57 protein-coding genes (2 of these 57 cut by a window edge) are annotated in these 55751 nt (G+C 71.4%); 38 read left to right on the top strand and 19 right to left on the bottom strand.

Annotated features, from left to right (window positions below; all coding sequences use genetic code 11):
* Positions 1–1544: the 5' portion of a DNA helicase RecQ gene (gene recQ, locus AB0B86_RS27815; RefSeq protein ID WP_357420116.1), read on the bottom strand. The gene continues 298 nt to the left of window position 1, outside the view; only the first 1544 of its 1842 coding nucleotides appear in the window; the start codon lies at positions 1542–1544; the stop codon falls past the left edge of the window.
* Between the two features lie 186 nt (positions 1545–1730).
* Between recQ and rapZ the strand changes: the two genes are divergently transcribed.
* The 8 genes from rapZ to AB0B86_RS27775 all read left to right on the top strand — a co-directional run bounded on the left by rapZ (position 1731) and on the right by AB0B86_RS27775 (position 8898).
* Entirely contained in the window at positions 1731–2633 is a 903-nt protein-coding gene (gene rapZ / locus AB0B86_RS27810; protein WP_357409007.1) for an RNase adapter RapZ, read from the top strand.
* A complete protein-coding gene (locus AB0B86_RS27805) occupies positions 2630–3706 on the top strand; it encodes a 2-phospho-L-lactate transferase CofD family protein (RefSeq protein ID WP_357408990.1) in 1077 nt (358 codons plus the stop codon). Before rapZ ends, AB0B86_RS27805 begins: the two co-directional genes overlap by 4 nt.
* 54 nt (positions 3707–3760) lie before the next feature.
* Positions 3761–4741, top strand: a complete 981-nt coding sequence (gene whiA / locus AB0B86_RS27800; protein WP_030491583.1) for a DNA-binding protein WhiA — start codon at positions 3761–3763, stop codon at positions 4739–4741.
* A 267-nt stretch (positions 4742–5008) separates the two neighbouring features.
* Positions 5009–6013, top strand: coding sequence for a type I glyceraldehyde-3-phosphate dehydrogenase (gene gap, locus AB0B86_RS27795; RefSeq protein WP_030337349.1), 1005 nt, complete (start codon positions 5009–5011; stop codon positions 6011–6013).
* A complete protein-coding gene (locus AB0B86_RS27790) occupies positions 6010–7266 on the top strand; it encodes a phosphoglycerate kinase (protein WP_357420115.1) in 1257 nt (418 codons plus the stop codon). The genes gap and AB0B86_RS27790 overlap by 4 nt, the downstream gene beginning before the upstream one ends.
* Positions 7267–7268: 2 nt before the next feature.
* On the top strand, positions 7269–8060 hold the full coding sequence (gene tpiA / locus AB0B86_RS27785) for a triose-phosphate isomerase (RefSeq protein ID WP_357408985.1): 792 nt from the start codon (positions 7269–7271) through the stop codon (positions 8058–8060).
* Between the two features lie 95 nt (positions 8061–8155).
* Positions 8156–8416, top strand: a complete 261-nt coding sequence (gene secG / locus AB0B86_RS27780) for a preprotein translocase subunit SecG (protein ID WP_357408983.1) — start codon at positions 8156–8158, stop codon at positions 8414–8416.
* A gap of 140 nt (positions 8417–8556) precedes the next feature.
* Positions 8557–8898 (top strand): RNA polymerase-binding protein RbpA, encoded by a 342-nt coding sequence (locus AB0B86_RS27775; RefSeq protein WP_357408981.1) that lies wholly within the window; start codon positions 8557–8559, stop codon positions 8896–8898.
* 38 nt (positions 8899–8936) lie between these two features.
* Here AB0B86_RS27775 and pgl read toward each other — a convergent pair whose 3' ends face one another.
* The 6 genes from pgl to tkt form a co-directional block, all read right to left on the bottom strand.
* Positions 8937–9707: a 6-phosphogluconolactonase gene (gene pgl / locus AB0B86_RS27770; protein WP_357420114.1), complete on the bottom strand. Its 771-nt coding sequence runs from the start codon at positions 9705–9707 to the stop codon at positions 8937–8939.
* A 134-nt stretch (positions 9708–9841) separates the two neighbouring features.
* Positions 9842–10858: a glucose-6-phosphate dehydrogenase assembly protein OpcA gene (locus tag AB0B86_RS27765; RefSeq protein WP_357408977.1), complete on the bottom strand. Its 1017-nt coding sequence runs from the start codon at positions 10856–10858 to the stop codon at positions 9842–9844.
* Positions 10859–10913: 55 nt separating this feature from the next.
* Positions 10914–12428 carry a glucose-6-phosphate dehydrogenase gene (zwf, locus tag AB0B86_RS27760; protein WP_357409005.1) on the bottom strand — a complete coding sequence of 505 codons (1515 nt, stop codon included), beginning with the start codon at positions 12426–12428 and terminating at the stop codon, positions 10914–10916.
* Positions 12429–12466: 38 nt separating this feature from the next.
* Positions 12467–14116 carry a glucose-6-phosphate isomerase gene (locus tag AB0B86_RS27755; protein ID WP_357420113.1) on the bottom strand — a complete coding sequence of 550 codons (1650 nt, stop codon included), beginning with the start codon at positions 14114–14116 and terminating at the stop codon, positions 12467–12469.
* The gene (gene tal, locus AB0B86_RS27750) at positions 14113–15291 is read right to left on the bottom strand and encodes a transaldolase (RefSeq protein ID WP_357408973.1); all 1179 of its coding nucleotides are present in this window, start codon (positions 15289–15291) and stop codon (positions 14113–14115) included. The genes AB0B86_RS27755 and tal overlap by 4 nt, the downstream gene beginning before the upstream one ends.
* 15 nt (positions 15292–15306) lie before the next feature.
* Positions 15307–17445, bottom strand: a complete 2139-nt coding sequence (gene tkt / locus AB0B86_RS27745; RefSeq protein ID WP_357408971.1) for a transketolase — start codon at positions 17443–17445, stop codon at positions 15307–15309.
* 268 nt (positions 17446–17713) lie between these two features.
* Between tkt and AB0B86_RS27740 the strand changes: the two genes are divergently transcribed.
* The 3 genes from AB0B86_RS27740 to AB0B86_RS27730 all read left to right on the top strand — a co-directional run bounded on the left by AB0B86_RS27740 (position 17714) and on the right by AB0B86_RS27730 (position 20223).
* Positions 17714–18667: a heme o synthase gene (locus tag AB0B86_RS27740; protein WP_357408969.1), complete on the top strand. Its 954-nt coding sequence runs from the start codon at positions 17714–17716 to the stop codon at positions 18665–18667.
* Positions 18668–18953: 286 nt separating this feature from the next.
* The gene (locus AB0B86_RS27735; RefSeq protein WP_357408967.1) at positions 18954–19289 is read left to right on the top strand and encodes a hypothetical protein; all 336 of its coding nucleotides are present in this window, start codon (positions 18954–18956) and stop codon (positions 19287–19289) included.
* Between the two features lie 13 nt (positions 19290–19302).
* On the top strand, positions 19303–20223 hold the full coding sequence (locus tag AB0B86_RS27730) for a hypothetical protein (RefSeq protein ID WP_357420112.1): 921 nt from the start codon (positions 19303–19305) through the stop codon (positions 20221–20223).
* Positions 20224–20333: 110 nt separating this feature from the next.
* On the opposite strand, the gene AB0B86_RS27725 is transcribed toward AB0B86_RS27730, so the two are convergent.
* On the bottom strand, positions 20334–21281 hold the full coding sequence (locus AB0B86_RS27725) for a COX15/CtaA family protein (protein ID WP_357420111.1): 948 nt from the start codon (positions 21279–21281) through the stop codon (positions 20334–20336).
* Positions 21282–21433: 152 nt separating this feature from the next.
* Between AB0B86_RS27725 and AB0B86_RS27720 the strand changes: the two genes are divergently transcribed.
* From AB0B86_RS27720 to AB0B86_RS27675, 10 genes are all read left to right on the top strand, one after another.
* A complete protein-coding gene (locus AB0B86_RS27720; RefSeq protein WP_357420110.1) occupies positions 21434–22198 on the top strand; it encodes a transcriptional regulator in 765 nt (254 codons plus the stop codon).
* Positions 22195–23625, top strand: a complete 1431-nt coding sequence (gene sufB / locus AB0B86_RS27715; RefSeq protein ID WP_234588434.1) for a Fe-S cluster assembly protein SufB — start codon at positions 22195–22197, stop codon at positions 23623–23625. Before AB0B86_RS27720 ends, sufB begins: the two co-directional genes overlap by 4 nt.
* A gap of 97 nt (positions 23626–23722) precedes the next feature.
* A complete protein-coding gene (sufD, locus tag AB0B86_RS27710; protein WP_357408959.1) occupies positions 23723–24874 on the top strand; it encodes a Fe-S cluster assembly protein SufD in 1152 nt (383 codons plus the stop codon).
* On the top strand, positions 24874–25200 hold the full coding sequence (locus tag AB0B86_RS27705) for a non-heme iron oxygenase ferredoxin subunit (RefSeq protein WP_357408957.1): 327 nt from the start codon (positions 24874–24876) through the stop codon (positions 25198–25200). The genes sufD and AB0B86_RS27705 overlap by 1 nt, the downstream gene beginning before the upstream one ends.
* Positions 25200–25973 carry a Fe-S cluster assembly ATPase SufC gene (sufC, locus tag AB0B86_RS27700; RefSeq protein ID WP_278140651.1) on the top strand — a complete coding sequence of 258 codons (774 nt, stop codon included), beginning with the start codon at positions 25200–25202 and terminating at the stop codon, positions 25971–25973. The genes AB0B86_RS27705 and sufC overlap by 1 nt, the downstream gene beginning before the upstream one ends.
* 20 nt (positions 25974–25993) lie before the next feature.
* Positions 25994–27328, top strand: coding sequence for a cysteine desulfurase (locus AB0B86_RS27695; protein WP_357408954.1), 1335 nt, complete (start codon positions 25994–25996; stop codon positions 27326–27328).
* Between the two features lie 2 nt (positions 27329–27330).
* On the top strand, positions 27331–27804 hold the full coding sequence (gene sufU, locus AB0B86_RS27690) for a Fe-S cluster assembly sulfur transfer protein SufU (RefSeq protein WP_357409003.1): 474 nt from the start codon (positions 27331–27333) through the stop codon (positions 27802–27804).
* Positions 27805–27871: 67 nt separating this feature from the next.
* Positions 27872–28315, top strand: a complete 444-nt coding sequence (locus tag AB0B86_RS27685) for a metal-sulfur cluster assembly factor (protein ID WP_357408952.1) — start codon at positions 27872–27874, stop codon at positions 28313–28315.
* A 258-nt stretch (positions 28316–28573) separates the two neighbouring features.
* The gene (locus AB0B86_RS27680; RefSeq protein ID WP_357408950.1) at positions 28574–29206 is read left to right on the top strand and encodes a LysE family transporter; all 633 of its coding nucleotides are present in this window, start codon (positions 28574–28576) and stop codon (positions 29204–29206) included.
* Between the two features lie 37 nt (positions 29207–29243).
* Positions 29244–29900, top strand: coding sequence for an acVLRF1 family peptidyl-tRNA hydrolase (locus AB0B86_RS27675; RefSeq protein ID WP_357408948.1), 657 nt, complete (start codon positions 29244–29246; stop codon positions 29898–29900).
* A 90-nt stretch (positions 29901–29990) separates the two neighbouring features.
* Here AB0B86_RS27675 and AB0B86_RS27670 read toward each other — a convergent pair whose 3' ends face one another.
* Positions 29991–30914, bottom strand: coding sequence for a neutral zinc metallopeptidase (locus tag AB0B86_RS27670; RefSeq protein ID WP_357408946.1), 924 nt, complete (start codon positions 30912–30914; stop codon positions 29991–29993).
* Between the two features lie 261 nt (positions 30915–31175).
* On the opposite strand from AB0B86_RS27670, the gene AB0B86_RS27665 reads away from it, so the two are divergent.
* On the top strand, positions 31176–32780 hold the full coding sequence (locus tag AB0B86_RS27665) for an ABC-F family ATP-binding cassette domain-containing protein (protein WP_357408944.1): 1605 nt from the start codon (positions 31176–31178) through the stop codon (positions 32778–32780).
* A 25-nt stretch (positions 32781–32805) separates the two neighbouring features.
* Here the strand turns inward: AB0B86_RS27665 and AB0B86_RS27660 are convergent, their stop codons facing one another.
* A complete protein-coding gene (locus tag AB0B86_RS27660) occupies positions 32806–33408 on the bottom strand; it encodes a cadmium resistance transporter (RefSeq protein ID WP_357420109.1) in 603 nt (200 codons plus the stop codon).
* Between the two features lie 214 nt (positions 33409–33622).
* Between AB0B86_RS27660 and AB0B86_RS27655 the strand changes: the two genes are divergently transcribed.
* The 3 genes from AB0B86_RS27655 (at position 33623) to AB0B86_RS27645 (ending at position 36755) form a co-directional block, all read left to right on the top strand.
* Entirely contained in the window at positions 33623–33850 is a 228-nt protein-coding gene (locus AB0B86_RS27655; RefSeq protein ID WP_007462679.1) for a helix-turn-helix domain-containing protein, read from the top strand.
* Positions 33851–33896: 46 nt separating this feature from the next.
* Complete coding sequence (locus tag AB0B86_RS27650; RefSeq protein ID WP_357408941.1) at positions 33897–34664, top strand: enoyl-CoA hydratase/isomerase family protein; 768 nt, start codon at positions 33897–33899, stop codon at positions 34662–34664.
* A gap of 114 nt (positions 34665–34778) precedes the next feature.
* The gene (locus tag AB0B86_RS27645) at positions 34779–36755 is read left to right on the top strand and encodes an ABC transporter ATP-binding protein (RefSeq protein ID WP_357409001.1); all 1977 of its coding nucleotides are present in this window, start codon (positions 34779–34781) and stop codon (positions 36753–36755) included.
* A gap of 121 nt (positions 36756–36876) precedes the next feature.
* Here the strand turns inward: AB0B86_RS27645 and mug are convergent, their stop codons facing one another.
* The 6 genes from mug to AB0B86_RS27615 form a co-directional block, all read right to left on the bottom strand.
* A complete protein-coding gene (gene mug, locus AB0B86_RS27640) occupies positions 36877–37446 on the bottom strand; it encodes a G/U mismatch-specific DNA glycosylase (protein ID WP_357420108.1) in 570 nt (189 codons plus the stop codon).
* Between the two features lie 227 nt (positions 37447–37673).
* On the bottom strand, positions 37674–38435 hold the full coding sequence (locus AB0B86_RS27635) for an SDR family oxidoreductase (RefSeq protein ID WP_357408936.1): 762 nt from the start codon (positions 38433–38435) through the stop codon (positions 37674–37676).
* Positions 38426–38953 carry a hypothetical protein gene (locus tag AB0B86_RS27630; protein WP_357408934.1) on the bottom strand — a complete coding sequence of 176 codons (528 nt, stop codon included), beginning with the start codon at positions 38951–38953 and terminating at the stop codon, positions 38426–38428. The genes AB0B86_RS27635 and AB0B86_RS27630 overlap by 10 nt, the downstream gene beginning before the upstream one ends.
* Positions 38950–39768: a DUF692 domain-containing protein gene (locus AB0B86_RS27625; RefSeq protein WP_357420107.1), complete on the bottom strand. Its 819-nt coding sequence runs from the start codon at positions 39766–39768 to the stop codon at positions 38950–38952. Before AB0B86_RS27625 ends, AB0B86_RS27630 begins: the two co-directional genes overlap by 4 nt.
* A complete protein-coding gene (locus AB0B86_RS27620; protein WP_357420106.1) occupies positions 39765–40697 on the bottom strand; it encodes a TIGR04222 domain-containing membrane protein in 933 nt (310 codons plus the stop codon). Before AB0B86_RS27620 ends, AB0B86_RS27625 begins: the two co-directional genes overlap by 4 nt.
* Positions 40698–40778: 81 nt before the next feature.
* Positions 40779–41351 carry a helix-turn-helix domain-containing protein gene (locus AB0B86_RS27615; protein ID WP_357408928.1) on the bottom strand — a complete coding sequence of 191 codons (573 nt, stop codon included), beginning with the start codon at positions 41349–41351 and terminating at the stop codon, positions 40779–40781.
* A 77-nt stretch (positions 41352–41428) separates the two neighbouring features.
* Between AB0B86_RS27615 and AB0B86_RS27610 the strand changes: the two genes are divergently transcribed.
* The 3 genes from AB0B86_RS27610 (at position 41429) to AB0B86_RS27600 (ending at position 44121) form a co-directional block, all read left to right on the top strand.
* A complete protein-coding gene (locus tag AB0B86_RS27610) occupies positions 41429–42289 on the top strand; it encodes a carbon-nitrogen hydrolase family protein (RefSeq protein WP_357408926.1) in 861 nt (286 codons plus the stop codon).
* Between the two features lie 65 nt (positions 42290–42354).
* Positions 42355–42999 (top strand): HAD family hydrolase, encoded by a 645-nt coding sequence (locus tag AB0B86_RS27605; protein WP_357408924.1) that lies wholly within the window; start codon positions 42355–42357, stop codon positions 42997–42999.
* 189 nt (positions 43000–43188) lie between these two features.
* The gene (locus AB0B86_RS27600; RefSeq protein ID WP_357420105.1) at positions 43189–44121 is read left to right on the top strand and encodes an RIO1 family regulatory kinase/ATPase; all 933 of its coding nucleotides are present in this window, start codon (positions 43189–43191) and stop codon (positions 44119–44121) included.
* Positions 44122–44163: 42 nt separating this feature from the next.
* Here AB0B86_RS27600 and AB0B86_RS27595 read toward each other — a convergent pair whose 3' ends face one another.
* Entirely contained in the window at positions 44164–44412 is a 249-nt protein-coding gene (locus AB0B86_RS27595; protein WP_357408919.1) for a DUF2630 family protein, read from the bottom strand.
* Positions 44413–44865: 453 nt separating this feature from the next.
* Here AB0B86_RS27595 and AB0B86_RS27590 point away from each other — a divergent pair, with 453 nt between their 5' ends.
* From AB0B86_RS27590 to AB0B86_RS27550, 9 genes are all read left to right on the top strand, one after another.
* Positions 44866–46185 (top strand): cytochrome P450, encoded by a 1320-nt coding sequence (locus AB0B86_RS27590; RefSeq protein WP_357408917.1) that lies wholly within the window; start codon positions 44866–44868, stop codon positions 46183–46185.
* On the top strand, positions 46182–47093 hold the full coding sequence (locus AB0B86_RS27585; RefSeq protein WP_357408915.1) for a terpene synthase family protein: 912 nt from the start codon (positions 46182–46184) through the stop codon (positions 47091–47093). Before AB0B86_RS27590 ends, AB0B86_RS27585 begins: the two co-directional genes overlap by 4 nt.
* Entirely contained in the window at positions 47090–48706 is a 1617-nt protein-coding gene (locus tag AB0B86_RS27580) for a prenyltransferase/squalene oxidase repeat-containing protein (protein WP_357420104.1), read from the top strand. Before AB0B86_RS27585 ends, AB0B86_RS27580 begins: the two co-directional genes overlap by 4 nt.
* A 111-nt stretch (positions 48707–48817) precedes the next feature.
* Complete coding sequence (locus tag AB0B86_RS27575) at positions 48818–51436, top strand: nitrate- and nitrite sensing domain-containing protein (protein ID WP_357408911.1); 2619 nt, start codon at positions 48818–48820, stop codon at positions 51434–51436.
* A gap of 89 nt (positions 51437–51525) precedes the next feature.
* Positions 51526–51945 carry a roadblock/LC7 domain-containing protein gene (locus AB0B86_RS27570; RefSeq protein ID WP_355032793.1) on the top strand — a complete coding sequence of 140 codons (420 nt, stop codon included), beginning with the start codon at positions 51526–51528 and terminating at the stop codon, positions 51943–51945.
* A gap of 5 nt (positions 51946–51950) precedes the next feature.
* Positions 51951–52337, top strand: coding sequence for a DUF742 domain-containing protein (locus tag AB0B86_RS27565; RefSeq protein WP_030491536.1), 387 nt, complete (start codon positions 51951–51953; stop codon positions 52335–52337).
* The gene (locus AB0B86_RS27560) at positions 52318–52929 is read left to right on the top strand and encodes an ATP/GTP-binding protein (RefSeq protein ID WP_357408908.1); all 612 of its coding nucleotides are present in this window, start codon (positions 52318–52320) and stop codon (positions 52927–52929) included. Before AB0B86_RS27565 ends, AB0B86_RS27560 begins: the two co-directional genes overlap by 20 nt.
* 85 nt (positions 52930–53014) lie before the next feature.
* Positions 53015–53350, top strand: a complete 336-nt coding sequence (locus tag AB0B86_RS27555) for a YciI family protein (RefSeq protein ID WP_357408906.1) — start codon at positions 53015–53017, stop codon at positions 53348–53350.
* A 29-nt stretch (positions 53351–53379) separates the two neighbouring features.
* The gene (locus AB0B86_RS27550) at positions 53380–54612 is read left to right on the top strand and encodes a sigma-70 family RNA polymerase sigma factor (protein WP_357408904.1); all 1233 of its coding nucleotides are present in this window, start codon (positions 53380–53382) and stop codon (positions 54610–54612) included.
* A 27-nt stretch (positions 54613–54639) separates the two neighbouring features.
* Here AB0B86_RS27550 and AB0B86_RS27545 read toward each other — a convergent pair whose 3' ends face one another.
* Positions 54640–54828, bottom strand: coding sequence for a DUF397 domain-containing protein (locus tag AB0B86_RS27545; protein WP_357408902.1), 189 nt, complete (start codon positions 54826–54828; stop codon positions 54640–54642).
* A complete protein-coding gene (locus AB0B86_RS27540; protein ID WP_357408900.1) occupies positions 54819–55586 on the bottom strand; it encodes a helix-turn-helix transcriptional regulator in 768 nt (255 codons plus the stop codon). Before AB0B86_RS27540 ends, AB0B86_RS27545 begins: the two co-directional genes overlap by 10 nt.
* Before the next feature lie 86 nt (positions 55587–55672).
* Between AB0B86_RS27540 and AB0B86_RS27535 the strand changes: the two genes are divergently transcribed.
* A protein-coding gene (locus AB0B86_RS27535) for a hypothetical protein (protein ID WP_357408898.1) crosses the window boundary here: on the top strand, positions 55673–55751 show its beginning. Its footprint extends 395 nt past the window's final position; the window shows 79 of its 474 coding nt (coding positions 1–79); it begins with the start codon at positions 55673–55675; its stop codon lies off the right edge, out of view.

Here is a 55751-nt window from a genome sequence, read left to right as displayed (position 1 = left end):
CGCATCGTGACGGTGCGGCGGCGGCCCAGGACGTCGGCGCTCGCCTCGGTCAGGGCGAGCGTGCCGTAGTCACCCTCCACGGCGAGCAGCCCTTCGGCGAGCAGTTGTCGCACCACGCCCCGCCACTCCGCCTCGCTCAGCTCGGCTCCGATGCCGAAGACGGTGAGTGCGTCGTGACCGTACTGACTGATCTTGTCGGTCTGCTTGCCGAGCAGGATGTCGATGCAGTGCCCCGCGCCGAACCGCTGGTTGCGTTCGCGGTCGAGCCGGTAGACGGCGGAGAGCAGCTTCTGGGCGGCGACGGTGCCGTCCCAGGACTCCGGTGGGTTGAGGCAGGTGTCGCAGTTGCCGCAGGCGGCGGTCGCCGGCTCGCCGAAGTATTCGAGCAACTGGACCCGTCGGCAGCGCACCGTCTCGCAGAGGGCGAGCATCGCGTCCAGGTGCGCGGCGAGGTTGCGGCGGTGGGCGAGGTCGCCGTCGGAGGTCTCGATCATCTTGCGTTGCTGGACGACGTCCTGCAGCCCGTACGCCAGCCAGGCAGTGGAGGGCAGGCCGTCGCGCCCGGCGCGGCCGGTCTCCTGGTAGTAGCCCTCGACGGACTTGGGCAGGTCGAGGTGGGCGACGAACCGGACGTCGGGCTTGTCGATGCCCATCCCGAAGGCGATGGTGGCCACCATGACCAGGCCGTCCTCGCGCAGGAAGCGTTGCTGGTTGGCGGCCCGGGTGCCCGCGTCCAACCCGGCGTGGTAGGGCAGGGCGGCGATGCCGTTGGCGACGAGGAAGTCGGCGGTCTTGTCGACCGAGGCCCGGGACAGGCAGTAGACGATCCCGGCGTCGCCCGGGTGCTCGTCGCGCAGCAGCGCCAGCAGTTGCTTGCGCGGCTTCCGCTTGGGCACGATCCGGTACTGGATGTTGGGCCGGTCGAAGCTGGCCACGAAGTGCCGTGCGTCGTCGAGCTTGAGCCGGGTGGCGATCTCGGTGCGGGTGGCGCTGGTCGCGGTGGCGGTCAGCGCGATCCGGGGGACCTGTGGCCACCGTTCGTGCAGCATCGACAGCGCCAGGTAGTCGGGGCGGAAGTCGTGCCCCCACTGGGACACGCAGTGCGCCTCGTCGATCGCGAACAGGGCGATGCGACCCCGGTCCAGCAGGGCCAGGGTGGATCGGACGCCGAGTGCCTCCGGGGCGAGGTAGAGCAGGTCCAGCTCGCCGGCGACGAAGGCGGCCTCGACCCGGCGTCGAGCGTCAAGGGTCTGGGTCGAGTTGAGAAAGCCGGCGCGGACACCGACCGCGGTGAGGGCGTCAACCTGGTCCTGCATGAGCGCGATAAGCGGGGACACGACGACAGCGACACCATCGCGGACCAGGGCCGGGATCTGATAGCACAACGACTTGCCGCCACCGGTGGGCATCAGGACCAGCGCGTCGCCGCCGGTGACCACGTGGTCGATCACGTCCTGCTGGAAACCGCGGAAGGCGTCGTAGCCGAACACCCGGCGCAGCACTGGCAGAGCGTCCTCGGTGCGCAGGTCGGTGGGAGAAGCCATCCGGGGAGTCTACGAGCCAACCCCGACAGCGCCCGCGAGGCCGAGGGCGAAATACTCCGGGCGGCGGGTGCCAGCCCTCGGCCGGACGGCGGGATAGAGTCGCAGATTGACCAATCGCGGCCGTGGGGGCCGCGGCGCCACAGCTTGGGGGTACTGGTGAGCGAGGCGCGCGCAGCCGGTGACCGGATCGACGATCCGCTCACCGTCGACGGGCAGGTGGCGGCCGAGTCGGAGACCACGCTGGTGGTGGTGACCGGCGTCTCCGGGGGTGGCCGCAGCACTGTCGCCCGGGCGTTGGAGAACGTCGGCTACTACGTGGTCGACAACCTGCCGCAGGCACTGATGCTGGACATGGCCGAGTTGGCGTTCAAGGCGGGCGGCGCGGCTCGGCGTACCGCGATGGTGTTGGACGTGCGGTCGCGGGCCTTCTCCACCGACCTGGCCGGGGCGATCCGGGAGCTGAAGGAGCGCGGCTTCTCGCCCCGGGTGGTCTTCGTCGACGCCGACGACGAGGTGTTGATCCGGCGGTTCGAGAGCGTTCGCCGCTCGCACCCGTTGCAGGGCGACGGGCGGCTGGCCGACGGCATCGCCGTGGAGCGTGGCCTGCTGGAGGAGGCGCGCGACCAGGCGGACGTGATCATCGACACCAGCCACCTCAACGTCAACCAGCTCCGTCGGCGCATCGAGGAGCTGTTCGGCGGCGAGGACGCCCGCCGGCTGCGGGTCACCGTGCTGTCGTTCGGCTTCAAGTACGGCCTGCCGCCGGACGCCGATTTCGTGCTCGACGCCCGCTTCCTGCCGAACCCGTACTGGGTGCCGGAGCTGCGCGAGCACACCGGTCGGGAGGAGGCGGTAAGCGCGTACGTGCTGGGCCAGGAGGGCGCTGACGCCTTCGTCGCCTCGTACGCCGACCTGGTAAACGCCACCACCACAGGCTTCGAGCGGGAGGGCAAGCGGTACCTGACGGTCGCGGTGGGCTGCACCGGCGGCAAGCACCGCAGCGTGGCCATCGCCGAGGAGTTGGCCAGCCGGCTGCGCCACGCCGGGCTGGCGGCCAACGCCCAGCACCGCGATCTGGGGCGCGAATGACGGCCCGCCGGGTGGTGGCGTTCGGCGGTGGGCACGGGCTCTCCGCCTCGTTGCGGGCGCTGCGCCACTGCGCACCCGAACTCGACCTCGACATCACAGCTGTGGTCACCGTCGGCGACGACGGCGGCTCCAGCGGCCGGCTCCGCGCCGAGCGGGGTGGTCTGCCGCCTGGTGATCTGCGCCAGGCGCTGGTGGCGCTGGCCGGCGACCACCCGGCCACCCGACGCAGCGCCGGGCTGTTCCAGCACCGCTTCGCCGCCGTGCCGGCCGGCGTACCCCCGCTCGACGCGGCCGACCCGGACCCGGCGGCGACCCACGGCCGCGGTCCCGACCACGATGACCCGGGTGCGAACGGCCCCGGCGGGCCGGCGAGCACCCGCGCCGACGGGCTGGCCGGGCACGCGGTGGGCAACCTGGTGCTCTGCGGCCTCATGGAGCTGCTCGGCGACCCGGTGGCCGCCCTGGAGCACGCCGGCGCGATGCTCGGCGCGGTCGGCCGGGTGTTGCCGATGTCCCGCCAGCCGGTCGGCATCGAGGCCCGGGTCCGCGGCGCCGACCCGGCCGCCCCCGACGAGGTGCGGACCGTGCGTGGTCAACACCAGGTGGCCGTCACCACCGGGCGGGTCGAGTCGCTACGCCTCACGCCCGCCGCCCCGGCGGCCTGCGCCGAGGCGATCGAGGCGATCATGGCGGCGGACTGGTTGATCTTCGGGCCGGGCAGTTGGTACACGAGCGTGCTCCCGCACCTGCTGGTGCCGCAGTTGGCCGACGCGATCGTGTCCACCTCGGCCCGGCGGCTTGTCACGTTGAACCTCGCCGCGGAGAAGGAGACCCTCGGGCTCTCGGCCGCCGACCACCTCGCGGCCCTGCACTGGTACCTGGCCGAGCTCAAGGTGGATCTCGTGCTGGCCGACCCCAGGGCGGTGGGTGACCCCGAACCTGTCGAACGTGCGGCAGAATCGCTTGGTGCCCGACTGGTCCTCGCCCCCGTCGCCGTCACCGACGGCACTCCCCGCCATGATCCAGCTGCCCTGGGCGCCGCGCTGGTGCCTGTCCTGGGCGCCGATCGTTAGACACGTACGTAATCTCCGGCGACACGCCGGAACCGGTCCGTGAGGGGACGCACAATGGCGATGACGGCCGCGGTCAAGGACGAGCTGAGTCGGGTCGACGTGCCCAAGCCCTGCTGTCGGCGGGCGGAGATGGCCGCACTGCTGCGCTTCGCCGGCGGGCTGCACATCGTCTCCGGCCGCGTGGTGGTGGAGGCGGAACTGGACACCGGGGCGGTGGCCCGGCGGTTACGCCGGGAGATCGCCGAGGTCTACGGATATCCCAGCGAGATCCACGTGCTGGCCTCCGGTGGCCTGCGCAAGGGCAGTCACTTCATCGTGCGGGTGGTCAAGGACGGCGAGGCCCTCGCCCGACAGACCGGCCTGCTCGACGTGCGGGGCCGCCCGGTGCGGGGGCTGCCGCCGCACGTGGTGGCCGCGAACGTCTGCTGCGCGGTCTCCGCCTGGCGGGGCGCGTTCATGGCCCACGGTTCGCTGACCGAGCCGGGCCGCTCCAGCGCGCTGGAGATCACCTGCCCCGGGCCGGAGTCGGCGTTGGCGCTTGTCGGCGCGGCCCGCCGTATCGGCATCACCGCCAAGAACCGCGAGGTGCGCGGCGTGGACCGGGTGGTGGTCAAGGACGGCGACGCGATCGCCGCGCTGCTCACCCGCATCGGCGCGCACTCGAGCGTGCTGGCCTGGGAGGAGCGCCGGGTACGCCGGGAGGTGCGGGCCACCGCCAACCGGCTCGCCAACTTCGACGACGCCAACCTGCGCCGCTCGGCGCGGGCCGCCGTCGCCGCCGCCGCCCGGGTCACCCGTGCGCTGGAGATCCTCGCCGAAGAGGCGCCCAACCACCTGACCGACGCCGGGCGGTTGCGCCTGGAGCACCGGCAGGCGTCCCTGGAGGAGTTGGGTGCGCTCGCGGACCCGCCGCTGACCAAGGACGCCATCGCCGGGCGGATCCGCCGGCTGCTCGCCCTGGCCGACAAGCGCGCCCGGGACCTCGGCATCCCGGATACCGAAGCGGCAGTCACGCCCGACATGCTCGTGGTCTGATAGGACGGTGGGGCCGCACGGTGCGCCCGGGAGCACGACCCGGCGCAGCGTGGTCTCGCACGCTCGGATAAGGTCGCTGAGTACGGCAAGGGGGCCGACACCCGGCACTTCTCGTCGTGCCCACCGCCTCGGGCGGTCAGGTCCTCAGACCGCGCGGCGGGGTGGCCGAGATGAACCGTCGACGGCCGGCTCCAACGGTCGGCGCACACCATTCCCGCCGGCCCGTTGTCTGAAGCCGGCGGACCAGAACGCGAGGAGATGGGACCTGTGACCATCCGGGTTGGCATCAACGGCTTTGGCCGAATCGGCCGTAACTTCTTCCGGGCAGTGCTGGCGTCCGACGCCGACATCGAGGTCGTGGCGGTCAACGACCTGACCGACAACGGCACGCTCGCCCACCTGCTCAAGTACGACAGCATCCTCGGCCGCCTGCCGTACGAGGTCAAGGCCACCGCCGACGAGATCACCGTCGGTGGCAGGACCATCAAGGCATACGCCGAGAAGGACCCGTCGAAGCTGCCGTGGGGCGAGGTCGGCGCCGACGTCGTCATCGAGTCGACCGGCTTCTTCACCGACGCCACCAAGGCGAAGGCGCACGTCGACGGCGGGGCCAAGAAGGTCATCATCTCCGCCCCGGCGAAGAACGAGGACGTCACTGTCGTCATGGGTGTCAACCACGACACCTACGACCCGGCGAAGCACACCATTATCTCCAACGCTTCGTGCACCACCAACTGCCTCGCCCCGATGGCGAAGGTCCTGCACGACACGTTCGGCATCCAGCACGGTCTGATGACGACGATCCACGCGTACACCCAGGACCAGAACCTCCAGGACGCGCCGCACTCGGACCTGCGTCGCGCCCGGGCCGCCGCGCTGAACATCGTGCCGACCTCGACCGGCGCCGCCAAGGCGATCGGCCTGGTCCTCCCGGACCTCAAGGGCAAGCTCGACGGGTACGCCCTGCGGGTGCCGATCCCGACCGGCTCGGTCACCGACCTCACCGTCAACGTGGGTCGCGAAACCACAGTGGACGAGGTCAACGCCGCGCTGAAGGCCGCCGCGGACGGCCCGCTCAAGGGCATCCTGGTCTACAACGAGGACCCGATCGTCTCCACCGACATCGTCACCGACCCGGCGTCGTGCATCTTCGACGCGCCGCTGACCAAGGTCGTCGGCAACCAGGTCAAGGTCGTCGGCTGGTACGACAACGAGTGGGGCTACTCCAACCGGCTCGTCGACCTCGTCAAGCTGGTCGGTTCGTCGCTGTGAGCATCCGGACCCTCGACGACCTGCTCGCCGAGGGGGTGTCGGGTCGGCGCGTGCTGGTGCGCGCCGACCTGAACGTCCCGCTCGACAAGCAGACCGGTGCCATCGACGATCATAACTCCGCCTCCGCGCCGCAAGGCGGCACTCCGGACGGAGTGAGGATCGCTGACGACGGGCGCATCCGCGCGGTGCTGCCGACCCTCGGCGCGCTTGTCGAGGCCGGCGCGAAGGTGGTCGTCTGCTCCCACCTGGGCCGCCCGAAGGGCGCGCCGGACCCGCAGTTCAGCCTGAGCCCGGTCGCCGGGCGGCTCGGTGAGCTGCTCGGCGCGCCTGTGCACTTCGCCACCGACACCGTCGGTGAGTCGGCCCGCTCCACCGTCGCGGACCTGGCCGACGGCCAGGTCGCCCTGCTGGAGAACCTGCGTTTCAACGCGGGGGAGACGAGCAAGGACGAGGCCGAGCGGGGCGCGTTCGCCGACCAGCTCGCCGCGTTCGGCGACGCGTACGTGGACGACGCGTTCGGTGCCGTGCACCGCAAGCACGCCAGCGTCTTCGACGTGCCGGCCCGGCTGCCGCACGTCGCGGGCCGCCTGGTGCTGCGTGAGGTCGAGGTGCTCTCCACGCTGACAAGCGACCCCGAGCGGCCGTACGTGGTGGTGCTCGGCGGGTCGAAGGTCTCCGACAAGCTCGCTGTGATCGAGGCACTGCTGCCCACTGTCGACCGGCTGCTCATCGGCGGCGGGATGTGCTTCACCTTCCTCAAGGCCCAGGGCCTGGAGGTGGGCACCTCGCTGCTGGAGAAGGACATGGTCGAGACCTGCCGCAACCTGCTGGAGCGGGCCAACGGCAAGATCCTGCTCCCGGTCGACGTGGTGGTCGCGGACGCTTTCGCCCCGGACGCCGCGCACGACACGGTCCGCGTCGACGGCATCCCGAGCCACCGGCTCGGCCTGGACATCGGCCCGGAGACGGTGGCCGGCTTCAGCGCCGCGCTGTCCCCGGCGAAGACGATCTTCTGGAATGGGCCGATGGGCGTGTTCGAGATGCCGGCGTTCGCGGCCGGCACCCGGGGGATCGCCGAGGCGATCACCAAGGCCGACGCGTTCAGCGTCGTCGGTGGCGGTGACTCGGCGGCGGCGGTCCGTGCCCTGGGGCTGGACGAGTCGTCCTTCGGGCACATCTCCACGGGCGGCGGCGCCTCCCTGGAATACCTCGAGGGCAAGACCCTCCCCGGCATCGCGGCCCTGGAGAACTGAACATGGCGAGCACCACCCGTCGGCCGTTGATGGCCGGCAACTGGAAGATGAACCTCAACCACCTCGAGGCCAACCTGCTCGTGCAGAAGCTGGCGGCGAGCCTCACCGAAAAGCAGCTCACCGAGGTCGAGACGGTGGTGCTGCCGCCCTTCACCGACCTGCGTACGGTGCAGACCGCCGTCGACGGGGACAAGCTGCTCATCGGCTACGGCGGGCAGGACCTGTCCGCGCACGCGTCCGGCGCGTACACCGGGGAGATCTCCGGTCCGATGCTGGCCAAGCTCGGCTGCACGTACGTGGTCGTCGGGCACTCCGAGCGGCGGGCCTACCACCACGAGGACGATTCGGTCGTCAACGCCAAGGTGAAGGCGGCGCTGACGCACGGCCTGACTCCGATCCTGTGCGTGGGGGAGGGGCTTGACGTCCGCGAGCAGGGCACCCACGTGGCGCACTGCGCCGACCAGCTCGACGGTGGCCTCGCCGGGCTCACCCCCGAGCAGGTGCGGCAGGTGGTTGTCGCGTACGAGCCGGTCTGGGCGATCGGCACGGGCAAGACCGCGACGCCGGAGGACGCCCAGGAGGTCTGCGGGTCGGTCCGGCAGCGGCTTGTGGAACGCTTCGGCCAGGAGACCGCCGACCAGGTCCGGGTGCTCTACGGCGGCTCGGTCAAGGCGTCGAACGTCGCCTCGATCATGGCCCAGCCGGACGTGGACGGGGGCCTGGTGGGGGGTGCCAGTCTGGACGCGGAGGAATTCGCTCAGATCTGCCGGTTCCCGGAGCACATCGCCCGCTGATCGCTCGGTATCCTTGACACCGCCCGTCCGCCGGTCGGTGCCGCAGTGCCCGATCAGACCGGGCGAGGATCGCTACGAGAGGACTGACCCCAGCCATGCCGATCTGGTTCGCATACACGTTGATCGTGTTGCTGATCGTCACGAGCATTCTGCTCACCATGCTTATCCTGCTGCACCGCGGCAAGGGCGGCGGTCTGTCGAGCATGTTCGGCGGTGGCGTCAGCTCTAGCCTCGCCGGCTCCTCCGTGGCAGAGAAAAACCTGGACCGTTACACGGTCCTGGTAAGCGTCGTCTGGTTCGCCGCGATCGTCGGGCTCGGGCTCTGGCTGCGCCTGCAGCCCAACAGCGGCACCTGAGCAGGCTCGTCAAGTCGTACAATCTGCGCGCGGTCCGTCACTCGACGGGCCGCGCGCAGGCTTTTCTCCGCTGCACCGCGTCGCCCGCCGTTCACCCCTGAATGATGGCGGGTCCCCTCCGACGACAGGAGCGAGCAGCCGTGCCCAGTGGCAACGTCATTCGCGGCGCCCGAGTCGGTTCCGCGCCCATGCGCCCCGACGAGCGACACCAACCCGCCCCCCGACAGGACGTCACCTACTGGTGCCGCAACGGGCACCGGGTCGACATCCGGATCGCCGCGGACGCCGAGGCGCCGCCCCGGTGGGACTGCCCCCGGTGCGGCCTGCCGGCCGGCCGGGACGCCCAGAACCCGCCCGGCCGGACCCGCGCCGAACCGTACAAGAGCCACCTGGCGTACGTGAAGGAGCGGCGCACCGCCGAGGAGGGCGAGGCCCTGCTGGCCGAGGCGCTCGCAGCGCTGCGCCGCCGTCGCGGCGAGTGACAGCAGGGGCCCCTCGACGAGGGGCCCCTGCTGTCAGCTCAGCGCAGGCTGCGGAGGCGCGCGGGAACGTCGGCTGCGGCGGCCCGGTCCAGCAGCCAGCGGGTGCGGCTCACCCCGTGCACCCCGGCGGCCGGCAACTGCACCGGCCCGGCACCGGCCAACGCCATGCCCACCGCGTGGGCCTTGTCGGCGCCGGCGGCCACCAGCCAGACCTCGTCGGCGGTGTTGATCGTCGGCAGAGTGAGCGTGGTCCGCACCGACGGCGGCTTGGGGCTGCCCCGCACCGCGCTGCACGGCCGGGTGTCGTAGTGCACCGGGTGCTCGGGGAAGACCGAGGCGATGTGCCCGTCCTCGCCGACGCCGAGCATCAGCACGTCGAAGTGCGGCAGCGTGGCGTGCCCAGGCCGGGCGGCGCGGGCCAACTCGTCCGCGTACGCGGCAGCCGCCGCCTCGGGGTCGTTGCCGGCCGGGCCGTCAGAGGCCGGCATCGGGTGCACCCGGGCCGGGTTCAGCGGCACCACGTCCAGCAGGGCGGCCCGGGCCTGGGTCTCGTTGCGGTCCGGATCACCGGCGGGCAGGAACCGCTCGTCGCCCCACCACACGTCGACCCGGGACCAGTCCACCGCGTCGCGGGCGGGCAGCGTCGCCACCGCCCGGTACACGGCCGCGGCGACCCGGCCACCGGTGAGCACCACCGAGGCTTCGCCCCGGTCGGCCTGGGCGTCGAGCAGCTTCACCAGCAACCGGGCCGCCACGGCCTGCGCCAGCAGGTCGGCGTCGGCGTGCACGGCGACACTCGCCTCAGTCATCAGATGGCCTTCGTTTCCCGACCGCTGGGCGGTCGCTGTCGCGTCGTGCCCGGAGCGAAGTGCCCGAGATGGTGTGTTCCGGGGAGGGCCGGTCCGCACCGGTCCCTACCCCGACATGGTGCCCCGGCAGGGCGTCAGCTCTCGCCGCTGGTGCCGGCGTGCGCGGTGACCCCCGCCTCGGCGCGGCGCGCGGTGGCCGGATCCTTCCACACGTGCACCCGCTGCGCGGGACGCTGCTCCAGCCCCCGCAGCCCGACCGTCGCACCAAGCGCCTCCGCGTACACCTGGTCGGCGTCCAGCCGCCGCAACTCCTCGGCCAACTCGTCACCGAGTGGGCGGCGGACCAGCGGCAGGGTCCGGTCGTCCTGGCCGGTACGCCGGAACACCGCCATGCTGTCCTCGCGGGTCAACGTCAGCTGGTCGCCGTTGGCGCAGCTCAACCGCACCTCCCGCATCCGGGGAAACTCGTCGGAGTCCACCCGCTGCGGGGTGATGCCGAGCCGGCTGGACAGCCAACCGACCATCAGCGACGCCGTCGGATCGGTGGGCGGCGCGACAACTGTCGCCTCGACGACCCGCTCGCTGGCCGTGTCGAACGCCCCGGCGACAAGGGTCCGCCACGGGGTGATCCGGGTCCAGGCCAGGTCCGTGTCGCCCGGGGCGTAGTCCCGGGCCCGCTGCCGCAGCGCCTCCACCGGATCGGCGGCCTGCGCCGAGTCGGTGATCCTGCGGTCGGCGACCACGCCGAGGAAGTCGGTGGCGATCTCCGCCGGCGGCTCGCCGTGCCACCAGGTGACCACCGGCACGTCCGGAACCAGCAGCGGCATGACCACCGACTCGGCGTGCAGGGCCAGCCGACCGTACATCCGGGTGACCACCGCCTCGCACGGGCCGAGCCGGCCGCCGACCACGATCTCCGCGTCCAACCGGTTGCGGTCCCGCTCGATCTCGGAGCGAACCACCACCACCAGCCGGCACGGGTGGGCGGCGGCGGCGATCGTCGCCGCCGCCTCCGCCTCCCGGACCCGCTTCTCGTCCACCACCACGATGAGAGTCAGCGCCATGCCGCTGGCCACGCCACCCGCGCTGCGCCGCTCGGCGGCGAGCGCCTTGACCACCTCGTTGCCGGTGGTGTCCCACAGCCCGATCACTGGAGCCTCCTGCTCTGCGTCCTGCCGCGCCTGCTGGTTCGCTCGCTGCGCTCGTTCACGCTCGTCGCCAGGCGCGACCCTCGCGGGCGAGCATCTCGTCGGCGGCGCGCGGCCCCCACTCGCCGGCTCGGTACGGCTCCGGCTTGGTGCCCGCCCAGGCGTGCTCCAGCGGGTCGATCACCTGCCAGCTCTGCTCGACCTCTGCCGCGTCCGGGAACAGGGTGCGGTCGCCGATCAGCACGTCGAGCACCAGCCGCTCGTACGCCTCGGGGCTGGACTCGGTGAACGCCTCGCCGTACTGGAAGTCCATCGCGATGTCGCGGACCTCCATCGTGGTGCCCGGCACCTTCGAGCCGAACTTCAGCACCACACCCTCGTCCGGCTGCACCCGGATGACCAGCTGGTTGTTGCCCAGCGACTCCATGTCGGCGTCGTTGAACGGCAGGTGCGGCGCCTTCTTGAACATGATGGCGACCTCGGTGACCCGCCGGGGCAGCCGCTTACCGGCCCGGATGTAGAACGGCACCTCCGCCCACCGGCGGTTCTGGATGCCCAGCCGCACCGCCACGTACGTCTCCGTGGTGGAGTCGGTGGGGACGTCCCGCTCCTCCAGGTAGCCGACCGCGCGCTCGCCGCCCACCCAACCGGGCAGGTACTGGCCGCGCACGGTGTCCCGGGCCACGTCCTTCGGCAGGGTGATCGCCTTGAGCACCTTCAGCTTCTCGGCCCGGATCTCGTCGGCGTCGAAGCTCGTCGGCTCCTCCATCGCCACCAGGGCGAGAAGTTGCAGGAGGTGGTTCTGCAGCACGTCGCGGGCGGTGCCGACGGTGTCGTAGAAACCGGCGCGGGTGCCGATGCCGACATCCTCGGCCATGGTGATCTGCACCGAGTCGACGTACTTGGAGTTCCACAGCGGCTCGAACAGGTTGTTGGCGAACCGCAGGGCGAGGATGTTCTGAACGGTCTCCTTGCCCAGGTAGTGGTCGATCCGGAAGACGTCCTCACGGGTGAAGACGTCGTCGACGAGGTCGTTGAGTGCCTTCGCCGAGGGCAGGTCGTTGCCGAACGGCTTCTCCACCACGACCCGGCGCCACCCGCCGGACTTCTCGTTGTCGGCCATCCCGGTGCGGGCCAGTTGCTTGAGCACGACCGGGAACGCGGCAGGCGGGATGGAGAAGTAGAACGCCGCGTTGCCGGTGATGCCATGGGTCTGGCGCAGGTCGTCGAGCGTCGAGGCGAGCTGGTCGAAGGCGGCGTCGTCGTCGAACGACCCGCCGACGAACTTGATGTTGCCGGCCAGTCGGGCCCACACCTCGTCCCGCCAGGGGGTACGAGCGTGCTTGCGGGCGGCCTCGCAGGCCAGTGTCTCGAAGTCGCCGTCACCCCAGTCGCGGCGTGCGAAACCGAGCACCACGAAACCGGGCGGCAGCAGCCCTCGGTTGGCCAGGTCGTAGACCGCAGGGAGCAGCTTCTTGCGGGCCAGGTCGCCGGTCACCCCGAAGATCACCAGAGCACACGGCTCCGGGATCCGGGGCAACCGGCGGTCCTGCGGGTCGCGCAGCGGGTTCATGCCGCCTCCTCGCTCCGCTTCAGTCACGTCGTCCATCCTTACGCCGGCAGGTCACCGGCGGCGTCGAGCAGTTGGGCGACACCGGCGGCACGGTCGGTCAGATGCAGCCGCAGCACCGGGCGGTCCCGTTCGGCGAGCGCCTGCCGGTCCCCGGCGGCCTGCGCCGCCTGCAACTCACCGAAGGTGTACGGCTTGCCCGGCACCGCCAGGTCCTCGGCGACCGCGCCGGTCACCTGGAGGTAGCTGCCCACCTGCGGGCCGCCCTTGTGGTACTGGCCGGTGGAGTGCAGGAACCGTGGCCCCCAACCGAACGTGACCGGCCGACCGCCCGCCTGCGCCAGCAGCGGCCGCAGTTTGGCGGTGTCGGCGTCGGCGAACCGGTCGAGGTACGCCATCACCGCGAGGTAACCGTCGTCGCCCAGCCCGTCGAGCAGCCAGCGCAGCACCCCGGCCAGGTCACCGGGAGCGCCCTGCGGGGCGTACACCTCGATCGCGCCCTCGGTGAACGACGGCGACTCCGCCGGCAGCCCCGAGGCCAGGATCTTGTTGGTGTTCTCCTTGGACTCGGTGACGTTCGGCTGGTTGAACGGGTCGATGCCGAGCACCACGCCGGCCACCGCTGTCGCGTACTCCCAGGCGAGGAAGTGCGCGCCCAGCGGGCCGTTGACGGCCACGTCCGGGGTGCCGCCGCCACCCGGCACGTCGCCGGGGGTGAGCGAGCCGCCGTAGCTGACCGTCAGCACGTCCGCACCGGTGGCGCCGGGGCTCTGCGGGGACTCCACGACGACCGGGAGGATGCCCACCCCGGCCTTGCCCGTCGACTCGGCGATGAGTTGCTCGGCCCAGTCGCCGAGACCGTCGATGCCGGTGCCGTCGGAGACCAGGGCGACCTTGTCCCGGGCCAGCGTGGCCGCGGCACCCAGGGCGGCACCCAGCGCCAGCGCCGGATTGTCCCGGTCCGCGCCGAGCGACGCGGCAAGCGCGTCGGCCTGGTCGAGCAGTTCGGCGACCTCGACCCCGGCCAGCGCCGAGGGCACCAGGCCGAACGCGGTGAGCGCGGAGTAACGGCCGCCGACGTTCGGGTCGGCGAGCACTGTGAACGCGCCCATCTCGGTCGCTGTGGTCTCCAGCGGCGAACCCGGGTCGGTGACGATGACGAAGTGCCGGCCGGCCTCCGCCTCGGTCATCCCGGCGTCCAGGAACGCCTGCCAGTAGGCGCGGCGGTGACTGTCGGTCTCCACCGTCGACCCGGACTTGCTGGCCACCACCACCACAGTGCGCTCCAGCCGGTCGCCGAGCGCCGCCCGGACCTGGCCCGGGTCGGTGGTGTCGAGCACGGTCAGCGGGCGACCCAGGGTCCGGGTGATCACCTCGGGCGCGAGGGACGAACCACCCATGCCGGCGAGTACCACGTGGTCCAGGTCGGCCAGCTCCGCGGTCAGCTCGGCGAGCTGCACGAGCAACTCCCGGCTGCGTCGGTGGGTGTCGACCCAGCCGAGCCGGATCTTCGCCTCGGCTTCGGCGTCCGGACCCCACAGGCTCGGGTCCTTGCCCGCCAGCTTGCCCGGGACGCCGGCCTTGACGAGCGCCTCCCGGGTCGAGGCGGGCGCGGACTTGTCGACCGCGTCCGCGCCGTACACGGCGAGCCCGGCGGCTGCCTCCACCGGCCCTGCGAGAAGGTCGCTCATGCGCCACCGGCCTTGTCGGCGGCCTTCGCGTTGCCCTTGGCGGCCTTGTTCGGGGCACCCTTGCCCTTGGCCGCCGCCTCCAGCGACTTACGGACGCCGTCGAGCAGCTCCTGCCAGCTGGCCTCGAACTTCTCCACACCCTCGCGCTCCAGGGTGGCGATCACGTCGGCCATGTCCACCCCGACCGACTCCAGGTCCGCGAAGACCTTCCGGGCCGCGTCGTAGGCGCCGGTGACGGTGTCGCCGCCGCGCGTCTCGCCGTGGTCGGCGTACGCGTGGATGACCGACTCCGGCATGGTGTTGACCGTACCGGGGGCGATCAGCTCCTCGACGTAGATGACGTCGCGGTAGTCCGGGTTCTTCGTCGAGGTGGACGCCCACAGCGGCCGCTGCGGGTGCGCGCCGGCGGCCTCGAGGGCCTTCCAGCGGTCCGAGGAGAAGACCTCGGTGTAGCGCTCGTACGCCAGCTGGGCGTTGGCCACTGCGGCCTTGCCCTTCAGTGCCTTGGCCTGCTCGGAGCCGACCTTCTCCAACCTCTTGTCGACCTCGGAGTCGACCCGGGAGACGAAGAACGACGCGACCGAGCCGATCTTCGACAGGTCGTGGCCGTTCGCCTTGGCCTGCTCCAGGCCGGCGAGGAACGCCTCCATCACCGCCGAGTAGCGGTCCAGGCCGAAGATCAGCGTCACGTTGACGCTGATCCCCTCGGCGAGAGTGTCGGTGATAGCCGACAGGCCCTCCTCGGTGGCCGGGATCTTGATGAAGAGGTTGGGCCGGTCGACGAGCCACCACAGCGCCTTGGCCTCGGCGACCGTCTTGTCCGCGTCGTGTGCGCTGCGCGGGTCCACCTCGATCGAGACCCGGCCGTCCACGCCGGCGCTGCCGTCGTACGACGGGCGCATCACGTCGCAGGCCCACCGTACGTCGTACGTGGTGAGCATCCGGACGGCCTCTTCCACGTCCACGCCACGGATGGCGAGGTCGCGCAGCTGCCAGTTGTACTCGTCGGCGTCGCTCAACGCCTTCGCGAAGATCGTCGGGTTGGTGGTGACACCGGCCACGTGCTTCTCGCGGCGCAGCTGGTCCAGCCCGCCGGAGCTCAGTCGTACCCGGGAAAGATCGTCGAGCCAGACCGCCACACCTGCGGCGGTGAGCTCATTCAACTTGTCCGTCATGCCGTCCACGCTCCCTCAGTTGCCGGTCGTGAAACCGGTGATGTCGCCCACCCGAGCCAGCGAGGCGTGCGCCGCCGCCACGATCCGGTCGGGGGTGAACCCGAACTGCTCGAAGAGCACGGTGTGCGGGGCGCTCGCCCCGTAGTGCTCCAGGCTGACGCTCTCGCCCAGGTCACCGACGATTCCGCGCCAGGACATCGCGATGCCCGCTTCCACGCTCACCCGTGCCTTTACCCCGCGTGGGAGCACCGACTCCCGGTACGCCTCATCCTGCTCGTAGAACCACTCCTGGCAGGGCATCGAGACGACCCGGGTCGGGGTGCCGTCGGCCTCCAGCCGCTCCCGGGCGGTCAGGCAGAGCTGCACCTCGGAGCCGGTGCCGACGATGATCACCTGCGGCTTGCCGTTGGACGCCTCGGCCAACACGTACCCGCCCTTGGCCACCCCGTCCGCGTTGCCCAGGACGTCGCGGTCCAGGGTCGGCAGCGGCTGACGGCTCAGCGCCAGCGCGGTGGGCCGGTCGGTGTGCTCCAGCGCCTGCCGCCAGGCCCAGGCCGTCTCGTTGGCGTCGGCCGGGCGGACCACGTCCAGGCCCGGGATGGCGCGCAGCGCGGTCAGGTGCTCCACCGGCTGGTGGGTCGGGCCGTCCTCGCCCAGGCCGATCGAGTCGTGCGTCCAGACGTAGGTCACCGGCAGCTTCATCAACGCGGCCAGCCGCACGGACGGGCGCATGTAGTCGCTGAACACCAGGAACGTGCCGCCGTACGGGCGGGTGCCGCCGTGCAGGGCGATGCCGTTGAGGATCGCGCCCATGGCGTGCTCACGGATGCCGAAGTGCAGCGTGCGGCCGTACTCGTGGCCGGGGAAGTCCTTGGTGGCGTGGGTGGCCGGGATGAACGACGGCTCGCCCTTCATCGTGGTGTTGTTGCTCTCCGCCAGGTCGGCCGAGCCACCCCACAGCTCCGGCAGCACCGGCGCGAGCGCCTCCAGCACCTTGCCGGACGCGGCCCGGGTGGCCACGCCCTTGGCGTCGGCGGGGAAGACCGGCAGCGCGTCGGTCCAGCCGTCCGGCAGCACCCGGCCGGCCAGCCGTTCGTAGAGCGCGGTGCGCTCCGGGTTGGCCTTCTTCCAGGCGTCGAACGAGGTGGTCCACTCCTGCTCAGCGGCGTCGCCGCGGCCCATCACCGTGCGGGCGTGGCTGAGCACCTCCTCGTCGACCTGGAAGGTCTGCTCCGGGTCGAAGCCGAGGATCTGCTTGGTGGCCTTCACCTCGTCGGCGCCGAGCGCCGAGCCGTGGATCTTGCCGGTGTTCTGCTTGTTGGGGGCGGGCCAGCCGATGATGGTGCGCAGCGCGATGAAGGAGGGGCGGGCGGTCTCCGCCCGGGCGGCCACCAGCGCCGCGTACAGCGCCTCGGCGTCCTCGTGGTAGTCACCCTGGTCGGCGTCGCCGCTGCGCCAGTCGACGGTCTGCACGTGCCAGCCGTACGCCTCGTAGCGGGCCGCCACGTCCTCGCTCTTGGCGATCCGGGTGTCGTCCTCGATGGAGATCTCGTTGTCGTCGTAGATCACCGTGAGGTTGCCCAGCTGCTGGTGCCCGGCGAGGGCGCTGGCCTCGTGGCTGATGCCCTCCTCGATGTCGCCGTCGGAGACGATGCACCAGATGTCGTGGTCGAAGACCGACGCGCCCGGCTCGGCCTCGGGGTCGAACAGGCCGCGCTCGCGGCGGGCCGCCATGGCCATGCCCACCGCGTTGCCCAGGCCCTGCCCGAGCGGGCCGGTGGTGGTCTCCACGCCCGGGGTGTGGCCGTGCTCGGGGTGACCCGGGGTCTGCGAACCCCACTGCCGCAGCGACTTGAGGTCGTCCAGGCTCAGCGGGTAACCGGACAGGAAGAGCTGGATGTAGAGCGTCAGGCTGGAGTGCCCGGCGGAGAGCACGAACCGGTCCCGGCCGGGCCAGTTCGGGTCGGCCGGGTTGTGCCGCATGACGCGGTTGAAGAGGAGGTACGCCGCGGGCGCGAGGCTCATCGCGGTGCCCGGGTGGCCGTTACCGGATTTCTCTACGGCGTCCATGGCCAGCACGCGGACGGTATCGACGGCCCGGCGATCGAGGTCGGACCAGTTCAGTGCGGAGTGCTCGGGTCGTTTGGCAGCCACGATGGTTGTGCTCCTCGGCAGATGGGCGGAACCCTCAACGATGACCTTATCGAGCGTGCCTAAACGCGCGCCCGGGGATCTCCGCAAGGTGTGCGCGAGGTGACGTTCCGGATGCGTGGTCCGAACCCGGTGGTGTGACGGCCCGCACCGTTGTCGGGTCGGCCGGGCAGCCAAAACGACAACGCGTAGTGTGTGGGTCGGTGTGCGGGCCCGCGATGGTCCCGACCGATCCGATCTCCCCGTGCCCGATGCCGGAAGGTGGCAATCCGTGAGCATGATCACCGAGCGCCCCGCGAGCAACCCGGCCGGGCAGCACCCGGCCCGGGCGGCCGAGGGTCCGGTGGCCCGGCGGGACGTACGCGCGGTCCTCGCGGCGTACGTGGCGCTCACCAAGCCGCGGATCGTCGAACTCCTGCTGGTCACCACCATCCCGGCGATGATGCTCGCCGACGGCGGGCTCCCGTCGCTGTGGTTGATGGCCGTCGTGCTGATCGGTGGCTCCCTCGCCGCGGGCGCGGCAAGCGTGCTGAACTGCTACATCGACCGGGACATCGACCAGTTGATGCGGCGTACCAAGCGTCGGCCGCTGCCGGCGCACACGGTGTCGCCGCGGAGCGCGTTGGTCTTCGGTCTGGTGCTGGCGGCGGTGTCGGTCGCCCTGATGGCGGCGTTCACCAACCTGCTCGCCGCCGGGCTGACGCTTGCCGCGATCGTCTACTACGACGTCGTCTACACGCTGTGGCTCAAGCGGTCCACGCCGACCAACACCTTCTGGGGTGGCGCCTGCGGGGCGGCCCCGGTGCTGATCGGATGGGCGGCGGTGACCGGCTCACTGGCGCCGGCCGCGTGGGGGCTCTTCGCTGTGGTCTTCTTCTGGCAGATGCCGCACTTCTACCCGCTCGCCATGAAGTACAAGGACGACTACGCCCGCGCCGGGATCCCGATGCTGCCGGTGGTGGCGTCGGTCCGCCGGGTGAACGCCGAGATCCTGATCTTCGCGTGGCTCACCGTGCTCACCTCCCTGGCCGTCTGGCCGTTGGGGCTCAGCGCGATCTACGGGGTGCCGACCCTGGTGGTGGGTGCCATCTTCGTGGTCGAGGCGCACCGGCTCTGCCGGCGCGCGACGCGGGGCGAGGCGGTCAAGCCGATGCGGCTGTTCCACTGGTCCACGACGTACCTGACGATCGTGTTCGCCGCTGTCGCGCTCGACGCGCTGATCTGACCCGTCTCCGCCCCGCTGCGGCGGAACCGGTCGGCGATCCTCTGAATAATCACGAACATTGATGAGTTGTCCGGCTTTGATGTCACATCAGAGTAACTTTCAGCATGAGTCTGATCGGCTCAACTCCCTGGGCCGCAGACCGATTTGTCCGCTGCTTTTGTAGGCAAAAGTCCGGATATATTTGGTCACTGAGCCTGTGCTGATTCCTAAACCTGTAGGTAATTGGCATCACAAAAGGTTCATGGTTCTCGCCCGGGAGGGTGCGGGTCTGCTTAGGCTTCGCGTCATGGCAGATGGTTCCGATACGACGCTGACGGCCGAGCAGACCGCCGACGAGCAGGCCCCCCGCGGCCTGGTCGCGGGCCTTCAGGCGTTCGCCGCCGGTCACGGCGGCGCGAAGGCGGTCATCGAGTACGTCGGCAAGCGTGGCGCGCGAATCGTCCTGGTGGGTTCCGACGGCGAGTGGGGCGACCAGTTCGCCGACGACACCGTCACGGCGCGGGAGGCCTGCGCCCAGGCGGGAGTCGCAGTCGAGAACGCCTGGGAGCGGGAGCTGATGGACCAGATGCGCCCGAGCAACGACCTGTGGCGGTCCATGGCGCGCCGCACCATGGCCCGCTGAACAGCCACCTGAATTGACCACCAACCACCAGTCGACCCGGGGGAAACCCCGGGTCGCTCTCGTCACCTGTGCCGACCTCGTCGACCTCGATCCGGACGACCGGCTGGTCCTCGCTCCGCTGCGGGCCCGCGGCATCTCCGTCGCGACAGCGGTCTGGGACGACCCCGACGTCGACTGGTCCGACTTCGACCTGGTAGTGCTCCGTTCCCCCTGGGACTACGCGCTGCGCCGCGACGAGTTCGTCGCCTGGGCGGCAACCGTGCCGGCGCTTGTCAACCCGGCCGACGTGGTTCGGTGGAACACCGACAAGCGCTACCTCGCCGAGCTGAACGCGGCAGGGGTGCCGACCGTGCCGACGTCGTGGGTCGAGCCGGGGGAGCGCTGGCAGCCACCCGCCGAGACCGGCGAGTACGTGCTCAAGCCCGCGGTGAGCGCCGGCAGTCAGGACACCGGCCGGTACGACCTGGCCGACCCGGAGCACCGGGACCTGGCCGTCGCACACGTCCGTCGGCTCTCCGCCGCCGGCCGGGTGACAATGGTCCAGCCGTACCTGCGGGCCGTCGACACCGAGGGCGAGACGGCGCTGCTCTTCCTGGCCGGCCCCGACGGGCTCGCCTTCAGCCACGCGATCCGCAAGGGCCCGATGCTGACCGGTCCGGACCTCGGCCCGGACGGGCTCTACAAGGCCGAGGAGATCGCCACCCGGACCGCCCGGCCGGCGCAGTTGGCGGTGGCCGAGCAGACCCTCGCCGTGGTGCCCGGCGGCACACGGCAGCTGCTCTACGCCCGGGTCGACCTGATTCCCGGCCCGGACGGCGCGCCGGTCCTGGTCGAGCTGGAGCTGACCGAGCCGTCGCTGTTCATCGGGTACGCCGACGGGGCCCCCGACCGTCTCGCCACCGCGATCGCCACCCACCTGGCCCTGCGGAGCTGACCGGGTCCTTGCCCCGAGATCGTGCTCGTTCATTGTTGTAGTGGCATCGGCGCGTCGTGAGGCCACTACTTCCTGGTTCGAGCACGATCTTCGCGCGGGGCGCGGGGTTGTCAGACGGGGGTCGGGACCGGGGTGCCTTCGTCGGCCGGGGTGGTCTCGGTTGCCGGGGTCACCGGGCGGCGCTCGCGGGTGGACCACTGCACCGACAGGGCGGCCAGCAGCACCAGGCACGAGCCGAGCATGTGCGCGCCGACCAGGAGCGCTGGCAGGTGGGTGAAGTACTGCACGAAGCCGATCAGGCCCTGGCCCAGCTCCACGGCGACCAGGATGATCGCGGCGCGGGTGGCCCGCCGCGCGCCGACGGCGCGGAACGCGAAGATCAGCGCCACCGAGAGGCCGATCAGCAGGAAGACCGCGTCCGCGTGCACCTGGGAGATCGACTCGCTGTCGAGCCCGTTGCGGGCGGCGCCGTGGTCGCCGGCGTGCGGCCCGCTGCCGGTGACCCAGGTGCCGATGACGAGCACCGCGACCGCTGCGGCGGTGGTGACCCGGGCCAGCGCGCGGAGCGGCGTGGGCACCACTGACACGGTCGGGCCGTCCGGGTCGCCGATGCGCCGCCAAAGGGCGTACGCGGCGGCGATCACCGCCATCGAGGCGAGGAAGTGCAGGCCGACCACCCACGGGTTGAGGTTGGTGAGCACGGTGATGCCACCGAGCACCGCCTGGGCGGGAATGCCCAGGAACACGGCGACCGCGAGGGGCAGCAGCCCGGCTCGGCGGGGCCGTTGCGTCAGGACGGCCAGCAGGGTGGCCAGCGCGATCAGGCCCACCGCGAAGCTCAGCATCCGGTTGCTGAACTCGATCACCCCGTACACGCCCATCTCCGGGGTGGTGACGTACGAGTCGTCAGTGCACCGGGGCCAGGTGGGGCAGCCGAGGCCCGAGGCGGTCAACCGGACGGCCCCGCCGGTGACGACGATGCCCAGGTTCGCGATGATCGAGGCGAGCGCGAGGCGGCGCAGCAGGAGGTCGGGGACCGGACGGACGATTCGGTTCACGGCGCAAATCCTACGCACTGTAGTGATCGAGGTTCGTCCGACTCCGCCGGCTCGGTGGTTCGGATCACCGGGGCCCGGGTTTGCCACCCTCCGGGTAATTACGTAACGTTGGCGTTGTGAAAAACGCGGCGGCACTCCCCGGGTACCAGCCGATGGCTGTTCCGGCTGTCGGCGCGTCCGCGTCCGTCCCGGCCCCGACCACGCCCACGCCGACCGCCGGGGCCACGGCGGCGGAGATCTCCACCCGCGACCGGGTCACCCAACTGCTGCTGGAGCGGGGGGCCACCACCGCCGCGCAGCTCGGGGTGGCTCTCGGGCTCAGCCCGGCGGCGATCCGCCGGCACCTCGACGCGATGCTCGCCGACGGCGATGTGTACTCCCGCGAGCAGGTCATTCGGGGCAGCCGCGGGCGGGGGCGTCCGGCCAAGGTGTTCATGCTGACCGAGGCCGGCCGGGTTCGCTGTGGCACCCATCACTACGACAACATGGCCACCGCCGCGCTGCGCTGGATCGCCCGCAGCGGTGGTCCGGACGCGGTCGAGGCGTTCGCGGCCGAGCAGGTGTCCGCCCTGGAATCACGCTGCCGGGCCGCCATGGAGGACGCCGGCGACGACCCGCTCGCGCGGGCTGAGGCACTCGCCGGAGCGCTCACCGCCGAGGGTTACGCTGCCAACGCGACCACTATCGCCTCCGGCGGCCAGCTCTGCCAGCACCACTGCCCGGTGGCGCACGTGGCCGCCGAGTTTCCCCAGCTGTGCGAGGCCGAGACCGCGGTGATCTCCCGTTTGGTCGGCACCCACGTGCAGCGCCTGGCCACCATCGCGCACGGCGACGGGGTGTGCACCACGCACATCCCGACCCAGCCGGGCCGCGTTCCATCCGGTAATCCCGTCACCACTGTGAGGACAGATAGATGACCGAGCAGATCGTCCAGCCCCTGACCCAGGAAGAGCAGCTCGCCGCCCTGGGTCGCTACGAGTACGGCTGGTCCGACCCGGACGCCGCCGGGGCGGTCGCCCAGCGCGGCATCAACGAGGCGGTGGTGCGGGACATCTCGGCCAAGAAGAACGAGCCGGCCTGGATGCTCGACCTGCGGCTGAAGGGCCTGCGGCTGTTCGGCCGCAAGCCGATGCCGGCCTGGGGTGCGGACCTCACCGGGATCGACTTCGACAACATCAAGTACTTCGTGCGGTCCACCGAGAAGCAGGCCACCAGCTGGGAGGACCTGCCCGAGGACATCAAGAACACCTACGACCGGCTGGGCATCCCGGAGGCGGAGAAGCAGCGACTTGTCGCCGGTGTCGCGGCGCAGTACGAGTCCGAGGTCGTCTACCACAAGATCCGTGAGGACCTCGAGGAGCAGGGCGTCCTCTTCCTGGACACCGACACCGCGCTGCGCGAGCACGAGGACGTCTTCAAGGAGTACTTCGGCACGGTGATCCCGGTCGGCGACAACAAGTTCGCCGCGCTCAACACCTCCGTGTGGTCCGGTGGCTCGTTCATCTACGTGCCGAAGGGTGTGCACGTGGAGATCCCGCTGCAGGCCTACTTCCGGATCAACACGGAGAACATGGGCCAGTTCGAGCGGACGCTGATCATCGTCGACGAGGGTGCGTACGTGCACTACGTCGAGGGCTGCACCGCGCCGCTCTACTCCTCCGACTCGCTGCACAGCGCGGTCGTGGAGATCATCGTCAAGAAGAACGCGCGCTGCCGTTACACGACCATCCAGAACTGGTCGAACAACGTCTACAACCTGGTCACCAAGCGCGCCGTCTGCCACGAGGGCGCGACAATGGAGTGGGTCGACGGCAACATCGGCTCCAAGGTGACGATGAAGTACCCGGCGGTCTACATGACCGGCGAGCACGCCAAGGGTGAGGTGCTCTCGGTGGCGATGGCCGGCGAGGGCCAGCACCAGGACGCCGGCGCCAAGATGGTGCACGCCGCGCCGCACACCTCCTCGTCCATCATCTCCAAGTCGATCGCCCGGGGCGGTGGCCGCACCTCGTACCGTGGCCTGGTCCAGGTGCTTGAGGGCTCGCACCACAGCCGCAGCACCGTCAAGTGCGACGCGCTGCTTGTCGACACGATCTCCCGCTCCGACACGTACCCGTACGTCGACATCCGCGAGGACGACGTGTCGATGGGGCACGAGGCGACCGTCTCCAAGATCAGCGACGACCAGCTCTTCTACCTGATGAGCCGGGGCCTGAGCGAGGACGAGGCGATGGCCATGATCGTGCGCGGCTTCATCGAGCCGATCGCCAAGGAACTCCCGATGGAGTACGCCCTGGAGCTCAACCGCCTGATCGAGCTGCAGATGGAGGGCGCAGTCGGCTGACGCCGCCTCCGCCCGGCCACGGGCGGGCCCGGACCCGGTACGCCGGGTCCGGCCCGGCCCGCCTTGACCCACCGATTCATGACAGACCAAGGAAGACATGACTACCCAGGCTTCCGCGCCGCCGCCCAGCACCAAGTCGCAGGCGCTGCGCTCGTACGACGTCGCCGACTTCCCGGCCCTCACCGGCCTGGAGGAGGAGTGGCGTTTCACCCCGCTCAAGCGTCTGCGCGGCCTGCTCGACGGTGCCGTCTCAGACGAGTCGGCGCACTGGCCGGCGCTGGAGTACGGGAAGCTGCCCGCTGGCGTCACCGTCGGCCCGCTGGCGAAGGACGACCCGCGGCGGGGCAGCGTGCTGACCCCGGTGGACCGGGTCAGCGCGCGTGCCTACGGTGAGTCGGAAATCGGCACGCTGATCGAGGTGGCCCGGGAGGCCGTCGTCACCGAGCCGGTGATCGTCACCGTGCACGGCGGTCCGTCGGACGTGGTGGCCTTCACGCACACCTTCGTCGACGTGGGCGTGCTCTCCGAGTCGGTCCTCGTGCTGCAGTACGTGGACAGTGGCACCCTGGCCGACAACGTCGAGGTCTCGGTGGCCGACGGGGCGAAGCTGACCCTGGTCACCGTCGCCGACTGGGCCGACGACGCGGTGCAGGCCCAGCACCTCAAGGTCAAGCTGGGTCGGGACGCCAAGGTCATCCACATCCAGGTCACCCTCGGCGGCGACCTGGTCCGGCAGTTCACAAGCGTGGAGTACACAGGTCGGGGCGGCGAGGCCGAGCTGTACGGCGTCTACTTCGCCGACTCCGGCCAGCACCTGGAGCACCGGCAACTGGTCGACCACAACGTGCCGGACTGCCGCAGCTACGTTGGCTACCGGGGCGCCCTGCAGGGCGAGGACGCGCACACCGTCTGGGTGGGTGACGTGCTGATCCAGGCCGAGGCGACAGGCACCGACACGTACGAGATCAACCGGAACCTGCTGCTCACCGACGGCGCGCGGGCGGACTCCGTACCCAATCTGGAGATCGAGACCGGCGAGATCGCCGGCGCCGGTCACGCCAGCGCGACCGGCCGCTTCGACGACGAGCAGCTGTTCTACCTGATGGCCCGGGGCATCCCGGAGAGCGAGGCCCGCCGCCTGGTGGTCCGTGGCTTCTTCGCCGAGCTGATCAACAAGATCCCCGTCGAGGAGCTGCGCGAGCGCCTCGGCGACGCGATCGAGGCACGGCTCACCAAGGCCGGCGCCTGATGATCCGGATCTGTTCCGCGGAGGATGTGCCGAAGGGCACCGCGATCAGCGCGGACGTCGACGGCACCCCGATCGCGCTCGTGCACGGTGAGGACGGCGAGTTCTACGCCGCCTACGACGAGTGCTCGCACGCCGCGGTCGCCCTGTCCGAGGGGGAGGTCGACGGCTGCACGCTGGAGTGCTGGCTGCACGGCTCGCGTTTCGACCTGCGCACCGGGCAGCCCTCCGGCCTGCCGGCCACCGAACCCGTCCCCGTCTACCCCGTCGAAGTCCGCGACGGCGACATCTACGTCAGCCTGACGCCGAGTAATGGAGTGACCCGATAATGAGCACCCTGGAGATCCGCGACCTGAAGGTGTCGGTCAAGCTGCCCGAGGGTGAGCTCAAGCCGATCCTGGCCGGCGTCGACCTGACCGTGAGGTCCGGTGAGACGCACGCGATCATGGGCCCGAACGGTTCCGGCAAGTCCACCCTCGCGTACTCGATCGCCGGTCACCCCAAGTACGAGATCACCGGCGGCACGGTGACCCTCGACGGCGAGGACGTGCTCGCCATGACCGTCGACGAGCGCGCCCGCGCCGGCCTCTTCCTGGCCATGCAGTACCCGGTCGAGGTGCCCGGCGTCTCGGTGGCCAACTTCCTGCGCACCGCCAAGACCGCCATCGACGGCGAGGCGCCCAAGCTGCGCACCTGGGGTGGCGAGCTGCGCGGCGCGATGGAGCGCCTGCAGATGGACCCGGCGTTCGCCCAGCGCAACGTCAACGAGGGCTTCTCCGGCGGTGAGAAGAAGCGGCACGAGATCGTCCAGCTCGAGCTGCTCAAGCCGAAGATCGCCATCCTCGACGAGACCGACTCCGGCCTCGACGTGGACGCGCTGCGCGTGGTCAGCGAGGGCGTCAACCGGGTCCGCGACACCGGCGACACCGGCGTGCTGCTGATCACCCACTACACCCGGATCCTGCGCTACATCAAGCCGGACTTCGTGCACGTCTTCGTGGCCGGCCGGATCGTCGAGCAGGGCGGCCCGGAGCTGGCCGACAAGCTCGAGGCCGAGGGCTACGAGCGGTACGCCGCCGGGGCCGGCACGGCCAAGGCCTGAGTGGGAGAGGCGCTGCCGAGATGACCAGCATCGCGATCCCCGAGGGGATGCCGCAGTACGACGACGTGCCACGTTTCGACGTGGCCCGGGTGCGCGCCGACTTCCCGATCCTGAGCCGGGAGATCAACGGACACCCGCTGGTCTACCTCGACAGCGCCAACACCTCGCACAAGCCCCGCCAGGTGCTCGACGTGCTCGACGAGCACTACGCGCGGCACAACGCGAACGTGTCACGTTCGGTGCACACGCTCGGCAGCGAGGCCACCGAGGCGTACGAGGGGGCGCGGGCCAAGGTCGCCGCGTTCATCAACGCGCCGAGCACCGACGAGGTGGTGTTCACCAAGAACTCCACCGAGGCGATCAACATCGTGGCGTACGCCTTCTCGAACGCCTCGCTGCGCCCGGACGCCTCTCCGCTGGCTGCTCCGTCCCGCGAGACGGACGACCGGTTCCGGCTGGGGCCGGGCGACGAGGTGGTGATCTCCGAGATGGAGCACCACTCGAACATCGTCCCGTGGCAGCTGCTCTGCGAACGGACCGGCGCGACCCTGCGCTGGTTCCCCGTGACCGACCAGGGCCGCCTCGACGAGTCGGGCCTGGACGACCTGGTCACCGAACGGACGAAGATCGTCTCGTTGGTGCACATGTCGAACATCCTCGGCACCGTCAATGCCACCTCCCGGATCACCGCACGGGTCCGTGAGGTGGGCGCGCTGCTGCTGCTGGACTGCTCGCAGTCCGTGCCGCACCTGCCGATGGACGTTGTCGACCTGGACGCCGACTACATCGTCTTCACCGGCCACAAGATGTGCGGTCCGACCGGCATCGGTGTGCTCTGGGGTCGCGGTGAGCTGCTGGCGGCGATGCCGCCGGTGATGGGCGGCGGCTCGATGATCGAGACGGTCACCATGGCACGCTCGACGTTCGCCGCGCCGCCGACCCGGTTCGAGGCGGGCACCCCGCCGATCGCCGAGGCGGTCGCGCTCGGTGCCGCGGTGGACTACCTCACCGGCATCGGGATGCGGGCCATCCAGTGGCACGAGAAGGAGCTGACGGCGTACGCGCTCGACGCTCTCGGCGCGGTGCCGGACCTGCGGATCTTCGGTCCGACAGTGCCGGTCGGCCGGGGCGGCACCATCTCGTTCGCGCTGGGCGACGTGCACCCGCACGACGTGGGTCAGGTGCTCGACTCGCTCGGCGTGCAGGTGCGGGTGGGTCACCACTGTGCCAAGCCGGTGTGCGGCCGGTTCGGTGTCCCGGCGATGACCCGGGCCTCGTTCTACCTCTACACCACCACCGAGGAGATCGACGCTCTGGTGGCCGGTCTGGAGCAGGTGCGGAAGGTGTTCGACTGATGGTGCAGCTCGACCAGCTCTACCAGGAGATCATCCTGGACCACTACAAGCACCCGCACGGGCGTGGCCTGCGCGACGCCGACGTCCCGGGTGACCAGGTCGCGGAGGCGCACCACGTCAACCCGACCTGCGGCGACGAGGTCACCGTCCGGGTGGCCACCGACGGCGCCGTGCTGCACGACATCTCGTACGACGGCATGGGCTGTTCGATCAGCCAGGCCTCGGCGAGCGTGCTGCACGAGTTGCTGCGCGGCAGGGGCGCCGGGGAAGCATTCGAGGTACACGGGGCGTTCGTGGAGTTGATGTCCGGGCGTGGTCAGGTCACGCCGGACGAGGACGTGCTCGGTGACGGGGTGGCGTTCGCGGGTGTGGCCCGCTACCCCGCCCGGGTGAAGTGCGCGCTGCTGCCGTGGATGGCGTTCAAGGACGCCGCGGCCCGCGCCGGTGTGGGCGCGAGCCCGGAGGTGAAGGCGTGACAGTGCGGCAGCGAGCGAATGACACTGTGGTGCCTTGTGGCATCACGAAGCGATGCGGAGGGACGGCATGAGCGAGAACACCGCTACCGAGGCGACGCCGGAGGCCGGTGACACCACTGTGGAGCCGCAGACCGACGCCGCGACGACCGACGGCACCGGTGCCGCCGCCCCCGAGGGTGGCGTCAGCAAGGCCATGATCGCCGACATCGAGGAGGCGATGAAGGACGTCGTCGACCCGGAGTTGGGCATCAACGTGGTCGACCTGGGTCTGGTGTACGGCGTGCACGTCGACGACGAGAACGTCGCCACCCTCGACATGACGCTCACCTCGGCAGCCTGCCCGCTGACCGACGTGATCGAGGACCAGACCCGGCAGGCGCTCACCACCGGCCCCGGCGGCGGCCTTGTCAACGACATCCGGATCAACTGGGTGTGGCTCCCGCCGTGGGGCCCGGACAAGATCACCGATGAGGGTCGGGACCAGCTCCGATCCCTCGGCTTCAACGTCTGACCGACCCCGTTCGCCAGTCGTCGAGCGCGGTACCCCGTCCGGGGTGCCGCGCTCGATGCGTACCGGATCGGGCTTCCCACTGCGGAAGGGGACCGTTCCGGTCGCGTGGGCGGAAAAGCGGTGGCGGGGGTGGTGCGTCGGCGCGCAGGATGCCTGGGTGATTGAGGCGTACCCGATGCAGGTCCCGGTCCGTGCGGCGACTGCCGTGCGTCGACAGCGGCCGGTCCGGGGGCGAGCCTCGACCCGCCACCGACTCCCGTGACCGAGGCGCTGCTCGCCGGTCTGGTGGCCGGGTACGGCGTCGCCATCCCGGTCGGCGCGATAGCGATCCTGATCCTGGGGCTGAGCGCTCGTACGTCGTTCCGGGTCGGTGCTGCCGCGGCGCTCGCGGTGGCGACTGCCGACGGGCTCTACGCGGCGGTCGCCGCGCTCGGTGGCGCCAGCCTGGCCGGGGTCGTCGCGCCGGTCGCCGGGCCGCTGCGGGTGGTCGCGGCTGTCGTCCTGCTGGGCCTGGCCGGGCACGGCCTGTTCCGGACCTGGTCGGCGCACCGGTCGCGGCGCACGCCGACGGCACCCGTCGGCGGAGGGCTGAGCACTCCGGGGCGGGCCTACGCGGCGTTGCTCGGGCTGACCCTGCTCAATCCGGCGACGGTGCTCTACTTCACCGCGCTGGTGCTGGGCCGTCGGGACACCGCCAGCGCGGGCCCGGGCGCGGCGGTGCTCTTCGTGGCGGGGGTGTTCCTGGCGTCGGCGAGTTGGCAGCTGCTCATCGCCGGCGGCGGCACCGTGGTCGGTCGGGCGCTGAGCAGTCCGCGCGGGCGGCTGGTCACCGGCCTGGTGTCCAGCGCGCTGATCGCCGCGCTGGCGGTGGTCGCGTTGCTGCCGGGCTGAGCGCCCCGCCCACCCGGGCGTGCCGTACGGTCGGGCGGTGACCAGTCGACCCGCAGCCGGGGGCGGCCGGTGGGTGGAGGTCGATCCGGCCCGCGTCGGCCGCTGGGTCGAGGGCTTCGCCGACCGGCACGGCCCGCACACCGCCACCCCGCGGGAGTACGGGCTGCTGCTCACCGCCGACGACGGGGCAACCGCCGAGTTGTACGCCCCACCCGGGGCGCCGGCCAGCGACGACGTCGCCGGGTTCGTGGCCGCCGCCGTAGCGCCCCGCCGGATCGGTCTGCTGCTGGCCCGCAAGGGCGCGGTGGCCGTCGGCGTCGCCGAGGGAGGCGACCTGGTCGTCTCCAAGGTGGACAGCCGCTACGTGCAGGGGCGCACCGCCGCGGGCGGGTGGTCACAGCAGCGGTTCGCCCGGCGGCGCGACAACCAGGCCAGGGCGGCGCTCGGTGATGCGGCCGACCTGGCCGTACGCCTGCTCCTGCCGGCGGTGGCGACGTTGGCGGCGGTGGTCTGCGGTGGGGATCGGCGGGCGGTGGACACGGTGCTGGCCGACCGCCGGTTGGCTCCGCTCGTGCCGCTGCGCGCGGAGCGGCTGCTCGACGTGCCGGAGCCTCGGCACGCCGTGCTTGTCGCGGCGGCTGTGGCGGCCCGTGCGGTGCACATCCGGCTGCGCGATCCGGCACCGGTCGGCTGAGCGACGACAGCCACCCAGGTCTCCCGGCTCGACTAGCGCGACAACCGCCCCGCCAGCATGGTCGGCGCTGGCGGGGCGGGTCAGCTCAGATCAGAGCTGGTCGGTGCCGAAGGTGTCGCAGTTCTTCGGGTCACCGCCGTCGTAGCCCTGGGTGAACCAGCGCTTGCGCTGCTCGGACGTGCCGTGGGTGAACTGGTCCGGGTTGACCCGTCCACCGGAGCGCTCCTGGATGCTGTCGTCACCGATCGCCTCGGCGGTGTCGACGGCCTGGCTGATGTCGGCCTCGGTGATCGACTTGAACAACGGCTGCTGACCGGTCTTGTCCTTGCTCTCGGTGGCGTGCTTGGCCCAGGCGCCGGCATAGCAGTCGGCCTGCAACTCCAGCCGCACCGAGGCGGAGCGGGGGCCACTCTGGTCGCCCTGGCCGGCCTTGGCGTTGGTGCCGAGCAGGTTCTGGACGTGGTGGCCGTACTCGTGGGCGAGGACGTACGGCTGGGCGAACTCACCCTTGGCGCCGAACCGGGTGGCCAGCTCGTCGTAGAAGCTCAGGTCGATGTACACCTTCCGGTCGGCGGGGCAGTAGAACGGGCCGACCCCCGAGTCGGCCTGCCCGCAGCCGGTGTTCACCGCGGCCTGAAAGAAGTTGGTGATGGTGGGCTCGTACTCGCCGTTGCCCACCTCCGGGTACGCCTTCTGCCAGTAGGCCTGGATGCTGTTGACGTAGAGCAGGTTGCGGCAGCGCGCGTCGTCGAGACGGTCGGGGTTGGCGGTGCCGCACACCTGATCCAGGTCGCCGCCCCCGGCCTGGCCTCCGTCGTCGCCGTTGGTCATGGCGTTGAGGCCGAACCCGCCGCCGAGCAGGGCGACGAGCACGGCCACCACGATGCCGATGATGCCGCCCCGGCCACCGCCTCCGGGGATGGGGATGCCGAAGCCGCCGCCGCCCGACCCGCCGCCCCGGCCCAGGTCGTTGGCCTGTGAGGTGTCGAGTTCGGCCCGCTCGTTGAGTTCCATGCTGACCCCGATCGCCGTATGCCGTGAATGTCGTATGGATGTCGTTGTGTCCGTGAAGTGCCGGACGGGGTCCGGACAGCGGTTCCGATACCCGATGATCTTGATCGGTAATCCGGGCGGGCCGTCCGACAGCGCCCGGTACACTTGTCGGGTGCTGCGCTGCGAAGGCTGAACCGCCCCGCGCCGTCGGGCCCATGAGCCCGCCGGCCGTTTCGCGTGCCCCGAGTCAGCCTTCCAGACCCCGAGAGCGAGCCCGAAAACATGATCACAGCCACCGGCCTGGAACTGCGTGCCGGTTCCCGGATCCTGCTGTCCGACACCACCCTGCGCGTACAGCCGGGTGACCGGATCGGCCTGGTCGGTCGCAACGGTGCCGGCAAGACCACCACGCTGAAGGTCCTCGCCGGTGAGGGGCAGCCGTACGCCGGCCAGATCGACACGCGCAGTGCCATCGGCTACCTCCCGCAGGACCCGCGCACCGGCGACCTCGAGGTGACCGGCCGCGACCGGGTGCTGTCGGCACGCGGCCTGGACGTGCTGATGTCCCAGATGCAGGAGATCGAGGCCCAACTCGCCGAGGACGCCAGCGACAAGCTGGTCCGCCGCTACGGCGCGCTGGAGGACCAGTTCGCCGCCCTGGGTGGATACGCGGCCGAAGCCGAGGCAGCCCGCATCTGCGCCAACCTCGGCCTGCCCGACCGGGCGCTCGCCCAGACCATCGGCACCCTCTCCGGTGGTCAGCGCCGGCGCATCGAGCTGGCCCGGATCCTGTTCCGCGACGCCGGTGAGAACGGCGGCGGCATCCTGCTGCTCGACGAGCCCACCAACCACCTCGACGCCGACTCGATTACCTGGTTGCGCGGGTTCCTCGCCAACCACAAGGGCGGCCTGATCGTGATCTCCCACGACGGCGCGCTGCTGGAGTCGGTGGTCAACAAGGTCTGGTTCCTCGACGCCACCCGCTCCGTGGTCGACGTGTACAACCTGGGCTGGAAGGCGTACCTGGAGGCGCGGGAGACCGACGAGCGGCGCCGCCGTCGGGAGCGGGCCAACGCGGAGAAGAAGGCCGGCGCGTTGATGGCGCAGGCCGACAAGATGCGGGCCAAGGCCACCAAGACCGTCGCCGCGCAGAACATGGCCCGCCGCGCCGAGAAGCTGATCTCGGGGCTGGAGGAGGTGCGGGTTTCCGACCGGGTGGCCAAGGTGCGCTTCCCCAACCCCGCGCCGTGCGGCAAGACCCCGCTCACCGCTACCGGCCTGTCCAAGTCGTACGGCTCGCTGGAGATCTTCACCGACGTCAACGTCGCTGTCGACAGGGGTTCCCGGGTGGCCATCCTGGGTCTCAACGGCGCCGGCAAGACGACTCTGCTGCGGATGCTCGGCGGGCTGCTCACCCCGGACACCGGCGAGGTGCACGCGGGCCACGGCCTGCGGCTGGGCTACTACGCCCAGGAGCACGAGACGCTTGACGTGGAGCGCACCGTGCTGGAAAACATGCGCGCCGCCGCCGTCGAGCAGTCCGACACCGACCTGCGCAAGATCCTCGGCGCGTTCCTCTTCTCCGGTGACGACGTGAACAAGCCGGCCGGGGTGCTCTCCGGTGGCGAGAAGACCCGGCTGGCGCTGTCCACCCTGGTCTGTTCCGGAGCCAACGTGCTGCTGCTCGACGAGCCGACGAACAACCTCGACCCGGTCAGCCGGGAGCAGGTGCTCGACGCCATCGCCAACTACCCGGGCGCGATCGTCCTGGTCACCCACGACCCGGGGGCGGTGCTGGCGCTCAAGCCGGACCGCGCGATCCTGCTGCCCGACGGCGACGAGGACGCCTGGAGCGACGACCTGCTCGAGCTGGTCGAGCTGGCCTGACCGGGGCCGCCCGTCCGGCGGTTCCTCAGCCGAGCAGGTCGGCCACCCGGCCCAGCACACCGGAGCTGACCAGGATCACCACCCCGACGCCGACGAAGATCGCCGGGACCAGCCAGTGGCCCGCGCGCTCGACCAGCCGGACCACGCGGGGGTGCCCGCCCAGCCAGGCGGCGGCGGCGCACCACAGGGCGATGAGCAGCACGAACATCAGCAGGAAGACGGCGCTGTCGGCCACGCCGAGGGCCCGGAAGACGGGTACGTAGACGGCCACGTTGTCGGCGCCGTTGGCGATCGTCACGCCGGCCACCCCGAAAAGGCCGGTGACGACAGTGGGGGCCTCGTCGTCGTCGGAACCCCGCAGCGCGCGTACGCCAAGCGCGATCGGCAGCAGCCCGAGCAGCCCCGTCCACGGGTCCGGCACCACCAGCAGGCCGGCCGCGACCACAGCGCTGACCAACGCGAGCGCGCCGATGCCGAGGTATTGACCAGCGACAATCTGCCAGGGTCGGGGTCGGCCGGTGGTGCGGGCCGCGACGAAGAACAGAGTCAGGATGACGATGTCGTCGATGTCGGTGGCGGCGAAGACCACCGCCGCTCCGGCCGCGGTGCCCAACAGGTCGATCACCATCGAAGGCTACGGGTCGCCGCCAGCCACCACCAGGCGGCGGTGGTACGCCTGGCCCACCACCCCGGGGTCGAATGTCAGGATCACTCTATCGGGAAGCTGACATTGCATAGCGTGTCGGTTGGCGAAGAGTTGATATCTGGCGCATGATCGTTCGAGGCGGTCTAATAGGTGGGACCGTATCCGAACCGCACAGTCTGGGACGTGAGGACACAGCATGGCAGCCACTGGCACAGCCACCAGCACTGAGAAGGGTCGCCGGATCGTCGGAGCCGAGCGTCAGACGCTCGCCAAGGACCTGGTAAAGCGGTACACGTCAGGGGAGAGCATCCGCGCCCTGGCGGCCTCGACCGGCCGTTCCTATGGGTTCATCCACCGAGTGCTCACCGAGTCAGGGGTGCAGCTGCGTCAGCGCGGCGGTGCCCGGCGCCGCAAGAAGGCATGACGCGCCTTTCAGCGTCGTCAGCCGGCGCAACGCTTCGGGGCGCTCGGTGACCACCGAGGCAACCGGGGTTCGGTTCAGCTGCGACGGGCCGGTCGCCACGGTGACGTTGTGCCGGCCCGACGTGTTCAATGCTCAGACGCCCGCGACCTGGCGGGCGATGAGCGACTTCTCCCGCGAGCTGCCCGGCGACGTGCGGGTGGTGGTGGTCCGGGGCGAGGGGCGTGCTTTCTCCTCCGGGGTCGACCTCACGTTGGCTGGCGCTTCCGGCCCTGGCTCCTTCGCGCATCTCGCCACACTGCCTGAGCAGGAGTGCGCCGACCACATCGCGGGATTCCAGGCGGGCTTCACTTGGCTGCACCGGCCGGATGTCATCTCCATCGCGGCCGTGCAGGGGCACGCGATAGGTGCCGGCTTCCAACTCGCGCTCGCCTGCGATCTGCGAGTGCTGGCCACGGATGCCAAGTTGTCGATGGCCGAGGTGATTATCGGCTTGGTGCCCGACCTCGCCGGCACGAAGCGCCTGGTGGAGCTTGTTGGTTATTCGCGGGCGCTGGAGATCTGCGCGACCGGCCGCCGGCTGGACGCGGCCGAGGCGGACCGAATCGGGCTGGCCACCCTGGTGGTGCCACCGGCCGAGCTGGAGGGGGCGGTCCAGGACCTGACCGCCGCGCTGCTCGCCCGCGCCCGGGACGCGGTGGTGGAGATCAAGGCGCTGCTGGCGGGTGCGGCCGGGCGGTCGCACGCCGATCAGCAGCGCGCCGAGCGGGAGTCGCAGACCCGCCGAGTGCGAGCCCTGGCCGGACGCGGAGAATAGGTAAGGACCGGACGGGAAGATCCGGGTTACGACCGAGGTTGTCACACTCGTCGGGAGAATTGGCCTGACGGTGCAGTCCGACCGACGACCCGGAGGCGAGCGATGTCCAACCCGATGTCCGGCGGTGGCATGGCCGGGTGGAGCATGCTCCGGTCGATGCGCAACAGCGACGAGGTCTCCGGCCATCGTCTCAAGCGCGGCGTCGCCCGACGCATCGTGGCCTTCGCCCAACCGTACCGGCGCGACATCATCATCTTCCTGGCCACCGTGGTGATCGCCGCGGTGATCGGGGTGGCGACCCCGCTGCTCGCGGGTGAGGTCATCGACGCGATCGCCGACCGGGGGCCGCAGGCCGGCTCCACAGTCGTCAAGCTCGCCCTGGTCATCGCCGCGTTGGCCGTCGCCGACGCGCTCTTCTCCCTCGCCCAGCGCTGGTACTCCGCCCGCATCGGCGAGGGCATCATCCTCGACCTGCGCACCCGGGTCTACGACCACGTGCAGCGGATGCCGTTGCAGTTCTTCACCCGCACCCAGACCGGCGCCCTGGTGAGCCGGCTCAACAACGACGTGCTCGGCGCCCAACGGGCGTTCACCTCCACCCTCTCCGGGGTGGTCAGCAACGTCATTCAACTGGTGCTCACCGCCGGTGCGATGCTGATCCTGTCCTGGCAGATCACGGTGCTGTCGCTGATCCTGCTGCCGGTGTTCATCATCCCGGCTCGCCGGGTCGGCAGGCGACTGGCCGAGATCACCCGGGAGTCGTACAACCTCGACGCCAAGATGAACGCGACAATGACGGAGCGGTTCGGAGTGGCCGGCGCGCTGCTGGTGAAGCTCTTCGGTCAGCCCGAGATCGAGGCCCGCCGGTTCGCCGACCGGGCCGAGCGGGTCCGCGACATCGGCATCCAGTCGGCCATGTACTCCCGCACCTTCTTCGTGGCGATGTTGCTTGTCGCCTCACTGGCCCAGGCGCTCACCTACGGTCTCGGTGGTTGGCTGGCGGTCGCCGGCGCGGTCAGTGCCGGCACCGTCGTGAAGCTCGCGCTGCTGCTCACCCGGCTGTACGGTCCGCTCACCGCACTGTCCAACGTGCGGGTGGACGTGATGAGCGCGCTCGTCTCCTTCGACCGGGTCTTCGAGGTGCTCGACCTGAAGCCGGGCATCGTGGAGAAGCCCGACGCCGTGCCGGTGCCCAGGGCCACCGGCCGGGTCGACTTCCGCGACGTGCGATTCCGCTACCCGAGCGCCGCCGAGATCTCACTGGCCTCCCTGGAGGAGGTCGCCACCCTCGACCGGACGGTGAACGAACCGGTGCTCAAGGGCGTCTCCTTCAGCGTCGAGCCGGGGCAGATGGTCGCCCTCGTCGGCCCGTCCGGGGCCGGCAAGTCGACGCTGTCGATGCTCATCTCCCGGATCTACGACGTCACCGACGGGCAGGTGCTGGTCGGCGGGGTGGACGTGCGGGACGCGACGCTCGCCTCCCTGCGCGACGAGATCGGCGTGGTCACCCAGGATTCGCACCTGTTCCACGAGACCATCGCCGAGAACCTGCGCTACGCCAAGCCGGACGCCACCGACGACGAGATCTGGGCCGCGCTCGCCGGCGCCCAGGTGGCAGACCTGGTCCGGTCGCTGCCCGACGGGCTGGACACCACTGTCGGCGAGCGCGGCTACCGGTTCTCCGGCGGCGAGAAGCAGCGCATCGCGATCGCCCGGCTGCTGCTCAAGGCCCCGTCGATCGTGATCCTCGACGAGGCGACCGCCCACCTGGATTCGGAGAGCGAGGCGGCGGTGCAGCGGGCGCTGTCGGTGGCGCTGGCCGGTCGTACCGCCCTGGTGATCGCGCACCGGCTCTCCACCGTCCGCGACGCCGACCAGATCCTGGTGCTCGACGGCGGGCGGATCGTCGAGCGGGGGCGGCACGACGAGCTGGTCGCGGTCGGCGGGCTCTACGCCGAGCTGTACCGCACCCAGTTCGCGGTCGCCGACTCGCCCACCCCGTTCGTCGACGCGACAGGGCCCGAGCCGGTGGTCATGCCCCTTGGCACGTACGTCGCCGACGAAGCCCTGCCGCCCGCCGCCGCCAACTGACGTCCCGCCGGCACCGGGCCGGGTCCGTCGCGGTCGCGGTGCGCGCTGACCGACTCCAGGTTCCTGGAAGTCGGGGTGTCCTCGTCACGTCGACAGCCCGACTTCCTGGAAGCCGAGTCGATCAGCGCCGTTCCGGCAGGCCGGTCGCCACCCGCAGCTCGGCGAACGCCACACCCAGCGTGACCGGGGTGAAGTGCGCGTTCAGGCCGCTGGGGTTGGGCAGCACCCACAGCCGGGCGCCGGCCAGTGATCCCGGCTGCGGCCCGAAGGTGGCTTTCGGCCGCTGAAAACCGATCCGGTACGCGGTCACCCCCACCACCGCCACCCAGCGCGGCTGGTAGCGGTCCACCTTGTCGGTCAGGATCGCGGCACCGTCGAGGAGTTCCTCGCTGCTCAGCTCGTCCGCGCGGGCACTGGCCCGGGCGGCCATGTTGGTGATGCCGAGCCCGAGTGCGGGCAGCTCGTCCTGTTCGCTGGGGTGCAGCAGCCGGGGGGTGAACCCGCCCCGGTGCAGCGCGGGCCAGAACCGGTTGCCGGGTCGGGCGAAGTGCCAGCCGGTGGCGGCCGACCAGAGGCCGGGGTTGATGCCGACGAAGAGCACCGCCAACCCCGGCGCGAGGACGTCGGGGATCGTCAGGTCAGCGGCCGCGGCCAGCTCTGCCCGGGTCGGACGGGCTGTCCGGGGCGTCACCGTCGGGTGACGATCGGCCCGGTCCCCGGGTCCCGGCGGCCGTCCGGTGCGCCGCGCGCTGATCGACTCGGGTTCCTGGAAGTCGGGGTGTCCTGGTCGCGTCGACCGCCCGGTTTCCTGAAGGCCGAGTCGATCAACGGCAAGGCCGAGTCGATCAACGACCGGGTGGTCGGGCTGAGCCCGCTCGGGCGGCGTCACGGCACGGGCCGGTCGGCCCCCGTCGGAGGTCACAGCCCGCGGAGCGCGCCGCCGTCGACCGGCACTGTGATCCCGGTGAGGTAGCTCGCGGCGGGGGAGAGCACGAACGCGGCGACCCGGCCGAACTCGGCCGGGTCGCCGAGGCGGCGCAGCGGGATGCTGGCCTCGGCCTCGGCGTGGGCGCGCTCGGGGTCACCGGTGGCGGCGAACAGCTCCCGGTTGCGGTCGGTCAGGATCCGGCCGGGCAGCAGCCCGACCACGCGGACGCCGCGCGGGCCGTAGTCGTCGGCGATGTCCTTGGCGGCGCCGACCAGACCGGGCCGCAGACCGTTGGAGATGCCGAGACCAGGCACCGGACCACGCGCCGAGGTGGAGAGCACCAACCCGATCGCGCCGCCCTCGGGCAGCGCGGCGGCGACCGTGCGGACCGCCCGGACGCTGCCCAGAAAGACGGTCTCGAAGGATTGCCGCCACTGCTCGTCGGTGATCGCCGCGGCGTTGCCCGCCGGTGGCCCGCCGACCGAGATCAGCGCGCCGTCGAGCCGGCCGAAGTGCTCCTGGGCGGCGGCGACGAGCTGCCCCGGCGCCTGCGGGTCGGCCAGGTCGGCGGTCAGCCCGACGGCGCGCTCCGGGCCGCCGAGCTGCGCCGCGGCGGCGGCCACGGCGTCCGGGTTGCGGGCCGACAGGACCACCCGTGCCCCATCGGCGACCAGGCACTGCGCTGTCGCGAAGCCCAGGCCGCGGGATGCTCCGGTGAGGATGTACACGTGGTCGGACAGCCCTAGATCCATAAGGTCGATCCTGCCGCATCCGGCACGTCGTCGCCACCAACCGAGGCCACCGTCGATGGGCGCGGGGCGGGGCGTAACAGGCGTACCCGGCCGGCGATCTGCACCGCCACCGCTCCGCCGGCGCGGCCCACCGCCGGCATCCGGCGTGGGCGCGGCGTTCGCCGCCCGTCGTAGCGCAGGCGTGCCTCCCGGACGGCCAGCTCCTCGGCGGCCGGCGGGGGGAGTGCGTCTTTGTCGCGCAGCGACCGGGCCAGGTCCCAACCGTCGCGCAGTGACCCGGCGGTGGGTCGCCGGGCGGCCCACTCGGCGAAGGTCGTCGACCAGCCAGCACCGAGGCCGGCGGCGAGCAGCGGCCAGTGCCGGGCCACGTCGCCGGCCCGCTTGCGCAGCAACGCGGCCCGGGTGGCGGCCAGTGGGGCCGGGGCGAATCCCGGCGGTGGGGACCCGCCGGCGACCAGCGCCGCGACCAGTTCAGCCTGCCGTTCGGCGAGCCCCGGGCGGGGATCGGCGCTGGTCATGTCACGGCCGGGAAGTCGGCGGCGGCGGCCAGGGCGTCCAGTTCGGCGCGCAGCTCGGCGGCCGGTGGGTAGTGGCCGTCGCGTTCCAACAGCAGCGCCGGTGGACGCCGTCGGGCGCAGAGCGCCTCGACCAGCTCCAGCACCGCCGCCGACACCGGGTCGGTGTGGGTGTCGTGGTAGAAGCCGCAGTGCTCCGCGCCGCCGGCCACGTGGGCGTACACGACCCGCTCCAGCGGCAACCGGTCCAGCAACGCCAGCGGGTCGGTGCCCCGGTTGCGGGCGTTGGCGTGCACGTTCGCCACGTCCAGCAGCAACAGAGCGCCGGTCCGGTCGAGGATCTCGGTGAGGAAGTCCGCCTCGTCCAACTCGTCGTCGGGCCAGTCGACAAGCGCGGCGATCGGTTCCAGCGCGATCGGCACCGGCAGCTCGGCCTGGACCCGCGCCACGTTGGCGCAGACCGCGGCGACCGCCTCCCGGCTGCGTGGCAGCGGCAGCAGGTGGCCGGCCTCCAGGCCGCCCGCTCGGACGAACGCGATGTGCTCGCTGACCAGCGGCGCGTCCACCCGGTGCGCGACAGCGGCCAGGTGGGCGACCCGGGCCGGGTCGACCGGCTCCGCGCCGCCCAGGGAGAGCCGCACCCCATGCGGTACGACGGTGACCGCGCGCTCGCGCAGCCGGGCCAGCCCGGCCGGGAGCGGCCCGGACGCGGGCACCGCCTCGGCCACCACCTCGACGAAGCGCAGCCCGGGCAGCTCGGCCACGAAACCGGCGATCTCCGGACGCCAGCCGATGCCCACCCCGGTCGGCCCGGTCATCCGCCGCACCCCCCGCCGCCGCATCCGCCCCCGCCGCCGCACGAGCTGCCGCCGCCGCAGGAGCTGCCACCGGAGCTGTCGCCACCGCCCGAGGATCCGTCGGAGCCGCCGCTCCAGCCGCTGCTGGCGGCGGCCTGACGTTGGATCTCGGCCTGCTCGGCGAAGCCCGGGTCGAGTGCCCAGAGCGAGGCGGTGCCGTACAGGGCCACACCCATCGCCGCACCGGCCGCCCCGTAGGTGGCGTAGGCCGGCGCGGACGCCGGGGCGAGGTGGGTGTGCTCGCGGCGCACGGCGCGCAGCGCGGCCCGACCGGCCCGGGTGAGCACGGGTGGCCGGCGCAGGACGAGCGTGACGATCAGGAGCGCGACAAGGGTCAGCAGCAGGTAACCGACCGGGTGACCGCTGAACAGACCGGAGACGAGCCGGAGCACACCGAGGCCCAGCAGGGCGATCAGGATCGTGGTCCAGAACCGGGCCCGCGCCCGTTGCGCGTCGTCGGTCAGCAGGCCCCGCTGCTCCAGGCCGTCGCGGAGCTGCTGCAGCGCGCCGCGTACGCGCTCGTCCCGCGGTAGGTCCCCGACCCGGGCGTGCTGGTGCGCGGCCCAGTGGACGGCCTGGTCCAGTGGGGTGAGGCCGGTCGGCGCGGCACCGACGGTGGTCAGTCGACGGTCCGGTCGCACACCGATCGCGCCGCTGCCGCGCAGGCCGCCGAGTGCGGCGTGTACGGCGAGCCGGGGCCCACCGTTGAGGTATGCGACCTGCTGCGGTCCGAGCGGATCAGCGGTCGTGGCGGCGTTCGACCCGGCCGCCAGCCGGATCCGGTAGTACACCGCGACGGCCACCACCACGGCGGTCGCCACCAGGTAGAAGCGGAGGAAGGTCGGGCCGGGGATGCCCCAGGTGTCGCCGGACGCGGCGTGAACGATCATCGACTGCTCCTGTCACCGGAGGGATCCGCGGCCCCATTGTGGAGCAGCGTCGCCACGCTCGACAGACCGCAGCCAGTGGGCTCAGTGCCGGCGGACCGCCTCCTCCACGAGGTCGAGCACCGGGCCCATCTCGTCGGCGGGTCGGCCCATCGCCAGGTGCAGCACCAGGCCGTCGTAGGCCAGCTCCAGGAACTGGGCCAGCACGTCGATCGGGACGTCCTCGCGCAGCACCCCCGCGTCACGCTGGCGGGCCAACCGGTCGCGGGTGGCCTCGGCGATCGCCGCGGACCGCTCGGCCCAGCGCTTGGCGAACGCCGGGTCGGTGCGCAGCCGGCGGGAGACCTCCAGTTGGCTGCCCAGCCAGCCGGTGGTGTCCGGCGAGACGGCGCGGGCCAGCAGGTCGCGCATCACCTGCACCAGACCGTTGCGGGCCACCGTCTCGACCATGGCCGCGGCATCGTCCTCGGCGACGGCCAGGAAGAGCGAGTCCTTGTCCCGGAAGTGGTGGAAGATGGCCCCCCGGGACAGGCCGGTGGCCTCCTCGAGGCGGCGTACTGTCGCTCCCTCGTAGCCGAGCCGGGCGAAACACGCCCGTGCGGCGGCGAGGATCTCCTGCCGGCGCGCGTCGAGCTGGTCCTGGCTTACTCTGGGCACGACCAGATCGTCGCAGGTCACCCCCGGGCATGCAAACCGTACGTACGGCTTGGAATGTCGCCGTCTACCATCGCCCGGTGACCCCGCCCCGCACCGTGCCCACCGCCCCGCTGACCGTGGCCGCCATCCAGGCCACACCCACGCCGGGAGACGTCGCCGGAAACGCAGTCGCCGCCGCCGAACTGGTGCGCCGAGCCGCCGATCGGGGCGCCCGGGTGGCCGTGCTGCCGGAGCTGTTCCTCTGCGCGTACCACCCGCCGACCCTCGCCGCCGACCCGGCCGGCACGGACGTCGCGGCCGATCCGGCCGGTGGCGTCGCGGATCCCCGGCTCGACCCGCTGCGCGCCGCGGCGCGCGAGGCCGGCGTCACAGTGCTTGTCGGTGCCGCCGCCCGGCATCCGCACGGGCAGCGGACCATCGCCGCGCTCGTGGTCGACCGGTCCGGTGTGGTCCGGGTCGGCTACGACAAGCAGCAGTTGTGGGGCGACGAACGGGAGCTGTTCAGCGCCGGCGACCGGGGTGCCACGCTGCTCGTCGACGACTGGCGGCTCGGCCTGGGCATCTGTTACGACGGATGTTTCCCGGAGCACGGCCGGGCCGCCGCCCTCGACGGCGCGCACGGTTACCTGTGCCCCAGCGGATACCTGGCCGGCTCCGAGCACCGCAGGGACCTCTACTACGCCGCGCGGGCCCTGGACAACACGATGTTCGTGGTCTTCGCCAACGCGGTAGGCGGCGTCGACCCGTGGCGGTTCAACGGCGGCGCGGCGATCTACGACCCGCAGGGCCGGGTGCTGGAGCGGGGTGCCGACGACGGCACGGCGGTGCTGGTGGCGACGCTGGACCCGGCGGTGCTCGCGGCCACCCGGTCGGCTCATTCGATGCTCGCCGATCGGCTCGCGGACCAGGGCGGCCCCCGGTCGTCGATGTCCGGCTGAGCACATCGTCAGGTCGGTACCCGCTGCATCTGTTGGCGGACACGTCGGTCCCGTAGGGTGCCCGAGTGCCACTGCTCCTGCTGGACCTGGACAACACCCTGCTGGACCGGGCCGGGCCGTTCCGCCGCTGGGGTGAGCGCTTCCTGGACGGCATCGGCGCGCCCCCCACCGACATCGACTGGCTGGTCTCGATCGACGCCGACGGGCTCACCGACCGTTGGGATCTCGCCGACGCCATCCGGGACCGCTACGAGCTGCGCGTCCCGTCGATCGACCTGGTGGAGGAGCTGCACGACGGGGTGGTGGAGCAGACCCGGCTGGACCCGCTGACCGCCTGCGCGCTGCGGATCGCCGACGACGCCGGCTGGGTGCCGGTGGTGGTGTGCAACGGCACGGTACGTGTCGACGACGCCAAGATTCGCCGGACCGGCCTGGACCGCTACGTCGCGGACTGGGTGATCTCCGAGGAGTGCGGGGTCAGCAAGCCCAACCCGCGGATCTTCGCGCTCGCCGCCCAGCGGGTCCGGATGCCGCTGCGCGGCGCCTGGGTGGTCGGTGACAGCCCGGAGGCGGACATCGGTGGCGCCGCAGCGGTCGGGCTGCCAAGCGTCTGGCTGCACCGGGGGCGCACCTGGTCGGACACCCGGTTCGCGCCCAGCCGCACCGCGGACGGCCTGATCGCCGCGGTCGCCACCGTTCTCGCCCGCTGACCTTCCCGCCGGATCGGCGCGTAGCTGCGGTAATTCGATTGACCCTGGGACGGGTCGCGGTGAGCATTGTCGGCGCATGGTGCAACCCGGGTGTGTGCCCGGTCGAGAAAAGAGGGGGTCGGTCATGGCCGTCTTCGCCTGTCGCTTCCAGCCGCCTCTTTCAGTCTCGATCAAGGGAACCTCACCACAGTGCGCGATCACGACCTTCCGGCGCTGGAGCGCCGGAGCCGCGGCAAGAGCCGCTTCGACGACGACGAACCGCAGTTTCTGAAGCGCGGGCGGCACACCGAGCCGCCCGCTGATCCGGACAGCGAGCCGGACCGGGACACCGGCGAACGCTGGTCGTCCTGGGACGATGCCGTCCACGGTCCCCAGCCGCACCCGGGCTGGCTGGTCACCGAGTTGGCCGCCAAGGACACCGAGTTGGGTGTGCTGAAGACCGGCAAGGAGGCGGACGTCCACCTGGTCCGGCGGGCCGTGCCCGACACCGACCGGTCCTGTCTGCTGGCGGTCAAGCGTTACCGCGACCCCGAGCACCGCCTGTTCCACCGCGACGCCGGCTATCTGGAGGGTCGCCGGGTGCGCCGCTCCCGGGAGAACCGGGCCATGGCCGGCCGGACCGCGTTCGGCCGGCAGATGATCGCCGGGCAGTGGGCCGCCGCCGAGTTCGCCGCTCTGGCCCGGCTCTGGGAGCTCAGCGCCGGGCACGGCCGGATCGCCGTGCCGTACCCGGTGCAACTGCGGGGCACCGAGTTGATGCTCGAGTTCGTCGGAGATGCCGCGTCGGGGGAGGCGGCGCCCCGGCTGGCCCAACTGCGACCCGGTCCGGCAGAGCTACGCGACCTGTGGGCGCAGCTGGTGGAGGCGCTGCGGGTGCTGGCCCGGGCCGGCTACGCGCACGGCGACCTGTCGCCGTACAACCTGCTCGTGCACCAGGGTCGGCTGGTGGTGATCGATCTGCCGCAGGTGGTCGACGTGGTGGTGAACCCGCAGGGGCCGGAGTTCCTGGCCCGTGACGTACGGGTGGTCGGCACCTGGTTCGCGGCCCGTGGGCTGCCCGCCGAGCTGGTCGACCCCGGCGCGTTGACCGCCGAGCTGCTGCGTGAGGCGGGCCTGCGCTGATCGGAGCGGGTCGGGCGGCCCGGCCGCCCGACCCGCCGGGGGTTACTGGAGGTAGCGCTCCACCTCGGGCTTGGGTCGTTCGCCCTGCGCGTCCGGATCGCCGTGGGTTTCCCGGGCGGCCCGCCTGCGGCGCAGCAGGTCCCAACACTGGTCGAGGGACTCCTCCAGGGCGCGCAGCCGCTCGCTCGCCTCGCCCTCGGTGCCCGACTCGTGGGCCTGGGCCTCCGCCCGCAGCTTGTGTTCCTCGTCGACCAGCTCGGTGATCCGGTTCAGGATGGTCTTGTCGTCCATGACAAGAGCCTGGCACAGGGGGGCGGGTATCGCCCGGATTCGGTGGTTCCGCCGGGTCGCCCGGCATGGCGCAGGTGGCGCGGCGCGGGACAGGTCCCCGACCGGGTCGGCGACGTCGGGAGGGACCCGATTGGCGGGCTCAAAGGTGATGTTTGTCACTATCGAAGATCAATAATGTCGACTGGTGGTCAGGACCGCCGCCACCTGCGAGATCTGTGGTAGGCGAACGTCGCGGCGCGCCGGTCTTACGGCGACGCAATCCTTGTGTGTGAAAATTTCACGTAAAGCGCCTAGAGGTAGACGGCTGAGCGATGGCATGCTCCACAAAACCTCACTCAGCAGAGTCATTCGGCAACGCCGAGTTTCCACAAGGGAGAGTCGGTTTCCGTGGTAGCACCTCACCCAGTGCCGGTTCAGCCACGACGAGCGGGCCTGATCCCGCTGCGTCACGTGGTGCCCAAGCTGTTTCGCGATCCGGCCCGCACCCTGGTCGACGTGGGCGAGCGGTCGCAGGGCGAGGTGGTGAAGCTCAGTCTGGGCTCGTTCCGGCCCTACCTGGTCACCCGACCGGAGCATCTGCAGCGGGTGCTGAGGGAAAATTCCGACAACTATGTCCGGGCCGGCGACGGCCTGCAGTGGCGTCCCCTGAAGCGGCTGTTCGGCGACAGCATCCTCGGCGACGGCGAGCACTGGAAGAACGGCCGCGAGATACTCCAACCGTTGTTCACCGCTCGGCGGATCGACTCGCTTGTGGACGGGATCGCCGAAACGATCGAGAAGGCCGTCGACGAGTTGGACGAGCCGGCCCGGGCCGGCCAACCTGTCGACATGGGCACCGCGCAGGCCCGGATCGTCTGTTCGGCGATCACGCACGTCCTCTTCGGCGACAAGATCACGGTGCCACAGGCGATGCGCCTCATCGACGCCCAGGACGCGATCGCCTCGTCGGTGATGCCGCGGCTGATCGTGCCGTGGGCGCCGATGGCCGTGCGGATGCCCGGCGACCGGGCCTTTCACCAGGCCGTGCAACTCATCGACGACATGCTGCTACCGATCGTCCGAGCCGCTCGCACCACCGCCGAGTCCGACGGCGACGACATCATCGCCACGCTGTGGCGGGGCCGCACCGCCGATGGTGGCCGGCTCGACGAGCGACAGGTCCGGGACAACACCGTCGCCATGATCGCCACCGCCACCGAGACCACGATCACCGTCCTCACCTGGCTCTGGCCGCACATCGCCCAGAACGAGCAGATCGCCGAGCGGCTGTACGAGGAGATCGACCGGGTGGTCGGCGACGCTCCGGTCCGCCGCGAGCACCTGCGCGAGCTGCGCTACACCCGGCAGGTGCTCGACGAGTTGCTGCGGCTCTACCCGATCGGCTGGCTCATTCCCCGCAGCACGATCAAGGCCGACGTGATCGGCGGAGTACGCATCGAGGCCGGCGCGACAGTCGTGGTCAGCCCGTTGATCACCCAGCGGATGTCCGCGTTCTGGGACCGGCCCGAGGTCTTCGACCCCGACCGCTTCGACCCGGACCAGATCCGCAACCGGCACCGGTACGCGTACTTCCCGTTCGGTGGCGGCCCGCACCAGTGCATCGGCATGCACCTGTTCTATCTGGAGGCGATGCTGATCGTGGCCACCATGCTGAGCCGCTTCCGGTTCCGCCTCCAGCGGCAGGCTGTGCCCGGGGTCAAGGTGGCAGCCGCGCTACGGCCCCTTGAGCGGGTCGAGGTGACCCTGCGGCGGGTACGGAGCGCGTCGGTATGACCACAGTGCTCCCGTCGCTGCCGACCACCAGTGGCGACGAGATGGCACTCGCCGCCGAACACGGCCGGATCTGTGCCCTCGCCGCGAAGGGCCAACGTGACCTGGCCGAGCGGGCCGCGGCGTACCCCGATCTCTTTCCGGCGCGACCGTTCGACCCGGCGCTGTTCGGCAACGTCGCGATGGCGATCGCGTTCGGGGCACCCCGCTGTGACCTCGACCAGTTGCGGGTCACGAACCGGGCCGTGCTCTGGGGCTTCGCGGTCGACTGGCTCGTCGACCACGAGGCGCGTAGCCGTGCCGAGATCGACAGGTTGACGGCGAGCTGCCTCGCGGTGGCCGACGGCGGGCCACCGGCGGCGGACGACCCACTCGGCCGCTTTCTCGCCGAGCTGCGCGACGAGCTGGCCGCCGTGCCCGCGTACGCGACCCACGGGGCGGTGTGGCGCACCGAGCTGCGGACGATGTTCGACGCGATGGCGCGGGAGTGGGACTGGAAGCAGGCCGCCGGCAGCGGCGCGATGCCCACCCTGGACGAGTACCTGGCCAACGCGGCCAATCTCGCCTGCACGGTGGTCAACGTCGTGCACTGGATCCGCTCCGACGACCCCGCCACCCTCGCCCACCTCGACGCGCTCGTCGCGGCCAGCGACCAGGTGCAGCGGATCCTGCGACTCGTCAACGACCTGGCCAGCTACGAACGCGACAAGCGGTGGGGGGATCTCAACGCGTTGATGCTGGTGCCGGAACGGGCCGACGTCGAGCGCCGGATCGCCGACCTGGTGACCGAGGCCCGCGAGCTGCTCGAACCGCTGCGCGCCAGCTGTCCGGTACCTGCCGACTACCTCGCCCGGCAGATCGGCTTCAGCTCGGGCTTCTACCGGTCGACCGACTTCTGGGGCGTGTCGTGACCGCCGTGGCGGACGCCGGTGCCCGCCACGAGCCGGCGGTGGCCGCGTCGGTCCGGGAACTGCACTCCGCGATGGTGCTCGAACCGGCCGGCCGGGTCACCCCGTCGGTGTACGAGACCGGCCGGGTCGTCGCCGACGCGCCGTGGCTCACCGGTCACGACCGGCGGCTGCGCTATCTGCTGGACACCCAGCGCGCCGACGGCGGTTGGGGTGGTCCCAGCGGTTACGCGGTGGTGCCGACGGCGAGCGCGGTCGAGGCGCTGCTCGGCACGCTGCGGGACGGCCGGGCCGCCGACCCGGACGGGCTGGCCAGCGCCGCCGGCCGCGGGTTGGGTGTGCTCGCCGACTGGCTCGGCCAGGGCACGTCGCTGCCGGACACACCGGCGGCCGACCTCATCGTGCCGGCCCTGGTGCAGCGGATCAACTACCAGCTCGCGTTCTTCGCCGCCCGCGGCGACCGGTGGTTCGCCGACGGGCCCGGTGCCATAGCCGGTGTCGACCGGCGGCGGATCGACGCGGTCCACGCGCTGGTGGCCAGCGGACGTCCGGTGCCGCAGAAACTGGTGCACGCCTTCGAGGTGCTCGGGCCGGCCGCGTACCGGCACGCCGGCGTGTCGCCGGTCGCCGGGGCCATCGGGGCGTCGCCGGCAGCCACGGCGGCCTGGCTCGGCGACCCGGCGACGCCCGGCGCCGACCCGGAGGTGCTCGCCTATCTGCGGGCGGCCGTCGGTCCGCTCGACGGACCGGTGCCCTGCACCACGCCGATCACCGTGTTCGAGCGCGCCTGGACCCTGAGCAACCTGGTCCGAGCGGGGGTGCCGCTGCGGCCGGCGCCGAAGCTCATCGCCGAGTTGGTCGCCGCCCTCGGGCCGCAGGGCGTCGCGACCGGCCCGGGGTTGCCGGCCGACGCGGACACCACCTCTGTCGCGCTCTACGTGCTCGCCCGACTCGGTCACCCGGTGGACCCGGCCAGCCTGCTGCTTTTCGACACCGGCACCCACTTCTGCACCTGGCGGGGGGAGGACGGCCGGTCGGTCACCACTAACGCGCACGTGCTGGAGGCGCTCGGCTGGCACGCCCGGCACACTGCGGCGGGGGCGAGCCGCTACGCCGGCCGGGTGCCAGCGTTGGCCGGGTGGCTCGCCGACGAGCAACAGCCCGACGGCTGTTGGGCCGACCGCTGGCACGCGTCGCCGTACTACGCCACAGCGTGCGTCGTGACGGCCCTCGACCGGTACGCACCGGCTGACATCGCCGGACCGGCAGTGGACCGCGCTATCGACTGGCTGGTCGCGAGCCAACGGGCCGACGGGACCTGGGGGCGCTTCGCCGGCACCGTGGAGGAGACCGCGTACGCCCTGCACGTGCTTCTCGGGACGCGTCGATCGGTGCGGCCGGGGGTGGCGGAGGCGATCGCTCGCGGGTTTCCTCAACTGGCCGAAGTGGACGATCGGCACGAGCACCCTCCACTGTGGCATGATAAGGATCTCTACACCCCGGTGCTGATCGTGCGGGCGGCCGTACTCGGCGTCCGACAACTGGCAGTGGCCAGAGACGACCTGGTCAGCAATGTGGACCGACCGCCGCTGCGGACCTGTACGGCGGTCACATGATCCGCGGCGCTTGAGCATTTGCCCCGGACGCTGCTAGCGTGCGCCGGGGTCGATGCATGCATGACGCATTACTGACTGAACACTCACACAGGCCGCGTCAGGGACGGTGTAATGGGTTCCCGCAGTACGAATCTGCGTACCAAGGTCGTTGCTCTGCTCGTCTCGCTCGTCGCGCTCTGGGGCTTCACGGCCTGGGTAACCGTCCGGGACGGGGTCAACCTGCTCGGTGTGCAGACCCTCGACAGCAAGGTCGCCGGTCCCCTCGAACCGCTGCTTATCCAACTTCAGGTGGAGCGCCGGTTGTCGTCGGCGTACCTGGGTCGCCCCGACGAAGCCCAACGCGCCGCCCTGGTGGAGACACGTGCGCGCACCGACCAGTTCGGGGTGGAGTTCCAGAAGTCCGTCGAGAGCTGGCAGGTGGGCGCGCTCGGCAGCGACGCCCTCGACCAGCGGATGAAGGCTCTCACCTCCGGGCTGAGTGACCTGGGCAAGATCCGTACGGCGGTCGACGAGCGGAGCATCGACCGGGCCGAGACCCTCGCCACCTTCACCGGGGTCATCGAGTCGGTCTTCCGGGTCTACGACGCGCTCGGCAACCTCGACGACGACCAGGTCGCCGAGGACACCGCCGCACTGATCGACCTCAACCGGTCTCGGGAGTTGCTGTCCCAGGAGGACGCGCTGCTGGCCGGCGTGCTCGCCGCCGGACGGATCACCCCGGCCGAGCGGGCGGAGTTCACCAGGTTCGTCGGCGCCCGACAGTTCATCGCCGCCTCGGCACTGGTCCGACTCCCCGCCGCCGATCAGCGTCGCTACGAGGCGATCTCGACAGGTGCCACCTTCGGCCGGCTGACCGCCCTCGAAAACCAGCTCATGGAGGGCAGTGGCGCCGGCCGGCCGACGGTCACCGCGACGGAGTGGAGCGACACCACCGGCCCCGCGCTGACCGAGATCAGTGGCGTCGTACTCGCCGGCGGTGACGGGGTCGTCGACCGGGCCACCCCGGTCGCGGTCGGCGTCATCGTCCGCCTGGCGTTGGCCACCGGTCTCGGTCTGCTCGCCGTCATCGCGTCGATCATCGTGTCCATCACCACCGCCCGCGCCCTGGTGCGGCAACTGGAACGGCTGCGCGAAGCCGCCTTCCGCCTCGCCAACGAGCGGCTGCCCGGCGTGGTCGAGCGGCTCGGTCGCGGCGAAGAGGTCGACGTGGCCGCCGAGGCGCCACCCCTGGAATTCGGCACCGACGAGATCGGCCAGGTCGGCAAGGCCTTCAACGCGGTCCAGGAGACCGCGATCCGCACCGCCGTCGAGCAGGCCGACCTGCGGCGCAACGTCCGCGAGGTCTTCCTCAGCCTGGCCCGACGTACCCAGGCGTTGGTGCACCGCCAGCTCACCCTGCTCGACGCGATGGAGCGGCGCGAGCACGACGCCGAGGAGCTGGAGGACCTGTTCCGGGTCGACCACCTGGCCACCCGGATGCGGCGCAACGCGGAAAACCTGATCGTGCTCTCCGGCTCCACCCCCGGCCGCGCGTGGCGGCGCAACGTGCCGATGGTCGACGTGGTGCGCGGCGCGGTCGCCGAGGTGGAGGACTACACGCGCGTCAACGTGTTGCCACTCGGGCCGGTCTCGCTGGCCGGCCGCGCGGTCGGCGACATCATCCACCTGCTCGCCGAGCTGATCGAGAACGGCCTGTCGTTCTCGCCACCGCACACCACTGTGGAGGTGCGCGGGCAGCTGGTGGCCAACGGGTTCGCCCTGGAGATCGAGGACCGGGGCCTCGGCATGAGCGAGGAGGACCTGGCCGCGGCGAACCACCGCATCGTCGACCAGTCCGAGCTGAACCTCGCAAACGCCGCCCGGCTCGGGCTCTACGTGGTGAGCCGGCTGACCGAGCGGCACGGCGTACGGGTCCGGCTCAAGGAATCGGCGTACGGCGGCACCACGGCTGTCGTGCTGATTCCGCGGGAGCTGGTCGCCGAGACCGGCGCCGGCTCGGAGGACTCCGGCGAACTGCGGACCGGCACCTCGGCCATCGCGCTGCCGTCGACGGCGAGCGGCACCGCCGCGCTCGACGCCGACAAGCGCAGCCGTCCGGCCATCCTCGCGCCGGTCGCGCTTGCCGCCGCGCCGCAGGTGCCGGGCACGGCGGCACCTGGCCCGGATCCGGTGGCGCAGGCGCCGCTGGCCGCGGAGAGCACCCCGACGCAGCAGGCCGACGGGGATGTCGCGGAGGCCGGCCTGCCCACCCGACAGCGAACGACGTCGGCCTCTCCGGATCTGCCGATCCGTGCCCGACGTGGTCTGGGACAACCCGCCCTGGAGGCTCCCACGGTGCCCACCGGCCTACCCGCGGTCGACACGTTCCGGCGGACGGACAGCGCCGTCGAGCCCGCCGACAGTGCCCAGCACGCAGACAGCGCCGTCGAGCCCGGTCTCGACGGCGGACCGGCGCCTGCCGGAGCCGAGGCCGACCGGACCAACTCGGGCCTACCGGTCCGGGTTCGGCAGGCGAACATCGTCCCCGAACTGCGCGACGACCCAGCGACCAGCGAGACCGACGACGATGACGTGGTACGTCCGCCGGAGCAGGTGCGCCGCATGATGAGCTCCTACCAGACGGGCACCCGGCGAGGTCGGACGGACGCCGCGCGACTGCTCGGCGGTGCGCCCGGTGCTCCGCCGACGGAAGCGTCCGAGCCTACTGACGAGGACCCCACCGCTACCTGACCGTCCGCCGCGGACGCGGTCTTCGCACGAAGTGACGGTCAGCCCGAGACGAGTACGGCGCATGAGCCGGGCGAGAAGAGGACGACGAAGTGGCGCAGAAGACGGCTTCGAGTGCCGACCTGACGTGGTTGCTTGATGACCTGGTGGGCCGGGTGAAGCAGGCCGAGCACGCGGTCGCGCTCTCCACTGACGGTCTGTTGATGGCCTCCTCCCAGGGGCTGAGCCGGGACGACGGTGAGCACCTCGCCGCGATGGCAGCCGGCATCCAGAGCCTGGCCCGGGGCGCCGGTAAGCGCTTCGGTGGGGGGCAGGTGCAGCAGACGATCATCGAGATGCAGTCGTCGTTCCTGTTCGTCACAGCGGCCGGCCGCAACGCCTGCCTGGCGGTGTTGGCAAGCGAGGACGCCGATGTCGGACTGATCGCCTACGAGATGGCGATGCTTGTCACCCGCGTCGGCAAGTACGTCGCGTCGCCGTCGCGCACCGAGCAGCCGGCCGGCGAGAGGTAGCGGTGATGACGGTCCAGGGAGAGTCCGCAGAACATCAGTGGGTGGATGACCATGCGGGTCCGGTGGTGCGCCCGTACGCGGTGACCCGCGGGCGGGCCCGACCGGTCACCGGCACGTTCGACCTGATCTCCCTGGTCACCGCGACCCGAGCCGAGGTGACGCCGGAGGTTGGTCTCGGTCCGGAGCACCTGGCGATCGTCGGGCTGTGCCAACGCATACAGTCCGTCGCCGAGATCGCTGCCCATCTCGACCTGCCGGTGGGCACCATCAGGGTGCTCCTCGGTGACCTGGCGGCTCGCAGCCTGGTGCAGGTCCGCGAGCCGCAGACCACGGCCGGCCTTCCCGACAACAGCATCTTCGAGGCGGTAATCAATGGACTACGGGCACTCTGACCGGCCGGCGGGAGCGACCCCACTGCCCACCGCGATCAAGATCCTGGTCGCTGGCGGCTTCGGCGTGGGCAAGACGACCATGGTCGGTGCGGTCAGCGAGACCCGGCCCTTGCGCACCGAGGAGGTGCTGACGGAGTCGGGGGTCGGCATCGACGACCTGTCCGGGGTGGAGGGTAAGACCACCACCACCGTGGCCATGGACTTCGGCCGGATCACCATCAGCGACGACCTGGTGCTGTACCTGTTTGGTACGCCCGGCCAGGACCGGTTCTGGTTCGTCTGGGACGAGTTGGCGTTGGGTGCCATCGGTGCGGTGGTGCTTGCCGACACCCGCCGCCTCGCCGACTGCTTCCCGTCGATCGACTACTTCGAGGGCCGGGGCACGCCGTTCGTGGTCGCGGTGAACTGCTTCGAGGGGTCCCGCAAGTATCGGCTCGACGAGGTGCAGGCCGCGCTGAACCTGGACCCGGGGGTGCCGGTGCTGCTCTGCGACGCCCGGCAGCGCGAGTCCAGCAAGGAGGTGCTCGTCACGCTGATGGAGCACGCCATGAAGACCCGCGAGGCCCGCCGCCGCGCCGCCAACGGAGACTGACGCAGAATTTTTCGGGGGAGGTGTCCGGAACGCTGTCCGCCGATCGTCATGCTGGCGACACCCCGAGAAAACAGGGAGCGACCAGATGAAGTTCATGATGTTCGTGTGCAGCGACTCCGAGCCGGACACCGACCCCACCGAGCTGCCGGACATCCACAAGTGGGTGGCCGAGAACGACTCTCGCGGCCGTCGCCTGACCGGCGACGTGCTGGCACCGACCACCGCGGCCACCACCGTCCGGGTACGCGACGGTGAGCTGCTCGTCTCCGAGGGGCCGTTCGCGGAGACCACCGAGGTGATCGTGGGCTTCGACCTGCTCGACTGTGCCGACCTCGACGAGGCGATCGAGGTGGCCCGGGCCCACCCGATGGCCCGCGAGGGGCGTCTGGAGTTGCGCCCGCTCGCGGACCTGCCCGACTGACCGCGTTGTCCACCTCGCAGCGCCGGCCGATGCGTACCCGGGCTTCGGCCGGCGCGGCGGCGGAGGCCGTCGCCGCCGCGAGCGGCGAGGCGTACCCCCGGATCGTCGCGACCCTGATCCGGGTGACCGGGGACTGGTCGCTTGCCGAGGACTGCGCGCAGGAGGCCCTCGCCGTCGCGCTGGAGCGCTGGCCCGGCGACGGTGTGCCGACCAACCCGGGCGGCTGGCTGATGACGGTGGCCCGTAACCGGGCGCTCGACGTGCTGCGGCGGGCCACCGTGGAGCGCCGCAAGCTGCACGACCTGGCGCTGCTCACGCCGCCCGACGCGCAGCCCGAGCCCGAGGTGGGGGAGGACGTGGTCGACGACCGGCTGCGGCTCATCTTCACCTGCTGTCACCCGGCGCTCGCGATGGAGGCCCGGGTGGCGCTGACGCTGCGTACCGTCTGCGGGGTGCCGACCGGCGACATCGCCCGGCTCCTGCTGGTCAGCGAGTCGACGATGACCCGCCGGCTGACCCGGGCCCGGACCCGCATCGCGCAGGCCGGCATCCCGTACCGGGTGCCGACCGGGCCGGCGCTCACCGAGCGGCTGCCCGGTGTCCTCGCCGTGCTGTACCTGCTGTTCACCCGCGGCTATGTCGCCGACGGCGAGCCGGCCTTCGCCGCCGAGGCGGTCCGGCTGGCCCGGCTGCTCGACCGGTTGATGCCCGAGCAGTCCGAGGTAGCCGCGTTGCTGGCGCTGTTCCTGTTCCAGCACTCCCGCCGGGACGCCCGCCGCGACGCCGCCGGCACCCTGCTCACCCTGCACCGGCAGGACCGCTCGCGGTGGGACCGCGCCGGCATCGCCGAGGGCCTGGCCGCCCTCGATCGGGTACGCCACGACGGTCCGTACGCCTGGCAGGCCCGGATCGCCGCCTGCCACGCCACCGCCGCGTCGGTCGACGACACGGATTGGCAGGCGATCGCGGCAGCTTACGACGCGCTTGCCGATATCCGGTCCTCACCGGTGATCGCACTCAACCGCGCTGTCGCGCACGGGTACGCACACGGGCCGGCCGCCGGGTTGCTGCTGCTCGACGCGGCGCGTGCCGGGGGCGGGCTGGACGGCCACCCGCTCGCCGTGGCGGTGGAGGCCGATCTGGTGGCCCGCCAGGGTGACCGACCGCGCGCCGCCGCGCTGTTCCGACAGGCGGCGGCAACCGTCGCCGCTGCCGCCGAGCGCCGCGCGTTGCTGGACCGGGCGGCCGAACTCGCCAGCTGAGGCGGGACGCTGGGCGGCGGGGAGAGATCAGCCGCGCTTGACCGTCGCCAGGAACCGGGTCCAGGCGGTCGGGTCGAAGGTCAGCGCCGGGCCGGTTCGGTCCTTGGAGTCACGTACGCCGATCACGCCGGCAAGGTTGTCGGCCACCTCGACGCAGTCGCCGCCGTTGTTGCCACTCTTGCTGCTCTTACGCCACCGAGCGCCGGTCAGGTCCATGATGCTGCCGCTTCTCTGAGGAGGTTGAGGGACTGCGCCCGTGACAGGGCTCCGTCGCGAATGCGTTCCCACCGTCGGTCCAGGGTAGCAATGTCGGCGGTCTTGTCGATGAGCTGTGATTGCGCCTGGCTGTCGACGTGGGCGACCCGTCCCCCGTCCGGCATCTCGGCGATGGTGAACGGCCCACCGAGTCCGGGATACATGCCGGTCTCGGCGGGCACCACGAACAGCGACACGTTGGGCAGCGTGGCCTGCTCGGCCAGCCGCTCGCACTGCTCCCGCATCATGGCCCGGTCGCCATCGAGGGTGCGCCGGAGGATTCTCTCGTCGAGGACCGCGACGAGCAGCGGTGGGCGCTCCCGCCGTAGGACGGCCTGCCGGCTCAACCGTGCCTCGGCGAGCCCGTCGGCCTCGGCCGCTGTCAACGCCTCGCCGACCAGCGTCGCCAGCGCGTACGCCTTCGTCTGCAGAAGGCCCGGTATCCACGCGAGCTGAAATGACCGTAGCGACAGCGCCTCGCGCTCGATCTCGGCCCAGGGCCGGAACCAGGCCGGCGTGCGCCGCTTCATCGCGTCCGGCCACAGCTCCTCGACGTCCCGACCCAGCAACTCGGCGACCCGCGCGCGATGACGAGTCTGCGGAATTCGGTCCCGGCTCGCCCACTTCGCCGCCGTCTTCGGATCGACACCAATCTCAGCAGCGAGACTGTCCGCCGTGTAGCCCTTCTCGACCATCGCGGCCTGCACGGCTCGATTCATCTCCAGGCCCTCCAGAACGTTCCAAACGTCAGGAGGCAATACTTCTACGCGGTGTGATTGCTTGGCAACTCTCGGCAGGGTGTGGTGTGGACAGCGTCGAGGAGGAGCGCAGCATGTGCGAGGACAAGCCCCGGAAACACCAGAAGCCCACCATCGGCCGGTCTC

Origin of the sequence: Micromonospora sp. NPDC049047, assembly GCF_040649135.1 — a bacterium.
Classification (GTDB): domain Bacteria; phylum Actinomycetota; class Actinomycetes; order Mycobacteriales; family Micromonosporaceae; genus Micromonospora.
Note: the sequence above shows the minus strand (reverse complement) of the source record. Positions and strands in the feature narration are given on the sequence as shown.

What these genes read in the sequence shown, in the direction of transcription:
- AB0B86_RS27805 (WP_357408990.1), top strand. Translation starts at nt 2,630, where the DNA reads ATGACGGCCCGCCGGGTGGTGGCGTTCGGCGGTGGGCACGGGCTCTCC.
- whiA (WP_030491583.1), top strand. Translation starts at nt 3,761, where the DNA reads ATGGCGATGACGGCCGCGGTCAAGGACGAGCTGAGTCGGGTCGACGTG.
- tpiA (WP_357408985.1), top strand. Translation starts at nt 7,269, where the DNA reads ATGGCGAGCACCACCCGTCGGCCGTTGATGGCCGGCAACTGGAAGATG.
- secG (WP_357408983.1), top strand. Translation starts at nt 8,156, where the DNA reads ATGCCGATCTGGTTCGCATACACGTTGATCGTGTTGCTGATCGTCACG.
- pgl (WP_357420114.1), bottom strand. Translation starts at nt 9,707, where the DNA reads ATGACTGAGGCGAGTGTCGCCGTGCACGCCGACGCCGACCTGCTGGCG.
- zwf (WP_357409005.1), bottom strand. Translation starts at nt 12,428, where the DNA reads ATGAACCCGCTGCGCGACCCGCAGGACCGCCGGTTGCCCCGGATCCCG.
- AB0B86_RS27755 (WP_357420113.1), bottom strand. Translation starts at nt 14,116, where the DNA reads ATGAGCGACCTTCTCGCAGGGCCGGTGGAGGCAGCCGCCGGGCTCGCC.
- tal (WP_357408973.1), bottom strand. Translation starts at nt 15,291, where the DNA reads ATGACGGACAAGTTGAATGAGCTCACCGCCGCAGGTGTGGCGGTCTGG.
- AB0B86_RS27735 (WP_357408967.1), top strand. Translation starts at nt 18,954, where the DNA reads ATGGCAGATGGTTCCGATACGACGCTGACGGCCGAGCAGACCGCCGAC.
- AB0B86_RS27720 (WP_357420110.1), top strand. Translation starts at nt 21,434, where the DNA reads ATGGCTGTTCCGGCTGTCGGCGCGTCCGCGTCCGTCCCGGCCCCGACC.
- sufB (WP_234588434.1), top strand. Translation starts at nt 22,195, where the DNA reads ATGACCGAGCAGATCGTCCAGCCCCTGACCCAGGAAGAGCAGCTCGCC.
- sufD (WP_357408959.1), top strand. Translation starts at nt 23,723, where the DNA reads ATGACTACCCAGGCTTCCGCGCCGCCGCCCAGCACCAAGTCGCAGGCG.
- AB0B86_RS27705 (WP_357408957.1), top strand. Translation starts at nt 24,874, where the DNA reads ATGATCCGGATCTGTTCCGCGGAGGATGTGCCGAAGGGCACCGCGATC.
- sufC (WP_278140651.1), top strand. Translation starts at nt 25,200, where the DNA reads ATGAGCACCCTGGAGATCCGCGACCTGAAGGTGTCGGTCAAGCTGCCC.
- AB0B86_RS27695 (WP_357408954.1), top strand. Translation starts at nt 25,994, where the DNA reads ATGACCAGCATCGCGATCCCCGAGGGGATGCCGCAGTACGACGACGTG.
- AB0B86_RS27685 (WP_357408952.1), top strand. Translation starts at nt 27,872, where the DNA reads ATGAGCGAGAACACCGCTACCGAGGCGACGCCGGAGGCCGGTGACACC.
- AB0B86_RS27670 (WP_357408946.1), bottom strand. Translation starts at nt 30,914, where the DNA reads ATGGAACTCAACGAGCGGGCCGAACTCGACACCTCACAGGCCAACGAC.
- AB0B86_RS27665 (WP_357408944.1), top strand. Translation starts at nt 31,176, where the DNA reads ATGATCACAGCCACCGGCCTGGAACTGCGTGCCGGTTCCCGGATCCTG.
- AB0B86_RS27660 (WP_357420109.1), bottom strand. Translation starts at nt 33,408, where the DNA reads ATGGTGATCGACCTGTTGGGCACCGCGGCCGGAGCGGCGGTGGTCTTC.
- AB0B86_RS27655 (WP_007462679.1), top strand. Translation starts at nt 33,623, where the DNA reads ATGGCAGCCACTGGCACAGCCACCAGCACTGAGAAGGGTCGCCGGATC.
- AB0B86_RS27645 (WP_357409001.1), top strand. Translation starts at nt 34,779, where the DNA reads ATGTCCGGCGGTGGCATGGCCGGGTGGAGCATGCTCCGGTCGATGCGC.
- AB0B86_RS27635 (WP_357408936.1), bottom strand. Translation starts at nt 38,435, where the DNA reads ATGGATCTAGGGCTGTCCGACCACGTGTACATCCTCACCGGAGCATCC.
- AB0B86_RS27630 (WP_357408934.1), bottom strand. Translation starts at nt 38,953, where the DNA reads ATGACCAGCGCCGATCCCCGCCCGGGGCTCGCCGAACGGCAGGCTGAA.
- AB0B86_RS27625 (WP_357420107.1), bottom strand. Translation starts at nt 39,768, where the DNA reads ATGACCGGGCCGACCGGGGTGGGCATCGGCTGGCGTCCGGAGATCGCC.
- AB0B86_RS27620 (WP_357420106.1), bottom strand. Translation starts at nt 40,697, where the DNA reads ATGATCGTTCACGCCGCGTCCGGCGACACCTGGGGCATCCCCGGCCCG.
- AB0B86_RS27595 (WP_357408919.1), bottom strand. Translation starts at nt 44,412, where the DNA reads ATGGACGACAAGACCATCCTGAACCGGATCACCGAGCTGGTCGACGAG.
- AB0B86_RS27585 (WP_357408915.1), top strand. Translation starts at nt 46,182, where the DNA reads ATGACCACAGTGCTCCCGTCGCTGCCGACCACCAGTGGCGACGAGATG.
- AB0B86_RS27575 (WP_357408911.1), top strand. Translation starts at nt 48,818, where the DNA reads ATGGGTTCCCGCAGTACGAATCTGCGTACCAAGGTCGTTGCTCTGCTC.
- AB0B86_RS27565 (WP_030491536.1), top strand. Translation starts at nt 51,951, where the DNA reads ATGACGGTCCAGGGAGAGTCCGCAGAACATCAGTGGGTGGATGACCAT.
- AB0B86_RS27560 (WP_357408908.1), top strand. Translation starts at nt 52,318, where the DNA reads ATGGACTACGGGCACTCTGACCGGCCGGCGGGAGCGACCCCACTGCCC.
- AB0B86_RS27555 (WP_357408906.1), top strand. Translation starts at nt 53,015, where the DNA reads ATGAAGTTCATGATGTTCGTGTGCAGCGACTCCGAGCCGGACACCGAC.
- AB0B86_RS27550 (WP_357408904.1), top strand. Translation starts at nt 53,380, where the DNA reads ATGCGTACCCGGGCTTCGGCCGGCGCGGCGGCGGAGGCCGTCGCCGCC.
- AB0B86_RS27545 (WP_357408902.1), bottom strand. Translation starts at nt 54,828, where the DNA reads ATGGACCTGACCGGCGCTCGGTGGCGTAAGAGCAGCAAGAGTGGCAAC.
- AB0B86_RS27540 (WP_357408900.1), bottom strand. Translation starts at nt 55,586, where the DNA reads ATGAATCGAGCCGTGCAGGCCGCGATGGTCGAGAAGGGCTACACGGCG.